General features: G+C 70.4%; 51 protein-coding genes (2 of these 51 running past the window's edge). 25 read left to right on the top strand and 26 right to left on the bottom strand.

The genetic code is table 11. From position 1 onward, the window contains the following. Both ACZ6S6_RS17475 and ACZ6S6_RS17470 read left to right on the top strand, forming a co-directional pair. Positions 1-245, top strand: partial view of a transglycosylase domain-containing protein gene (locus ACZ6S6_RS17475; protein ID WP_469706145.1) — the 3' end only. The gene continues 2,494 nt to the left of window position 1, outside the view; 245 of the gene's 2,739 nt are visible here — the last part of the coding sequence; its start codon lies beyond the left edge, outside the window; its stop codon occupies positions 243-245. 134 nt (positions 246-379) lie between these two features. Further along, positions 380-1,876: a glycosyltransferase family 87 protein gene (locus ACZ6S6_RS17470; RefSeq protein WP_362953273.1), complete on the top strand. Its 1,497-nt coding sequence runs from the start codon at positions 380-382 to the stop codon at positions 1,874-1,876. A 57-nt stretch (positions 1,877-1,933) separates the two neighbouring features. On the opposite strand, the gene ACZ6S6_RS17465 is transcribed toward ACZ6S6_RS17470, so the two are convergent. From ACZ6S6_RS17465 to ACZ6S6_RS17455, 3 genes are all read right to left on the bottom strand, one after another. Beyond that, complete coding sequence (locus tag ACZ6S6_RS17465) at positions 1,934-2,965, bottom strand: alanine racemase (RefSeq protein WP_362953272.1); 1,032 nt, start codon at positions 2,963-2,965, stop codon at positions 1,934-1,936. Between the two features lie 154 nt (positions 2,966-3,119). Then, on the bottom strand, positions 3,120-4,238 hold the full coding sequence (locus ACZ6S6_RS17460) for a lipid II:glycine glycyltransferase FemX (RefSeq protein WP_328696292.1): 1,119 nt from the start codon (positions 4,236-4,238) through the stop codon (positions 3,120-3,122). Between the two features lie 190 nt (positions 4,239-4,428). Next, positions 4,429-4,743: a hypothetical protein gene (locus ACZ6S6_RS17455; protein ID WP_362953271.1), complete on the bottom strand. Its 315-nt coding sequence runs from the start codon at positions 4,741-4,743 to the stop codon at positions 4,429-4,431. 280 nt (positions 4,744-5,023) lie between these two features. On the opposite strand from ACZ6S6_RS17455, the gene rpsF reads away from it, so the two are divergent. The 4 genes from rpsF to rplI all read left to right on the top strand — a co-directional run bounded on the left by rpsF (position 5,024) and on the right by rplI (position 6,770). Continuing rightward, positions 5,024-5,314, top strand: a complete 291-nt coding sequence (rpsF, locus tag ACZ6S6_RS17450; RefSeq protein ID WP_018101872.1) for a 30S ribosomal protein S6 — start codon at positions 5,024-5,026, stop codon at positions 5,312-5,314. 74 nt (positions 5,315-5,388) lie between these two features. Beyond that, a complete protein-coding gene (locus tag ACZ6S6_RS17445; RefSeq protein WP_362953270.1) occupies positions 5,389-6,024 on the top strand; it encodes a single-stranded DNA-binding protein in 636 nt (211 codons plus the stop codon). Positions 6,025-6,068: 44 nt separating this feature from the next. Further along, the gene (gene rpsR, locus ACZ6S6_RS17440) at positions 6,069-6,305 is read left to right on the top strand and encodes a 30S ribosomal protein S18 (protein ID WP_003967857.1); all 237 of its coding nucleotides are present in this window, start codon (positions 6,069-6,071) and stop codon (positions 6,303-6,305) included. A gap of 18 nt (positions 6,306-6,323) precedes the next feature. Further along, positions 6,324-6,770, top strand: a complete 447-nt coding sequence (rplI, locus tag ACZ6S6_RS17435) for a 50S ribosomal protein L9 (protein ID WP_362953269.1) — start codon at positions 6,324-6,326, stop codon at positions 6,768-6,770. A 127-nt stretch (positions 6,771-6,897) separates the two neighbouring features. Here the strand turns inward: rplI and ACZ6S6_RS17430 are convergent, their stop codons facing one another. Next, positions 6,898-8,235 (bottom strand): MATE family efflux transporter, encoded by a 1,338-nt coding sequence (locus ACZ6S6_RS17430; RefSeq protein WP_362953268.1) that lies wholly within the window; start codon positions 8,233-8,235, stop codon positions 6,898-6,900. A 459-nt stretch (positions 8,236-8,694) separates the two neighbouring features. Between ACZ6S6_RS17430 and dnaB the strand changes: the two genes are divergently transcribed. Next, positions 8,695-10,173: a replicative DNA helicase gene (dnaB, locus tag ACZ6S6_RS17425; protein ID WP_123524846.1), complete on the top strand. Its 1,479-nt coding sequence runs from the start codon at positions 8,695-8,697 to the stop codon at positions 10,171-10,173. A gap of 546 nt (positions 10,174-10,719) precedes the next feature. Next, positions 10,720-11,553, top strand: a complete 834-nt coding sequence (locus ACZ6S6_RS17420) for a PIG-L family deacetylase (RefSeq protein WP_362953263.1) — start codon at positions 10,720-10,722, stop codon at positions 11,551-11,553. Between the two features lie 102 nt (positions 11,554-11,655). Here ACZ6S6_RS17420 and ACZ6S6_RS17415 read toward each other — a convergent pair whose 3' ends face one another. Beyond that, a complete protein-coding gene (locus tag ACZ6S6_RS17415) occupies positions 11,656-12,399 on the bottom strand; it encodes a dienelactone hydrolase family protein (protein ID WP_362953262.1) in 744 nt (247 codons plus the stop codon). A 374-nt stretch (positions 12,400-12,773) separates the two neighbouring features. Here ACZ6S6_RS17415 and ACZ6S6_RS17410 point away from each other — a divergent pair, with 374 nt between their 5' ends. Further along, entirely contained in the window at positions 12,774-14,156 is a 1,383-nt protein-coding gene (locus ACZ6S6_RS17410) for a serine hydrolase domain-containing protein (RefSeq protein WP_362953261.1), read from the top strand. 36 nt (positions 14,157-14,192) lie between these two features. On the opposite strand, the gene ACZ6S6_RS17405 is transcribed toward ACZ6S6_RS17410, so the two are convergent. Genes ACZ6S6_RS17405 through ACZ6S6_RS17395 form a run of 3 tightly spaced genes read right to left on the bottom strand, consistent with a single transcriptional unit; the run spans position 14,193 to position 16,343 of the window. Beyond that, positions 14,193-15,356, bottom strand: coding sequence for a winged helix DNA-binding domain-containing protein (locus tag ACZ6S6_RS17405; protein ID WP_362953260.1), 1,164 nt, complete (start codon positions 15,354-15,356; stop codon positions 14,193-14,195). A 28-nt stretch (positions 15,357-15,384) separates the two neighbouring features. Next, complete coding sequence (locus ACZ6S6_RS17400; protein ID WP_362953259.1) at positions 15,385-15,837, bottom strand: GNAT family N-acetyltransferase; 453 nt, start codon at positions 15,835-15,837, stop codon at positions 15,385-15,387. 47 nt (positions 15,838-15,884) lie between these two features. Then, positions 15,885-16,343, bottom strand: coding sequence for a MarR family winged helix-turn-helix transcriptional regulator (locus ACZ6S6_RS17395; RefSeq protein ID WP_362953258.1), 459 nt, complete (start codon positions 16,341-16,343; stop codon positions 15,885-15,887). A gap of 142 nt (positions 16,344-16,485) precedes the next feature. On the opposite strand from ACZ6S6_RS17395, the gene ACZ6S6_RS17390 reads away from it, so the two are divergent. Next, positions 16,486-17,697, top strand: a complete 1,212-nt coding sequence (locus ACZ6S6_RS17390) for an MFS transporter (protein ID WP_469706144.1) — start codon at positions 16,486-16,488, stop codon at positions 17,695-17,697. Between the two features lie 74 nt (positions 17,698-17,771). Further along, a complete protein-coding gene (locus ACZ6S6_RS17385) occupies positions 17,772-18,197 on the top strand; it encodes a GlcG/HbpS family heme-binding protein (protein ID WP_362953256.1) in 426 nt (141 codons plus the stop codon). Between the two features lie 89 nt (positions 18,198-18,286). Here the strand turns inward: ACZ6S6_RS17385 and ACZ6S6_RS17380 are convergent, their stop codons facing one another. From ACZ6S6_RS17380 to ACZ6S6_RS17360, 5 genes are all read right to left on the bottom strand, one after another. Then, positions 18,287-19,192 carry a GNAT family N-acetyltransferase gene (locus tag ACZ6S6_RS17380; RefSeq protein WP_362953255.1) on the bottom strand — a complete coding sequence of 302 codons (906 nt, stop codon included), beginning with the start codon at positions 19,190-19,192 and terminating at the stop codon, positions 18,287-18,289. Positions 19,193-19,338: 146 nt separating this feature from the next. After that, entirely contained in the window at positions 19,339-19,818 is a 480-nt protein-coding gene (locus ACZ6S6_RS17375) for an NUDIX hydrolase (protein WP_362953254.1), read from the bottom strand. Between the two features lie 63 nt (positions 19,819-19,881). Further along, positions 19,882-20,778, bottom strand: a complete 897-nt coding sequence (locus ACZ6S6_RS17370; protein ID WP_362953253.1) for a LysR family transcriptional regulator — start codon at positions 20,776-20,778, stop codon at positions 19,882-19,884. Between the two features lie 218 nt (positions 20,779-20,996). Next, positions 20,997-22,127: a cystathionine gamma-lyase gene (locus ACZ6S6_RS17365; protein ID WP_362953252.1), complete on the bottom strand. Its 1,131-nt coding sequence runs from the start codon at positions 22,125-22,127 to the stop codon at positions 20,997-20,999. Positions 22,128-22,194: 67 nt separating this feature from the next. Next, positions 22,195-22,572 (bottom strand): phage holin family protein, encoded by a 378-nt coding sequence (locus ACZ6S6_RS17360; protein ID WP_362953251.1) that lies wholly within the window; start codon positions 22,570-22,572, stop codon positions 22,195-22,197. A 68-nt stretch (positions 22,573-22,640) separates the two neighbouring features. Here ACZ6S6_RS17360 and ACZ6S6_RS17355 point away from each other — a divergent pair, with 68 nt between their 5' ends. The 4 genes from ACZ6S6_RS17355 (at position 22,641) to ACZ6S6_RS17340 (ending at position 24,868) form a co-directional block, all read left to right on the top strand. Continuing rightward, positions 22,641-22,958, top strand: coding sequence for a cupin domain-containing protein (locus tag ACZ6S6_RS17355; protein WP_362953250.1), 318 nt, complete (start codon positions 22,641-22,643; stop codon positions 22,956-22,958). A 137-nt stretch (positions 22,959-23,095) separates the two neighbouring features. Next, on the top strand, positions 23,096-23,299 hold the full coding sequence (locus ACZ6S6_RS17350) for a DUF5326 family protein (protein ID WP_362953249.1): 204 nt from the start codon (positions 23,096-23,098) through the stop codon (positions 23,297-23,299). Between the two features lie 259 nt (positions 23,300-23,558). Next, on the top strand, positions 23,559-24,329 hold the full coding sequence (locus ACZ6S6_RS17345) for an IclR family transcriptional regulator (protein WP_362953248.1): 771 nt from the start codon (positions 23,559-23,561) through the stop codon (positions 24,327-24,329). Between the two features lie 101 nt (positions 24,330-24,430). Beyond that, positions 24,431-24,868 (top strand): SsgA family sporulation/cell division regulator, encoded by a 438-nt coding sequence (locus ACZ6S6_RS17340; protein ID WP_024489558.1) that lies wholly within the window; start codon positions 24,431-24,433, stop codon positions 24,866-24,868. Positions 24,869-24,949: 81 nt separating this feature from the next. On the opposite strand, the gene ACZ6S6_RS17335 is transcribed toward ACZ6S6_RS17340, so the two are convergent. Next, positions 24,950-26,296, bottom strand: a complete 1,347-nt coding sequence (locus ACZ6S6_RS17335; RefSeq protein ID WP_469706143.1) for a YibE/F family protein — start codon at positions 26,294-26,296, stop codon at positions 24,950-24,952. A 196-nt stretch (positions 26,297-26,492) separates the two neighbouring features. On the opposite strand from ACZ6S6_RS17335, the gene thiC reads away from it, so the two are divergent. Continuing rightward, entirely contained in the window at positions 26,493-28,325 is a 1,833-nt protein-coding gene (gene thiC, locus ACZ6S6_RS17330) for a phosphomethylpyrimidine synthase ThiC (protein ID WP_362953246.1), read from the top strand. A gap of 108 nt (positions 28,326-28,433) precedes the next feature. Then, positions 28,434-29,270 (top strand): hypothetical protein, encoded by an 837-nt coding sequence (locus ACZ6S6_RS17325; protein ID WP_469706288.1) that lies wholly within the window; start codon positions 28,434-28,436, stop codon positions 29,268-29,270. Positions 29,271-29,300: 30 nt separating this feature from the next. Here the strand turns inward: ACZ6S6_RS17325 and ACZ6S6_RS17320 are convergent, their stop codons facing one another. From ACZ6S6_RS17320 to ACZ6S6_RS17310, 3 genes are all read right to left on the bottom strand, one after another. Continuing rightward, positions 29,301-30,125: a hypothetical protein gene (locus ACZ6S6_RS17320; protein WP_469706142.1), complete on the bottom strand. Its 825-nt coding sequence runs from the start codon at positions 30,123-30,125 to the stop codon at positions 29,301-29,303. Between the two features lie 182 nt (positions 30,126-30,307). Continuing rightward, positions 30,308-31,366, bottom strand: a complete 1,059-nt coding sequence (locus ACZ6S6_RS17315; protein ID WP_362953244.1) for a metallophosphoesterase — start codon at positions 31,364-31,366, stop codon at positions 30,308-30,310. Between the two features lie 173 nt (positions 31,367-31,539). Continuing rightward, a complete protein-coding gene (locus ACZ6S6_RS17310; RefSeq protein ID WP_078617615.1) occupies positions 31,540-32,652 on the bottom strand; it encodes a LacI family DNA-binding transcriptional regulator in 1,113 nt (370 codons plus the stop codon). A gap of 371 nt (positions 32,653-33,023) precedes the next feature. Between ACZ6S6_RS17310 and hisC the strand changes: the two genes are divergently transcribed. The 5 genes from hisC to ACZ6S6_RS17285 all read left to right on the top strand — a co-directional run bounded on the left by hisC (position 33,024) and on the right by ACZ6S6_RS17285 (position 42,413). Next, a complete protein-coding gene (hisC, locus tag ACZ6S6_RS17305; protein WP_362953243.1) occupies positions 33,024-34,103 on the top strand; it encodes a histidinol-phosphate transaminase in 1,080 nt (359 codons plus the stop codon). Between the two features lie 309 nt (positions 34,104-34,412). Then, the gene (locus ACZ6S6_RS17300; protein ID WP_362953242.1) at positions 34,413-35,921 is read left to right on the top strand and encodes a cytochrome ubiquinol oxidase subunit I; all 1,509 of its coding nucleotides are present in this window, start codon (positions 34,413-34,415) and stop codon (positions 35,919-35,921) included. Between the two features lie 18 nt (positions 35,922-35,939). Beyond that, positions 35,940-36,941 (top strand): cytochrome d ubiquinol oxidase subunit II, encoded by a 1,002-nt coding sequence (gene cydB / locus ACZ6S6_RS17295; protein ID WP_362953241.1) that lies wholly within the window; start codon positions 35,940-35,942, stop codon positions 36,939-36,941. 81 nt (positions 36,942-37,022) lie between these two features. Beyond that, on the top strand, positions 37,023-40,568 hold the full coding sequence (cydD, locus tag ACZ6S6_RS17290) for a thiol reductant ABC exporter subunit CydD (RefSeq protein ID WP_469706141.1): 3,546 nt from the start codon (positions 37,023-37,025) through the stop codon (positions 40,566-40,568). Between the two features lie 102 nt (positions 40,569-40,670). Further along, positions 40,671-42,413: a GAF domain-containing sensor histidine kinase gene (locus ACZ6S6_RS17285; protein ID WP_469706140.1), complete on the top strand. Its 1,743-nt coding sequence runs from the start codon at positions 40,671-40,673 to the stop codon at positions 42,411-42,413. 68 nt (positions 42,414-42,481) lie between these two features. Here ACZ6S6_RS17285 and ACZ6S6_RS17280 read toward each other — a convergent pair whose 3' ends face one another. The 3 genes from ACZ6S6_RS17280 to ACZ6S6_RS17270 all read right to left on the bottom strand — a co-directional run bounded on the left by ACZ6S6_RS17280 (position 42,482) and on the right by ACZ6S6_RS17270 (position 46,728). Continuing rightward, entirely contained in the window at positions 42,482-43,348 is an 867-nt protein-coding gene (locus ACZ6S6_RS17280; protein WP_469706139.1) for a Cof-type HAD-IIB family hydrolase, read from the bottom strand. A gap of 285 nt (positions 43,349-43,633) precedes the next feature. Further along, positions 43,634-43,831: a hypothetical protein gene (locus ACZ6S6_RS17275; RefSeq protein ID WP_362953237.1), complete on the bottom strand. Its 198-nt coding sequence runs from the start codon at positions 43,829-43,831 to the stop codon at positions 43,634-43,636. 59 nt (positions 43,832-43,890) lie between these two features. Further along, the gene (locus ACZ6S6_RS17270; RefSeq protein WP_469706138.1) at positions 43,891-46,728 is read right to left on the bottom strand and encodes a type 2 lanthipeptide synthetase LanM family protein; all 2,838 of its coding nucleotides are present in this window, start codon (positions 46,726-46,728) and stop codon (positions 43,891-43,893) included. Between the two features lie 252 nt (positions 46,729-46,980). Here ACZ6S6_RS17270 and ACZ6S6_RS17265 point away from each other — a divergent pair, with 252 nt between their 5' ends. Further along, on the top strand, positions 46,981-49,908 hold the full coding sequence (locus ACZ6S6_RS17265; RefSeq protein ID WP_469706137.1) for a helix-turn-helix transcriptional regulator: 2,928 nt from the start codon (positions 46,981-46,983) through the stop codon (positions 49,906-49,908). A gap of 250 nt (positions 49,909-50,158) precedes the next feature. Beyond that, entirely contained in the window at positions 50,159-51,307 is a 1,149-nt protein-coding gene (locus ACZ6S6_RS17260; RefSeq protein ID WP_469706136.1) for a hypothetical protein, read from the top strand. 312 nt (positions 51,308-51,619) lie between these two features. Here ACZ6S6_RS17260 and ACZ6S6_RS17255 read toward each other — a convergent pair whose 3' ends face one another. The 3 genes from ACZ6S6_RS17255 to ACZ6S6_RS17245 all read right to left on the bottom strand — a co-directional run bounded on the left by ACZ6S6_RS17255 (position 51,620) and on the right by ACZ6S6_RS17245 (position 52,274). After that, a complete protein-coding gene (locus ACZ6S6_RS17255) occupies positions 51,620-51,769 on the bottom strand; it encodes a hypothetical protein (RefSeq protein ID WP_363068044.1) in 150 nt (49 codons plus the stop codon). A gap of 28 nt (positions 51,770-51,797) precedes the next feature. Continuing rightward, positions 51,798-51,953 (bottom strand): LxmA leader domain family RiPP, encoded by a 156-nt coding sequence (locus ACZ6S6_RS17250; RefSeq protein WP_362953232.1) that lies wholly within the window; start codon positions 51,951-51,953, stop codon positions 51,798-51,800. Positions 51,954-52,115: 162 nt separating this feature from the next. Further along, on the bottom strand, positions 52,116-52,274 hold the full coding sequence (locus ACZ6S6_RS17245; RefSeq protein WP_469706135.1) for an LxmA leader domain family RiPP: 159 nt from the start codon (positions 52,272-52,274) through the stop codon (positions 52,116-52,118). Between the two features lie 264 nt (positions 52,275-52,538). On the opposite strand from ACZ6S6_RS17245, the gene ACZ6S6_RS17240 reads away from it, so the two are divergent. Further along, complete coding sequence (locus ACZ6S6_RS17240; RefSeq protein WP_469706134.1) at positions 52,539-53,777, top strand: helix-turn-helix domain-containing protein; 1,239 nt, start codon at positions 52,539-52,541, stop codon at positions 53,775-53,777. Between the two features lie 176 nt (positions 53,778-53,953). Here the strand turns inward: ACZ6S6_RS17240 and ACZ6S6_RS17235 are convergent, their stop codons facing one another. The 3 genes in view from ACZ6S6_RS17235 to ACZ6S6_RS17225 are tightly spaced (each overlapping or abutting the next) and all read right to left on the bottom strand, a layout consistent with a single transcriptional unit that may run on beyond the window. Next, positions 53,954-54,964, bottom strand: coding sequence for a hypothetical protein (locus tag ACZ6S6_RS17235; protein ID WP_469706133.1), 1,011 nt, complete (start codon positions 54,962-54,964; stop codon positions 53,954-53,956). Next, a complete protein-coding gene (locus tag ACZ6S6_RS17230) occupies positions 54,948-55,748 on the bottom strand; it encodes a flavoprotein (RefSeq protein ID WP_469706132.1) in 801 nt (266 codons plus the stop codon). Before ACZ6S6_RS17230 ends, ACZ6S6_RS17235 begins: the two co-directional genes overlap by 17 nt. Continuing rightward, on the bottom strand, positions 55,741-56,001 hold the 3' end of the coding sequence (locus ACZ6S6_RS17225) for an LLM class flavin-dependent oxidoreductase (RefSeq protein WP_362953227.1). 726 nt of this gene lie beyond the right edge of the window; 261 of the gene's 987 nt are visible here — the last part of the coding sequence; its start codon lies beyond the right edge, outside the window; the stop codon is at positions 55,741-55,743. The genes ACZ6S6_RS17230 and ACZ6S6_RS17225 overlap by 8 nt, the downstream gene beginning before the upstream one ends.

Genomic DNA, 56,001 nt, shown 5'->3' with positions numbered 1-56,001 from the left:
ACCCGTCCGAGACCTGCGGTACCTGGGACTGGAACTGCCAGAACGACAGCGGCGCTACGTCACAGGGAGGGGACAACGGCGGCGCCGATGGCGGCACGAACGGCGCGGACAACGGCGGCACCGAGGCCGGCACCTCGAACGGGACGTCGGCGGGGAACGGCGATCCCGGCGGCTCCAGCCCGCCCACCAGCGACGGAGGCAACAGCAACAGCAACGGCGACATCTTCGGTGGCCCGCCCGGTTAGCGCCCGGCAGGCAGCGCTCCTCACCCGGCCTGCGGGCCGGGTGAGGCCATCCGAGAGCCGTGTCGAGGGCCGCCGCACCACAGGGTGCGGCGGCCCTCGACGTTCGCACAGTCCGGTACGGCAGGATGTGCGGCATGCCAAGTGCAGAGGACACGAGCGTGCATCAGGAACGGTCCGTCGTACGGCCCACGCATGAGGACGAGGTCGCCGCGGCCGGCAGCGAGCTGATCGGTGGGAGGTCGGGCCGCTGGTCGCGGCTCGGCAGTACCGCACTCACCCCCGTGGGCGCCGTCGCGCTGGTGGCGCTGGGGATGTTCGCGCTCGGCATGGTGCAGAAGCTGCCCTGCTACAACTGGGCCTGGTTCCAGGGCGCCGGCTCCCAGTACACCCACGCCTGCTACTCGGACATTCCGCATCTGTACGCCGGGCGCGGTTTCTCCGACGGCCTGGTGCCCTACTTCGACCGGCTGCCCGGCGATATGCAGTATCTGGAGTACCCCGTGCTGACGGGGGTGTTCATGCAGATCGCCGCCTGGCTGACCCCGGGTGGTTCGATCCAGCACCAGGAGCAGGTGTACTGGCTGGTCAACGCGGGCATGCTGATGATCTGCACCGCGATCATCGCCGTCTGTGTCGCGCGCATCCACCGGCGCCGCCCCTGGGACGGCCTCCTGGTGGCGCTGGCCCCCGCCTTCGCCCTCACCGCCACGATCAACTGGGACCTGCTGGCCGTCGCCCTCACGGCCGCGGCGATGCTCATGTGGTCCAGGAGCCGCCCGCTGGCGTTCGGCATCCTCATCGGGCTGGCCACGGCCGCCAAGCTGTATCCCGTGCTGCTGCTGGGCCCGGCCTTCGTGCTGTGCTGGCGGGCCGGGAAATGGCGGGCGTTCTGGGTGGCGACGCTCGGCGCGGCGGCATCCTGGCTGGTGGTCAACCTGCCGGTGATGGTGTTCGCGCCCGAGGGGTGGAAGAAGTTCTACACCTTCAGCGAGGAGCGCTCGATCGACTTCGGCTCCTTCTGGCTGATCATCACACAGCGCACGGGCGACGCCATCGACGTCAGCACGGTCAACACCGTCTCGACCCTGGCGACGGTCGCGCTGTGCGCCGCCATCGGCGCGCTGACGCTGACAGCGCCGCGCAGGCCCCGGTTCGCGCAGCTCGCGTTCCTCGTCGTCGCGGTGTTCATCCTCGTCAACAAGGTCTATTCACCGCAGTACGTGCTGTGGCTGATCCCCCTCGCCGCGCTGGCCCGGCCGCGCTGGCGGGACTTCCTGATCTGGCAGGCGTGCGAGGTCATGTACTTCCTGGGCATCTGGATGTACCTCGCCTACACGACGAGCGGCGACAAGCACCAGGGGCTGCCGACGGAGGGCTATCAGCTGGCCATCGCCCTGCATCTGCTGGGCACGCTGTACCTCTGCGCCGTGGTCGTGCGCGACATTCTGATGCCGGAGCGGGACGGTGTGCGGCGCGACGGATCGGATGATCCGTCGGGCGGGGTCCTCGACGGGGCGCAGGACGTCTTCGTGCTGGGCCGCGCGGCCGCGCAGCCGCCGCACCATGCCGCGTTCACGGTCGAGGGACCGCGCGTGGAGTGGGGCACCCGGGGCACGCCGGCCGCCGACTGAGCAACGGGACGGGCAAGGCGCCGGGGCCGGCCGCCGCTGCGGCGGCCCCGGCGTGCGTCAGTGGTCGACGAGACGGTCGAACTGCGTGGTGGTGTGGCGCAGGTGGGCCACCAGCTCGTCGCCGACCCTCGGCTCCTCGGCGTCCGAGGGCACGAACAGGATCGACACCTGCATGTGCGGCGGCTCGGCGAACCAGCGCTGCTTGCCGGCCCAGACGAACGGCGACAGATTGCGGTTGACGGTGGCCAGGCCCGCGCGGGCGACGCCCTTGGCGCGCGGCATCACGCCGTGCAGCGCCTTCGGGGCCTCCAGGCCCACCCCGTGCGACGTACCGCCCGCGACGACCACCAGCCAGCCGTCGGAGGCGGCCTTCTGCTGCCGGTAGCCGAACCGGTCGCCCTTGACGACGCGCGTGACGTCGAGCACGGCACCGCGGTACTGCGTCGCCTCGTGATCGCCGAGCCAGAGCCGGGTCCCGATGCGGGCACGGAAGCGGGTCTGCGGGAACTGCTGCTGAAGCCGGCCCAGCTCCTCGGCCCGGAGATGGCTGACGAACATCGTGTGCAGCGGCAGCCGGGCCGCCCGCAGCCGGTCCATCCAGGCGATGACCTCCTCGACCGCGTCCGAGCCGTCGGTGCGGTCCAGCGGCAGGTGCAGGGCGAAGCCTTCGAGCCGTACGTCCTCGATGGCCGCGTGCAGCTGCCCGAGCTCCTCCTCCTTGACGCCGTGCCGCCTCATCGAGCTCATGCACTCGATGACGACGCGGGCGCCCACCAGGGCGTGCACCCCGTCCACGGACGACACGGAACGGACGACCCGGTCGGGCAGCGGCACCGGCTCCTCACCCCGCCGGAACGGTGTGAGCACCAGCAGATCGCCGCTGAACCAGTCCTTGATCCGGGCTGCTTCGTAGGTGGTGCCGACCGCGAGCGTGTCGGAGCCGAAGCGGATCGCCTCGTCGGCCAGCCGTTCGTGGCCGAAGCCGTACCCGTTGCCCTTGCAGACCGGTACGAGGCCGGGGAACTGATCGAGCACGGATTTCTGGTGCGCCCGCCAGCGCGCGGTGTCGACGTACAGGGAGAGCGCCATGGCCGGTCCGGAACCTTTCTGGTGGCTGCGGTGTATCAGAGGTATGAAGAGCTTCTTGAAGAGCCCATTGAAACGAATGAAGCCGGTTTCGTCAGCCTTGTGCCAAGGATCCCTGTGTCACGGATCCCTGTGCCGCGGATCCCTCTGTCGCGGATCAGCGGCGGGACATGTAGATGTCGAGCGCCTTGTGCAGCAGCTTGTTGAGCGGGAAGTCCCACTCACCGAGGTATTCCGCCGCCTGCCCACCGGTACCCACCTTGAACTGGATCAGACCGAAGAGGTGGTCGGTCTCGTCCAGGGAGTCGGAGATGCCGCGCAGGTCGTAGACGGTGGCGCCCATGGCGTACGAGTCACGGAGCATCCGCCACTGCATCGCGTTCGAGGGCCGGACCTCGCGCTTGTGGTTGGCCGATGCGCCGTAGGAGTACCAGACGTGACCGCCGACGATCAGCATGGTCGCGGCCGCGACGTTCTCGCCCTCGTGGCGGGCGAAGTAGAGCCGCATCCGGTTGGGGTCCTCGTTGTTGAGGGCCGTCCACATGCGCTGGAAGTAGCCGAGCGGGCGCGGCCGGAAGTGGTCTCGCTCGGCCGTGATCTCGTACAGCCGCTGCCACTCGGCGAGCTCGGCATAGCTGCCCTGGACGACCTCGACACCGGCCTTCTCGGCCTTCTTGATGTTGCGCCGCCAGAGCTGGTTGAAGCCCTTGTGGACGTCTTCGAGCGAGCGGTTCGCCAGCGGCACCTGGAAGATGTAGCGGGGCTGTACGTCACCGAATCCGGCGCCGCCGTCCTCGCCCTGCTGCCACCCCATCTTCCGCAGCCGGTCCGCGACTTCGAAGGCACGGGGCTCGATATGGGTGGCCTCGACATCGCGCAGGCGCTTCACGTCGGGGTCCTGGATACCGGCCTTGATCGCGTGGGCGTCCCAGCGGCGGATGACGACCGGCGGGCCCATCTTCACCGAGAAGGCGCCCTGCTGCTTGAGATGCGTCAGCATCGGCTGCAGCCAGTCGGCCAGGTTCGGGGCGTACCAGTTGATGACCGGCCCCTCGGGCAGATAAGCGAGGTACCGCTTGATCTTGGGCAGCTGCCTGTAGAGCACCAGGCCGGCGCCGACGAGCTCGCCGCTCTTGTCGAACCAGCCCAGGCTCTCCGAGCGCCACTCGGCCTTCACATCCGCCCATGCCGGGACCTGCATGTGACTCGCCGCGGGCAGACTCTGGATGTACGCCAGATGCTGCTCACGGCTGATGGTCCTCAGGGTCAGGCTCATGCGGGGCGCTCCTCGGCAGGTGTGTCCCCATCGGTCAGGGGCTCCGGCTCTCGCGCCGAAGCCTACTGTGACCGGGAAGCGCGCGGTCTGGCCCTGTCGTACCGGGACGGTTCCGGCCGGTGGGGCAGGGGACGGCGCCGGACTGCGACGCCGTCCCGAGCCCGTGCCGGGACCGCTGATCCCGGCCCGCTCAGCCCACCACGCCGCCGAAGAGGCCACCGTGGGCCATGCCGAGGAAGAACCCGACGGCGGAGGCTCCGATACCGAGGATCAGCAGGAACCTCTCCCGCGTCGTCACGGAGATGTACTGCCCGTACGCACCTGTGAGAATTCCGACGAGCCCGGCCCACGAGCTGATCAGATGCAGGCTGTGGAACATCGCTGTCACGAACGCGAGGATGCCGAGACCCAGCGTCACCAGCATCAGGGCGTCCTGGAGTGGATGGGCCCTGCCGTCCGTGGCGAGGAGTGAAACGGAAGGGCGGGATCGCACTGCGTGTGCCATGGAGTACCTCCTGGCCGAAAGGCGGCGCGTCGTGGCGCCGCTCACACCCGATGTGTACAGATTGCGTCTCCTGACCACCGGATTTCAACCGGAAGCCTCCCTACAGGTACTCTGTACGGTCTGCACCGGTGTCTGCCCAGGCCACCACAGGTCGGCCCCTTCTCGACGGAGGGCGTTGTCAGTGGCGGCTGTTTTACTCGGAGACACTGTTGCTTACGCATCACGACCCTCCTGCCACGGAACGACCGTGGCCGCTGAGTCCAAAGGAGGTGGGTTCCACATGCGTCACTACGAGGTGATGGTCATCCTCGACCCCGATCTCGAGGAGCGAGCAGTCTCCCCGCTGATCGAGAACTTCCTCTCCGTCGTCCGTGAGGGCGAAGGAAAGGTTGAGAAGGTCGACACCTGGGGCCGTCGTCGTCTCGCTTACGAGATCAAGAAGAAGCCCGAGGGCATCTACTCGGTCATCGACCTGCAGGCCGAGCCTGCGGTCGTCAAGGAGCTCGACCGCCAGATGAACCTGAACGAGTCGGTCCTCCGGACCAAGGTCCTCCGTCCCGAGATCCACTGAGCTTCTAGCTCAGTGGTCATCGGGTTCGAGTAGCAGCAAGCAGCCAGAAGCAATCCCCGCCGAGAGGTTCACCCATGGCAGGCGAGACCGTCATCACGGTCGTCGGCAATCTCGTCGACGACCCCGAGCTGCGCTTCACCCCGTCCGGTGCGGCGGTCGCGAAGTTCCGCGTCGCGTCCACTCCCCGCATCTTCGACCGGCAGACCAATGAGTGGAAGGACGGCGAAGGCCTGTTCCTCACCTGCTCGGTCTGGCGGCAGGCGGCGGAGAACGTCGCCGAGTCGCTCACGCGAGGCATGCGCGTTGTCGTGCAGGGCCGGCTGAAGCAGCGGTCGTACGAAGACCGCGAGGGCGTCAAGCGCACGGTCTATGAGCTGGATGTCGAGGAAGTCGGCCCCAGTCTCAAGAACGCCACCGCCAAGGTCACCAAGACCACAGGTCGCGGTGCCCAGGGCGGCCAGGGCCAGGGTGGATACGGCGGCGGTCAGCAGGGTGGCGGTAACTGGGGCGGCGGTCCCGGTGCTGGTGGCCAGCAGGGCGGTGGCGGTGCTCCCGCCGACGACCCGTGGGCCACGAGCGCGCCGGCCGGCGGCCAGCAGGGCGGGGGCCAGCAGAGCGGCGGGGGCGGCTGGGGCGGAAGCTCCGGCGGTTCCAGCGGCTCTGGTGCATCTGGATCTGGCGGCGGCTACTCGGACGAGCCGCCCTTCTAAGGGCAGCTCGCACCCCCACTTCTTGATCACACAGGAGAAACACCATGGCGAAGCCGCCTGTGCGCAAGCCTAAGAAAAAGGTCTGCGCGTTCTGCAAGGACAAGACCCAGTACGTGGACTACAAGGACACGAACATGCTGCGGAAGTTCATTTCCGACCGTGGCAAGATCCGTGCCCGCCGCGTCACCGGCAACTGCACGCAGCACCAGCGTGACGTCGCCACGGCTGTCAAGAACAGCCGTGAGATGGCGCTGCTGCCCTACACGTCCACCGCGCGATAAGGGAAGGGTGACCGAATCATGAAGATCATCCTCACCCACGAGGTCACTGGCCTCGGTGCTGCCGGCGACGTCGTTGACGTCAAGGACGGGTACGCCCGTAACTACCTGGTTCCGCGTGGCTTTGCCATTCGCTGGACCAAGGGTGGCGAGAAGGACGTGGCGCAGATCCGCCGCGCCCGCAAGATCCACGAGATCGCCACGATCGAGCAGGCCAACGAGATCAAGTCCAAGCTTGAGGCCGTGAAGGTCCGTCTGGCTGTTCGCTCCGGCGACGCCGGCCGCCTCTTCGGCTCCGTCACCCCGGCCGACATCGCCTCGGCGATCAAGGCTGCCGGTGGTCCGGACGTCGACAAGCGCCGCGTCGAGCTCGGTTCGCCGATCAAGACGCTCGGCGGACACCAGGTGTCCGTGCGTCTGCACCCCGAGGTCGCTGCGAAGCTCGGCGTCGAGGTTGTTGCTGCCTGACCAGGCCGCATCTCAGCAGAACAGTGAAGGGCCGCACCTCTTGGGGTGCGGCCCTTCGCCGTTTCCGGCTTCGGGAGCGTGCTGGATCCCTGCCTGTTTCACGTGAAACAGGCAGGGATCCAGTGGCTCAGCGAGCGGCGCCGGTGACCAGCCACTTGCCCGAGCGGGTGCGGAGCCAGAGCGTCGCCATGCGAACGGCCATCATCAGGGCCATCGCGCACCACAGCACCGTCAGCCCGCCACCGAGGGTGGGAACGAGCAGGGCCACCGGGGCGAAGACGGCCAGGGTGACGAGCATGGCCCAGGCCAGATACGGACCGTCCCCGGCGCCCATCAGTACGCCGTCCAGGACGAAGACGATCCCGGAGATCGGCTGGGTCAGGGCCACCACCAGCAATGCGGGGAAGAGGGTGTCCCGGACGGACTGGTCGCTGGTGAACAACGGCACGAACAGAGGGCGGGCGAGAACGATCAGTACTCCGAACACCACGCCGGAGGCGACGCCCCACTGCACCATGCGGCGGCAGGCCTCACGCGCGCCCTGTGTGTCATCGGCCCCCAGGTACCGGCCGATGATGGCCTGCCCGGCGATGGCGATGGCGTCCAGCGCGAAGGCCATCAGGCTCCAGAGCGAGAGAATGATCTGGTGCGCGGCTAGGTCGGTGTCGCCCAGCCGGGCGGCGACGGCGGTGGCGATGAGCAGAACGGCACGGAGCGACAGCGTACGGACCAGGAGGGGCACGCCTGCCTGGGCGCTGGCCCGGATGCCTGCGGCGTCGGGGCGCAAGGAGGCGCCGTGCCGCCGGGCGCCTCGGACCACCACGACGAGATAGGCGACCGCCATCGAGATCTGGGCGATCACCGTGCCCCAGGCCGATCCGGCGATGCCGAGTCCGGCGCCGTAGACGAGGCCCACGTTGAGGGCCCCGTTGGCTGCGAAGCCGCCGATGGCGACATAGAGCGGGGTGCGGGTGTTCTGCAGGCCCCGGAGCACGCCGGTCGCGGCCATCACCACGAGCATGGCGGGGATGCCGAGGCTGGAGATCCGCAGATAGGTGGTGGCGTAGGGGGCCGCGGTGTGGGAGGCGCCGAAGACCTCCACGAGCCAGGGTGCCAGGGGGAGCGTCAGAGCGATGACCGCGAGGCCGAGCAGTATGGCCAGCCAGATGCCATCCATGCCCTGACGGATCGCAGAGCTCAGGTCCCCGGCGCCGACCCGTCGGGCGACTGCTGCTGTGGTGGCGTAGGCAAGGAAGACGAAGATACTCACGGCGGTCGTCAGGAGGGCCGCGGCAACGGCCAGGCCGGCCAGTTGAGGGGTCCCGAGATGGCCGACGATGGCGCTGTCGACCATGACGAAAAGAGGCTCGGCCACGAGTGCGCCGAAGGCGGGAACCGCGAGTGCGATGATCTCGCGGTCGTGCCGACGGCGACTGGGTGGCGGGCTCGCCGGTGCCTGGGTCATAGGGGCCAATCTAATCTTCCACAGGTAACAGATGCAATCCCCTATTGATCCTTACATTTGTTGGGGTTCGGTGTTCTGCTGCGCGTGGGTTGCCATGATCTTGCACCGACTCGGAAAGTTTTTCTCCCCCACAGCCAGTGGATGGGGAACGTGCAGGTCAGGGTGGTGATGGTGAGGGTGCTATGAGTTTGTCCACAGTGCTGTCCCCCGGTCCGTGCACAGGTTCTGCATGGTTCTCCACAGCATCTGGTCCGTCGTCCACATGCCCTGTGGATAACCAGATTGGCTGACGGTGCCGGGAGGCCTACCGTGGTGCGGCGCCCCCACCCCGTTTCGGCCCTGGAAACCGGCAGAACCCGACACACCGCAACCGGAGTCGGGCGTCTTGTTTGTCGGTGCCGTGCCGTAAGAAAGAGTGGCACGGCTAGGTCCGCGGAGCGGACGGGAGGAGGTGGCCGGATGAGTATTCCCGAGCCTTTGGACGACCCCTGGGCCGACACCGGTCCCAGTGACCGGCTGCCTGTTTCCCGCCAGCGCCGGGGCGAGGGCCGGGACCGCGGCGAGCAGCACGACCGCGGCCGGGAAAGCAACGGCTGGGAAGGCGGCTCCCCGGGGTTCGAGCGGGTGCCGCCCCAGGACCTCGACGCGGAACAGTCCGTCCTCGGTGGCATGCTCCTGTCCAAGGACGCCATCGCCGACGTAGTGGAGATCATCAAGGGCCACGATTTCTACCGCCCCGCCCACGAGACCGTCTTCCAGGCGATCCTCGACCTCTATGCCAAGGGCGAGCCGGCCGACCCGATCACGGTGGCGGCCGAACTCGTCAAGCGCGGCGAGATCACCAAGGTGGGCGGAGCCCCGTATCTGCACACCCTGGTCCAGTCGGTGCCGACCGCGGCCAACGCTTCGTACTACGCGGAGATCGTTCATGAGCGTGCGGTGCTCCGGCGTCTCGTCGAGGCCGGCACGAAGATCACGCAGATGGGATACGCGGCCGACGGCGATGTCGACGACATCGTCAACTCCGCACAGGCCGAGATCTACGCCGTCACCGAGCAGCGGACCAGTGAGGACTACCTGCCGCTCGGAGACATCATGGAGGGCGCGCTCGACGAGATCGAGGCGATCGGTTCACGCAGCGGCGAGATGACCGGTGTGCCGACCGGCTTCACCGACCTCGACGCCCTGACCAACGGCCTCCACCCGGGCCAGATGGTCGTCATCGCGGCCCGTCCCGCCATGGGTAAGTCCACACTCGCCCTGGACTTCGCGCGGGCCTGTTCGATCAAGAGCAACCTGCCCAGCGTGATCTTCTCCCTGGAAATGGGGCGGAACGAGATCGCGATGCGCCTGCTGTCCGCCGAGGCGCGGGTGGCGCTCCACCACATGCGCTCCGGCACCATGACCGACGAGGACTGGACGCGGCTGGCGCGACGGATGCCGGATGTCTCCGCCGCCCCGCTCTATATCGACGACTCCCCGAACCTCTCCATGATGGAGATCCGGGCGAAGTGCCGTCGCCTGAAGCAGCGCAACGATCTCAAACTGGTGGTCATCGACTATCTGCAGCTGATGCAGTCCGGTGGCTCGAAGCGTGCCGAGAGCCGACAGCAGGAGGTCTCGGACATGTCCCGAAACCTCAAGCTGCTGGCCAAGGAACTGCAACTGCCGGTCATCGCGCTCTCCCAGCTGAACCGTGGCCCCGAGCAGCGGACGGACAAGAAGCCGATGGTCTCCGACCTTCGAGAGTCCGGTTCCATCGAGCAGGACGCCGACATGGTGATCCTGCTGCACCGTGAGGACGCCTATGAGAAGGAGTCACCGCGGGCGGGCGAGGCGGACCTGATCGTGGCCAAGCACCGTAACGGCCCGACGGCGACGATCACCGTCGCCTTCCAGGGGCACTACTCGCGCTTCGTGGACATGGCGCAGACCTGATCGGAGCTTGTGCAGGTTCGCGTTTCGCGTGTCCGTTTCTCTTTGACCGCGGCCGTAGAGAACTGGAAGATCATCAGGAGTCGCGCCCGATTGGCGGGCCAACGCCCCTCCTTCAAGCCGGACTTACCGCATCTGACTGGAACCATGCCGCGGTGGGGGCGGCGGTCTCCGGGAGGGGCTGGTGGACGGGGGCGCGGCCTTTCGGCTGCTGGCGCTTGTGCACGTTGCTGATTCCTTCGAGCGCGCTGACCTCCGTGCCGTCGCGCCGCTGATGCCGGCTGGAGGCGGATTCGACGTGGCGCTGAGAGGTGCGGGTCGCGATGGTGCCTCTCGCGTTGAAACGCCGCCGCCTGGAAGGCTGAGCGGCCCCGCCGGGAACAGCGGTCCGGTCGGCACGGTTGCATCGACCGAGAGACCGGCGCCGCACGGGCGGGGAACGCGGAGACCGCAAGGTCGTCCGCCCCACCAGGACCCGGGCCGCAGGATCGCGGTACGCCCGCCGTGCACTCGGACCACGACATTATTTGTTTGCAGGAGGACTGTTTCATGACTGACCGGCCCTTGACGCTCATGGCAGTGCACGCCCACCCCGACGACGAGGCCACCGGAACCGGAGGGATCCTCGCGCGGTACGCGGCGGAAGGCATCCGCACGGTTCTCGTGACGTGTACCGACGGCGGTTGCGGTGACGGAAAGGGGGGCGTCAAGCCGGGCGATCCCGGGCACGATCCCGCGGCCGTCGCCTCGATGCGCCGTCAGGAACTCGAGGCGAGCTGTGACGTCCTGAAGGTCAGCGATCTGGAGATGCTGGACTATGCCGACTCCGGGATGATGGGCTGGCCGAGCAACGACGCCCCCGGATCCTTCTGGCAGACCCCCGTGGAGGAAGGCGCCGCCCGGCTTGCGGAACTCATGCGGCACTACCGGCCCGATGTGGTCGTCACCTATGACGAGAACGGCTTCTACGGCCACCCCGACCACATCCAGGCCAACCGCATCACGATGGCGGCGCTGGAGATGACCGGTCTGACACCGAAGGTGTACTGGACGACGATGCCCCGCTCGAGGATGCAGCGGTTCGGGGAGACCATGCGCGAGTTCCAGGAGGACATGCCGGAGCCGGATCCGGCCGAGGCAGCCGCGATGGCCGAGATCGGCCTTCCCGACGATGAGATCACCACGTGGGTGGACACCACCGCGTTCAGCGGCCAGAAGTTCGATGCGCTGGCCGCGCACGCCAGTCAGGGCGAGAACATCTTCTTCCTCAAGATGGGCAAGGAGAGGTTCGGCGAGTTCATGGGTCTGGAGACCTTCGTACGCGTCAAGGACGCCACCGGCGCGGCCGTACCCGAGAACGATCTCTTCGCCGGACTGCGCTGATCCGCCCGTCCGGCAGGGGCCCGGGAGCCGGCCACGAGGGCGGTCTCCGACACCGACCGCGAGACCCTGCAGCTGTCGGACCTCACCTGCCGTCCCGGACTCTCAGAGCTGATGCCGGGACGGCTCCGTGACGGGCAGGCACTCGGCGAGCAGGCCGACGACGTCACGCCAGGCTCGCTGCGCGTGCCGCGGGTGGTAGCCGACACCGGGGCGCACGGTGTGGTCGACCGGCGGATGGTGGAAGGCGTGAAGGGCTCCGCCGTAGACCACGAGGCGCCAGTCGACGCCCGCGTCCTGCATCTCGGCGGTGAACGCGTCCTGCTGCGCGGGCGGCATGATGGGGTCTTCCGACCCGACACCGGCCCACACCGGGCAGCGAATGCGCGCCGCCTCGCCCGGTCGGCCTGTGGTCAGGGCGTTGACCGTTCCGATCGCCCGCAGGTCGACGCCGTCGCGCCCGAGTTCCAGCACGATTGCGCCCCCGGTGCCGTAGCCGACGGCGGCGATCCGGTCGGGGTCGGTCCGCGGTTCGGCGCGCAGCACATCGAGCGCCGCGTGACCGATGCCCCGCATCCGGTCGGGGTCGGCGAGCAACGGCATGCAACGGGCCAGCATCTCCTCGGGGTCGGTGAACCAGCGCCCGCCGTTGATGTCGAAGGCCAGCGCCACGTAACCCAGCTCGGCCAGTGCGTCGGCCCGGCGGCGCTGGAAGTCGTTCAGCCCCGGCCCCTCGGGTCCGACCAGGACCGCGGGCCGGCGGCCGGCACCGGCCGGGAGCGCGAGGTGCCCGATCATCGTCAGGCCGTCGGCCGGGTATTCCACCGTGCGCGTCGTAACCGTCGTCATGAGACCGGACCGTAGTGAGCGTCGAGCCCGGCCGGGCCGGGCTTCACCGTCGGCGGAACCGAGGCCACCTCCTTCCGGTGCACCTCGGTGCCGTGCAACCAGGACACGACCCGACGACCGATTCTGCCGTTGCTGGGTCTCGCGACCAGTTCGCTGGCCGTGGTGGGCCGGCCCACGGTGTCGACCGTGCGGTACACGCTCCGGTGGGCTCGCACACCGCAGTGGACCTGTGCTGCTTCGATGCCCGGCACATGCGGTGTATTGGGGTAGCTCCCCCCGTTTCGATGAGGGGCATTCCCTATATGAGGGCCCGTCCCTCGTGCGGGCCGGGAAATGAGGTCGCCCCGGACGGTTCGGGACGGTAGTTGTTGACGATGACTATTCCTGCTGAACAGTTGCTTCCGGGTACGCGGCGCGCTCTGCTGCACCGCATCGCCACCGCCCAGGCCGAAGGCCGCTCACCCTCCCTGGCCGCCGCGGTGCAGCGCCAGGGGCAGACCGTCTGGAACGGCTCGCGCACCTGCGTCGACGGCCATGCACCGGATGCCGACACACAGTTCAGAATCGGGTCCCTCACCAAGACGTTCACCGCGGTGCTGGTCCTGCGGCTGCGTGACGAGGGCCTGTTGGATCTGGCCGATCCGCTGGAGAAGCACCTGCCCGGAACGGGGGCGGGTGAGGCCACCATCCATCAGCTGCTGGGCCACAGTGCGGGGCTCGGCGCGGAGTCGCCCGCTCCCTGGTGGGAACGGACGCCGGGCAGCCTGCGGCCCGAGCTCGCCGATGTGCTCGGTGAGCAGACCCGGATGCACGCTCCCGGCCGTCGTCACCACTACTCCAACCCGGGCTACACGGTGCTCGGAGCGCTGATCGAAGCCATGCGCGGAGCGCCCTGGGCGCAGGTTCTGCGGCGTGAGGTCCTGGAGCCGCTGGGCATGCACCGTACGGGTCCGGAGGCGGAGGCGCCGCATGCCGGTGGCTGGGCTGTCCATCCGTGGGCGGATGTCATGCTGCCCGAGCCGGCCGAGGACCTCGGACTGATGGCGCCGGCCGGTCAGCTCTGGTCCACCACCGCCGACCTCCTCCGGTTCGCCGCCTTCCTGGCCGAGGGAGACGACCGGGTGCTCTGCGCGGCTTCCGTGGAGGAGATGAAGGAGCCGTCCGCGCCGCCCGAGCCGGGGGACTGGGAAGGGAACTACGGCCTGGGGCTGCAGGTGATCCGGAGGAAGGGCCGCACGCTCGTCGGGCACACCGGGTCGCTTCCTGGTTTTCTGGCCGCCCTGTGGTTCTGTGCCGAGGAGGATGTGGCCGCGGTCGTGTTCGCCAACGTCACCTCGGGGCCGCCGCCCGGCGAGGTGGCCGCTGAGCTCGTGGACATCGTCGCCGAGGCTGAGCCCCGCATCCCGGAGCCGTGGCGCCCGCTGCCCGAGGTGGACGCGGAACTTCTCGCGCTCACCGGCCCCTGGTACTGGGGCACGCGTACCTACATCCTGCGCCTGAACCCCGATCGCGGGGTGGAACTCCGCGGCCTGCGCGGTGATGGCCGTAGTGCTCGGTTCACCGCCCGGCCGGACGGCACCTGGATCGGGCTGGACGGCTATTACACGGGGGAGACGCTGCGGATCGTCCGGAACGACGACGGCAGCGTGAACCACCTGGACCTGGGTTCGTTCGTCTTCACGCGCGAACCGTACGATCCCGCAGCGGCCGTTCCGGGCGGGGTGGACGAGAACGGGTGGCGTGGACTGGAAGGTTGAGCGTCGTGTTTCACGTGAAACACGACGGCCGAGCGGTCAGGCCGTCAACTCTCTTTCCAGCGGGGTGCGGAAGCGTGGTGTGATCCGCGCGTCCCCCACCCAGCCCGCCAGCCGGGATGCCTCCTCCTCGATCGCGGCGGTGGCATCCCGGCCGGTGTCGGTCAGGAGTCGCCAGACCGGTTCGCCGTTGGCGTGCTGTGCCCAACCGCCGACGATGCGGCCGTTCCACCACACGGTGGGGCCGATGTTGCCGGAGCGGTCGAAGAGGGCTGCCCGGTGTTCGGCAGTGAGGTGGAAACCGCGGTCGGCCCAGCCCATCGCGCTCGGGTCGAGCGCGGGCAGCAGAGCCGCCCAGGGCTCCGGCGCCGGTTCGGGCTCGGTGTCTCCCGGTGCGACCCAGGCGGTGGCGCCGCCGTCGAGCCGCACCTCCTCGGCTCCGACGGCTGCCAGGGCCTTGCGGACCTGCCCGAGCCCCCAGCCCGTCCACCACTTGAGGTCGGCCTCGGACGCGGGGCCGTATGAGCGGAGCCAGCGCAGGGCCAATTCCGCCTGTGCCCCGGCGGCTGCGAGCACCGGCCGGGGTTCGGCAGCCGTCCAGCGGAACTGGCTGGACGTCCAGGAGCCCCGGGGCCGGTCCCGGCGGATCCGGCCTTCGGCGGCCAGTATGCGGATGACCCGGGAGGCCACCCCCTGCACCGCCTCGTACTTCTTGCCGGGGAAGACCGTGAATTTCGTACGCAGGGCGGGTACCGCGGCGGAGAGTTCGCTGCCGGTGGCTGTCCCGCGGGCGGCCAGGGCCGTCAGGGTGGCCTTCTCCGTGTCGTCCAGCCAGCGTTCGTCCAGCTCCTGTGCGTCCTCGGCCAGGTGCTTCAGGAAGGTTCGGCGCTCCTTGGCAGCCACCGCGCGGGCATTCGACGCCTCGATCTGGGGGGCCAGCGCTTCCGGCACAGCGAAGAGGGTGTTGCGCATGGAGAGCAGCCGGACCAGTGAGACGTCCTCGTACAGGGACTTCTCCACCGCGGTGACGTTCGGTGTGCGGAGCCGGGCGCAGACGGACAGGAAGACGGTGGCCGCGTCGGTGGCGTGCAGAGCGACGAGGGCGTCCGCCACGGCCACCGGGGACTCGGCCCGCAGGGCGGGTGCCAGGAGATGGCGTCCGGCGAGCCTGATGCGGCGTTGCTCGTCGCTGATGTGGTGCACCGTGGACTCCTCGGATGCAGGTCTGCGGTCAGAGAGCGAGCTTGAAGCCCACATGGCCGGCGACGAAGCCGAGCCGTTCGTAGAAGCGGTGTGCGTCGGTCCGGGTCGCGTCTGAGGTCAGCTGGACCAACTGGCATTCCTGGCGCCGGGATTCGTCCACCGCCCACTGGATCAGCCGGGTGCCGAGTCCGCTGCCGCGTTCGTCCTTGTGGACACGGACGCCCTCGATCACCGAGCGCGTCGAGCCGCGTCGGGAGAGGCCCGGGATCACCGTCAGCTGGAGTGTGCCGACGATCCGGTCCGCGCGCACGGCCACCATCAGGTGTTGGTTCGGGTCCCCGGCCAGCCGCTGGAAAGCCGCCCGGTACGGCGTGAGGTCGTCCGGCGACTCGCGCCCGGCACCCAGCGGATCGTCGGCGAGCATGGCCACGATCTCGGAGAGGTCGTCGACGCCCGCGGCACGTATGTCCAGATCGCTCATGATCAGCAGCCTACGCAGCCGCCTCGGGCCACGCGGCGGCAATCGGGCTATACGGGGACCTTCAGCTCCTCGACCGCCCGCACCAGCGGGACCAGCTCGGGGTTCTTGGCAGCCTCGTCGAGTGCGGCGCGCAGGGCGGTGTCATTGGTCGGCCTGGCCTCGGCGAGCAGTGCGAGACCGGACTCGGTGACATCGGTGTAGATGCCCCTGCGGTCGGTGTCGCAGAGATACCGGGTCAGGAGACCGCGGTCCTCGAGTCGGGTGACCAGGCGGGTGGTGGCGCTCTGGCTGAGTACGACGGCGTCGGCCACCTGCTTCATCTGCAGATGTCCGCCCGGTCCGCTGTGCTGCCGGCTCAGCACGTCCAGCAGTGAGTACTCCCTCACGCTGAGGTCGTGCCGGCTCTGCAGCGCACGCTCGATATGGGCCTCGATCTTCCCGTGGAGCAGGGAGAGCGCGCACCAGCCCTGGGAGAGGGAGGTCAGTGCGGGGTCCGTCGCTGTCATGGGTGTCTCTCCTCCGTGCCGGCGCCGCTTACGTACAGGATAGGCGACGTGCGCAATAGCCCGCGCTTGCAATTAACCTGCGTCTGCAACTATTGTCGACGCTCGTAAGGCGCAGACGCAACCTTTAGGGAAGGTGTAACCCATGCCGCTCGCGCTCCTCGCCCTCGCCATCGGGGCATTCGGTATCGGGACCACCGAGTTCGTGATCATGGGGCTGCTTCCCGAGGTGGCCGCGGACTTCCAGGTCTCGATCCCGGCCGCCGGATTCCTCGTCACGGGCTATGCGCTCGGTGTCGTCCTCGGTGCCCCGCTGATGACCGTTCTCGGCACCAGGGTCACCCGCAAACGCATGCTGATGATCCTCATGGGGCTGTTCGTCATCGGCAACGTGGTGTCCGCGACCGCACCCGTCTTCGAGGTGATGCTCGCCGGCCGGGTCATCGCCTCCCTCGCCCACGGTGCGTTCTTCGGCATCGGATCGGTCGTGGCGGCCGATCTGGTCGCTCCGCACAAGAAGGCCGGTGCGATCGCCATGATGTTCACCGGCCTCACCGTCGCCAACGTCGTCGGTGTCCCGCTCGGCACCTACATCGGGCAGAGCGTCGGCTGGCGTGCCACGTTCTTCGCTGTCGCCGGTCTCGGTGTCATCGGCCTTCTCGGAGTGGCCCGGCTCGTCCCCGACCAGCCCCGCGCCGAAGGCGTCCGGCTCCGCCACGAGCTGGCCGCGTTCCGCAATGTGCAGGTCCTGCTCGCCATGGCGATGACGGTGCTGGGCTTCGGCGGAGTCTTCGCCGCGATCACGTACATCACACCGATGATGACCGAGATCGCCGGCTACTCGGCTTCCTCGATCACCTGGCTGCTGGTCCTCTTCGGGCTCGGCATGGTCGGCGGCAACCTGCTCGGCGGCAAATTCGCCGACCGCCACCTGATGCCCCTGCTGTACGTGTCGCTGGGCTCGCTCGCCGTGGTCCTGTCGCTGTTCACCCTGACCGCGCACAACAAGATCGCGGCAGCCGTCACCATCGTGCTGATCGGTGGCCTGGGCTTCGCGACCGTGCCCCCGCTGCAGAAGAGGGTGCTCGACCAGGCGGCGGGCGCCCCGACCCTCGCCTCCGCCGTGAACATCGGCGCCTTCAACCTCGGCAACGCACTGTCGGCATGGCTCGGCGGCGTCGTCATCGCTGCCGGTCTCGGCTACACCGCTCCCAACTGGGTCGGCGCGGTCCTCGCCGCCTCCGCCCTGGGCCTCGCCGTCGTCTCCAGCACCCTGGAGCGCCGCACGGCCGCCCGGAGCCGTCCGGTCGCCGCTCACATCCCGGAGCCGGCCGCCGTGCCGGCGGCCCGGCACTGATCCGCCGCACACATCCCACGCGTAAATCCCGCAGCGCGCCGCAGCGCGCCGCACCGCACCAAGGAGACATCCCCATGAGCACCATCACTGCCGCCGTCGCCCCGCTCACCACGCGGGACGCGGAGGCGCTCGTCGAAGCGGCCCGTACGGCCGCCGAGGCAGCAGGCGTCGCCGCGGCGGTCACGGTCCTCGACGCGGGCGGCCATCTGCTGGCCTTCCGCCGCGACGACCGGGCCGTTCTCATCGCCGGTGAGACCAGTACCCGCAAGGCCTACACGGCCCTTCAGCTCAACGCCCCCACGGCCGACCTGGTCGACGCCGTCCAGCCGGGAGGGCTCTTCCACACCCTGCCGACCGCGCTGGACCGGCCGCTGCTGTTCATCGCCGGCGGTGTCCCGGTCCACCGAGACGGCCGCCTGATCGGCGCTCTCGGTGTCGGTGGCGGAGCGCCCGAGCAGGATCACGGGTTCGCCGCAGCTGCCGTGGACAGCCTCGTCTGAGTTGGCGTCGACCAGGAAACCAGGACGAGCCGGTCGCGAGACTACGAACCGGCGGGCCCGCCCGGCCCGCCCGGACCGCCGCCGGGATGTCAGCCCGTCGCCACGCTCAGCGGCGCGAAGCGCTGCGTCCAGTCCCCCGGCGGCTGCTCCCCGAGGGTCATCACCGTGGTCGCGGAGTCGTGCCGGAGCCCGCGCTCCCCGAGCCAGCGGAGCAGTTCCTCGTGACGGGCGTCGATGTCGGCACGCAGCGGCTGGTCGGTCGCCCCGGCCAGCGAGGACACGAGGAGTTTCGCCGTGGCGGTGTCCCGCGCGACGAGCGGGCCGACCACGTGGCTGCCCGAGCTCGGCCAGAGCGCCGCATAGCCGACGAGCTCTCCGCCTTCCTCGGCCACCCGCAGGTGGTCGGCGAAGGCGGGGAGGCGGGTCAGGAGGTGTGTCCGGTCGAGCCCGAAGGCGTTTCCGTCCAGCCGGAGCATGGCCTGAAGGTCCCCGGCCGAGGCAGGACGAACGGTGAGGCCGGGGCGGACCCCAAGGCCTGGATGAACATCCGCAACCGGGCTGCCGGGCTCGGCGGACGGCTGGAAATGCCCGCTCATCCGCTCGGCCCTGCCCACCGCGACGAACCCGAGCTTCTCGTAGAGCGGCCGGCCCGGTGTCGTCGCGTAGAGGCTGAGGGGAGTGCCCCCGGTCGATTCGATCACCTGGTGCATCAGCTGCTGGGCGACCCCCTGCCGGGCGTGGCGTCCGGCGACCAGCAGCATGCCGATGGCGGCCATGCGTGGGCCGTAGGACGTCACCACACAGGTCGCCATCAGGCCCTTGCTGTCGGGGTCGTCGATACCGAAGCCCGTTCCCGCCGCGAGGAGCAGCCCCCATCGGTGCTCATCACGCGGCCAGCCGCGCTCCTCGGAGAGATCGGCGCAAGGGACCAGATCGTCCCGGGTGAGGCGCCGGACGGGCAGACCGGCGAGTGGGCGGGGCAGTGGACTGGACATGGGGGTCAGGCTCTCCGACACGATGATCGCTCGTCCAGCGCTTTAACGGAACTGGCCGAGACCCGCGGCCGCCGGCCACGCCAGGGCGGCCTCTCACGTGAGCTGTTGCGCGTGGGCTGTTTCACGTGAAACAACTCCGGAGCCACTCAGCCCAGATCGGTCGCGTGCATCGCGCGGACGCCCTCGATGTTGCCGTCCAGGTAGTGGCGCAGCGACAGCGGCACGAGGTGGACGGCAGCGATCCCGACCCGGCTGAACGGCACCCGTACGACGTCGTACTCCCCGCAGGGGTCGTCGATCTCGGGTCCGTGGCGCAGGGACAGGTCCATCGAGTCGAGCCGGCAGACGAAGAAGTGCTGGACCTTGACGCCCTTCACCCCGCTGCCCTCGATGTGCTCCACGGTGTCGACGAAACAGGGGACCACATCGGTGATCTTGGCGCCGAGCTCCTCGTCCACCTCGCGGTGCAGGGCGTCGACGACGGTCGCGTCCTCGGGTTCGACCCCGCCGCCCGGAGTGAGCCAGTACGGATCCACCCCCGGCTTGGTGCGCTTGATGAGGATGAGGTCGTTGCCGTCGAGCAGGATGGCGCGTGCGGTGCGCTTGACCACAGGACGTTCGGTCATGGCAAGAGCGTGGCCCGCTGGACCCGTTCTGAAACACCTGAGGGCTGCCGGACCGTCCTGAGGTCACCAGTCGGATGCGGCGCGCAGCAGCCACTCGTGTGCGCGAGCGAGATGCGGCAGTGCGAGCGTGCCGGTCCGTGCGGCGAGGAAATAGGTGCGCAGCGGGGGCACCGGAGGGTCGAGGAGCGCCACCACCTCGCCCCGTTCCAGTGCGCCTTCGCAGAGATAGCGGGGCAGGACGGCCAGCCCGGCGCCCGCCGCCGTGCATTCCAGGACCGCCCGGAGGTCCGGTGCGATGACGGCCCCGGCGGCTGCGGGCCGGCTGTCGAAGACCGCCGCCCAGTAGCGGGAGACGAGCGGCAGGCTCTCGTGCACCTCCACCACCGGCAGCTGTTCCAGGACCACCGGGCCGTTGCGTCGCAGGGTCCCAGGACCGAGCCGCGCGGCCCAGCGGGGCGCGGCGACCAGGACGTGCTCCTCGTCGCAGAGCGGGGTCGCGGTGAGCAGCCCGCCGCGCGGGCGGGCCGTCACGATGGCCAGGTCGTGGTGTCCGGCGGCCAGGCCGTCCAGCGTCTCGTCGGTGTCCGCGGAGAACGAGCTGCGCAGGGCGAGGCCCTGGGTGATCAGCGGCGTGAGCGCGGGCAGCGCCCGTACTGAGGTGAATTCCGGTGGTCCGGCCAGATGCAGCGTGCGAACGCCCGACTCCTCGTCGAGCTCTGCCTCGGTGATCTCCACCAGCGCGTCCAGATGGGGAGCGGCCCGGTGCGCGAGTTCGTCCCCGATGGTGGTGGGGGTCACACCGCGGGCTCTGCGCAGGAAGAGAGGGCGGCCCAGCTGCCGTTCCAGGGTGCGTATCTGGGAGGTCACGGCGGGCTGGGAGAGGCCGAGGAGTGCGGCGGCCCGGGTGAACGAACCGGCCCGGTGCACGGTGACGAATGTGCGCAGCAGGGCCAGGTCCATGTCCTGTCCCCTCTCACCGTCGCGACGCGTCGGGCCCGGACAACCATAAATATGCCGATAGGCCGCTGCCGCTACTGTGATTGGACACTGACGCAGAGTCAACTAGCCTTGTCGAGGCGGTTCGTCGCGTGGAGAACGCGGCGTGCCGGGACGGCCCGAGCCACGAGGGGGGAGGCTCGGGCCGTCCGTACCGCATCGGCTGCCGCCGGCACGGCCGCTCAGCTTCCGGCGACCGCCTCGGCCAGCGCCCGTTCCACGTCGGCCACCAGGTCCGCCGGGTTCTCGGCGCCCACCGAGAAGCGGATGAAGCCTTCCGGTACGGCGTCGCCGCCCCAGCGGGCCCGTCGCTCGGCGGTGGAACGCACCCCGCCGAAGCTGGTCGCGTCCTCGGCCAGCCGGAGCGCCGAGAGGAAGCGCTCGGCGGTCTCCCGGTCGGCCAGCACGAACGACACCACTGAGCCGAAGCGCCGCATCTGCCGCACGGCGTTCGGGTGCGAGGGGTCGGTGGGCAGCCCGGGATATCGCAGTCCGGTCACCTCCCGGCGCTCGGCGAGTGCCTCGGCGAGAGCGAGGGCGTTCGCGCACTGCCGCTCGATCCGCAGTTCCAGGGTGGCCAGCGAGCGGTGCGCGAGCCAGGCCTCCATCGGCCCGGGGATCGCACCGACCACCTTGCGCCAGCGCCGCACCCCTGCCGCCAGCTCGGGGTCGAGACAGGCCACGTGGCCGAGCAGGATGTCGCCGTGCCCGGTCATGCCCTTGGTGTCACTGGCCACCGAGAAGTCGGCCCCCAGCTCCAGCGGGCGCTGGCCGAGCGGGGTGGCGAGCGTGTTGTCCACGGCCACCAGCGTGCCGCCCGCGTGCGCGGCGTCGACGAGCCGCCGCACGTCACAGACCTCGAGCCCGGGATTGGACGGGGTCTCGATCCACAGGAGCTTGGCGCCCTCCAGGACGGCCAGCTGGGCATCGCCCCCGGTCGGGGCGGTCCGCACCTCCACCCCGTAGGCCTCCAGCTGCGCCCGTACCAACGGGAGCGCCTGGTATCCGTCGTCGGGCAGCACGATCACGTCACCGCTGCGCGCCTGGGAGAGCAGCACGGCCGAGACCGCCGCCATCCCGGAGGCGAAGACGGTGGTCTCGACGCTCTCCCCCGGCGCTTCGAGCTCGCCGATGGCCCGTTCCAGATGGGTCCAGGTCGGGTTGGTGTCACGGCCGTAGGTGTACGGGCCGGTCGGCTCGCCGGAGAGGTGGAAGTGGGCGGCGAAGACCGGGCCCGGGAGAGTCGGTTCGTACTGTTCCGGGTCCGGCAGGCCGGCCCGTACCGCGCGGGTTCCGTCGCCCATGGTGCTCATACTGTGTCCTCACTGCTCTTCCTGGTCCGTCACCGGTTCTGCCCGCACTGTTCCAGGTGTACGCGGATCAGTCCTCGTCGGGCAGGACGACGTTCAGCGCCCACGACACGATCGAGATGATCAGTCCGCCGAGGACGGCGGTCCAGAAGCCGTGGACGTGGAAGCTCAGATCGAACTGGTCGGCCAGCCAGGAGGTCAGCATCAGCATCAGGGCGTTCACCACCAGGGTGAACAGCCCCAGCGTGAGGATGAAGAGCGGCAGCGTGAGCAGCTTCAGGACAGGCTTCACGCAGAAGTTGACCAGGCCGAAGATAAGAGCGACCACGATCAGGGTCAGTACCTTGCGGCCGGTGCTGCCGCCGGTCAGCGTGATGTCCTGGAGCAGCCAGATGGCCACTGCCAGCGCACCCGCGTTGGCGATCGTCTTGACTACGAAATTCTTCATGTGTCTGATCGTGGCAGACATGATCGGTGGTGGACACCGGCTGGGCAGAGGCAAGGGGCGGACAGGTCATGAAGGCATTCAGACTGGACGAGCTGGAAGCGGAACGGGCCGCCAACGACGGCGCGTATCTGCAGTTCGTGCGCGAACGGAACATGTCTGTCGGCCTGTACGCGCTGGACGCCGGTGCGATCGACCCGCAGCAGCCGCACGAGCAGGACGAGGTCTACCTTGTCGTCAGCGGGCGCGGGTCGATCACCGTGGGCATGGAAACCACACAGGTGGGCAGAGGAAGTGTTGTGTACGTACCTGCCGGCACGGCCCACAAGTTCCACCACATCACCGAGGATCTGCGGGTGATGGTGGTCTTCTCGCCGCCCGAGGGCTGAGGGGTCCGGGAGGCGGAGCCGTCTCTCGGGGATCCCTAAGGGTTCGATCAGGGGAGTTCAAGGGCTGCGAGGCCCCCGCCGACCACCCCCGTACCTCTAGCATCGAAGCAGGAACTCACAGAGACGAGGTATGGACGATGGCCGTGCGGGAGATATTCGCGGGAATGCCCTGGTGGGTGAAGTGGATCGCGGTGCCCGTTATCGCGATCGTCGTGTTCGGCAGCCTGATCGCCAGCTTGGTCGGCTTCGTCGTCTGGCTGCTCTTCAAGGTCCTGATCTTCGTGGTCCTGGTCGGCGGGGTCGTCTTCCTCGTGCGGAAGTTCATGTCGTCCTCCTCCTAGGGCCTGTGTGGAGGCCGGTAGCCGCGCGACCGGCCGGACGGTTAGGCCAGCCGAGCTAAGCGGAAGACGAAACGACACCCCCTTCGGGCGCTGCCGATACAGTGAAAATCCGCTGCCGCCGCCTGGGAGAGCACCGTCAGCCACCACCTGACCAGTGGTGGGTACGGCATCCGGACTCCGGAGCCAGGCCCGCGGCAGACATGTGGAGGCGGCCTCCACAGGCGGGCTGACCGCCCGTCACCATGCCTGGGGGTGACCGTTGACCACGGCATCGAGTACCGCTGTGCCGACGTTGATCGGATCGGTGCAGCGGGCGCTGAGGCTGCTGGAGGCCGTGGGCGCCCATCGCGACGGGGCGCCGGCCAAGCAGCTCGCGCGGGAGGCGGGGCTTCCGCTGCCCACCGCCTACCACCTGCTGCGCACCCTCACCCATGAGGGATATCTGCGCCGGGAGAACGGCGTCTTCCTCTTCGGCGCAGCCGCCGAGCGGCTGGTGGACGACGGCGCTCTGCAGAACCGTCGCAGCCGGATGACCCAGTCGCTGGGCCGCTGGCGGGACATCATCGGAGCCCCGGTGTACTGCGCCGTCTACCGCGACGGTGAGATCGAACTCGTCGCGGTCGCCGATACCCCGGCAGCGCCCGCGGTGGACGAATGGGCCGCCTTCCAGGAGACCGGGCACGCCCACGCGATCGGCCAGTGTCTGCTGAGCCAGCTCGACGAGAAGGCCCGCGATGACCACCTGGACCGGCATCCGGTGCGCCCGCTGACCCGCTACTCCGTACGCGACCGCCCGGCCCTGCTTGAACGGCTGCGGTCGCTGGAGCGAATGGAACCTGTCGTCGAGCGACAGGAGTACGCCCTCGGGACGGTCTGCGCGGCCATCCCGATCACGGCCGGTTTCACGGCTGCGGCGATGGCCATTTCGGTACCTCTCGACCAGGAAGATCGGTTGCTCCCCGCAGTCGAACGACTACGTGGCGAAGTGGCCAGCCTCTTGCGTTCGTTCGTGTTCTCTATCAGTATCTGAAAAATCACTCCTTGTGATCTGCTATCGCGTGCACCACGATGGCGTCAATAGGGCCACGGGGGATCATTCCTGGCCAGATTCATCTACTGCGGGGTTGAACGATGCGCGAGTCGGTTCAAGCTGAGGTCATGATGAGCTTCCTCGTCTCCGAGGAGCTCTCTTTCCGTATCCCGGTGGAGCTCCGGTACGAAGTGTGCGATCCGTACGCGATCCGGATGACCTTCCATCTGCCCGGCGACGCCCCCGTCACCTGGGCTTTCGGCCGTGAGCTGCTGCTCGACGGTCTCAACAGCCCCAGTGGCGACGGCGACGTACACATCGGGCCGACGGAGCCCGAAGGGCTGTGCGATGTCCACATCCGGCTCCAGGTGGGGGCGGACCGTGCTCTCTTCAGGGCAGGTACGGCACCACTTGTGGCCTTTCTCGACAGGACGGACAAGCTGGTCCCCCTCGGGCAGGAGTGCACGCTGGGTGACTTCGAGGGCAATCTCGAAGAGGCATTGGGGCGAATTCTGGCCGAGGAACAGAACGCCGGCTGACGGGGACCGTCCCTCCAGCCCAGGGTGCCGGTCGAACACCACACCTGCCGAACGGGTGAATCACTCTCCGTGTGCGACCGTTCAGGACCTCGCTCGTCGGCGGCGTCCTCCGCCACTCCGTACGGGTGCCGAAGCTCCGGCTTCCGCGCCGACCCCCGTACGGTCCGCGGAGACGACCAGTGCCGCGAGCGCGGTGGTCACCGGCACCGAGGCGACCAGCCCGATCGAGCCGACCAGCGTCCGCACGATCTCCTCCGCCACCAGTTCGCTGTTGGCCACCGTCCCCATGCTGCTCTCGGCGATCGAGAACAGCAGCAGCAGCGGAAGCGCGGCGCCCGCATAGGCGAGCACCAGGGTGTTGACCACCGAGGCGATGTGGTCCCGTCCGATCCTGATCCCTGCCCGGTAGAGCTGCTTCGTACTCATCGTCGGGTCCGCCTGATGCAGTTCCCAGACAGCCGACGTCTGGGTGACCGTCACATCGTCGAGCACTCCCAGCGAGCCGATGATGACGCCGGCCAGAAGCAGACCGCTCATGTCGATGTGCGGATACAGGCCGTGGATGAGGCCGGTGCTGTCATCGGTGTTCCCGCTCAGGCTTGCCCAGCCGATGAAGAGCGAGCCGAGCAGCCCGATCAGCAGCAGTGAGATCAGGGTGCCGATGACGGCGACCGAGGTGCGGGCGGTCAGCCCGTGGCAGATGTAGAGGGCGATCAGCATGATGGCGCCGGCTCCGACGACCGCCACGATCAGCGGATTCGAGCCTTGCAGGACGGCCGGGAGGATGAACAGGGTCAGCACGGCGAACGACAGGGCGAGCGCCACCAGCGCCATGACCCCGCGCAGCCTGCCCACGACGACCACCGCCACGGCGAAGATCCCGGCCAGCAGTGCCATCGGGAAATTCCGGTTCACGTCCGTCACGGAGTACTGGAGGTCATGGGGTGCGTCGGGGGCGTACGCGACCACCACGCCCTGCCCCTCCCGCAGCTGTCGCGGTGCGTCGGGCTGGACGACCTCGATGAACGTGCGTCCCTTGTCCTCGCCGCTCGTGACCTCGACCGTGGCCTTCTCGCAGAGCCCTGCCCCGTCGCCACCGGTGGCCGGGTCCCCCGTCGGCGGCGTGGTCTCGCCGCTGGTGGGCAGCTGGGACGCGTTCACGTCCTTGCAGTCGACCTTGTCGATGTTCACCACCTCGGCCTGCTGCGTCTGCCGGTCGAAACCGACACCGGTGCGCTCGTGCGCCGGCGCACCACCGGGCCAGAGCAGCACGAGACCGACGGCGACCGCGGCCGCGAACGGGATCAGCACGGCGGCGATCACCTTGCGCAGATGCTTGGACACGGGGGCGGCGGGGCCGTGGCTGTGGCTGTGCGAGTGGGTGTGCTGAGGGCCCGGCTGTTCGGGAACGATATGGGGGGACGTCACCGGCCGATCATCGCAACAAGAACAGGGCCCTCTGTTCAGCACACCCGCGAGGGCGTTAGCGTGGTGGCACCTTTGCACACGCGGGAGCTCGGAGCACCGGGCTGAGAGGGCGCTGATCTCCGTACATCCGTACGGGACACGCTGCGCCGACCGCCGAACCTGTTACCGGGTAATGCCGGCGTAGGGAGTAGGTCTCATGACCACAGCGGACGCACGCACGCCTGCCTCCAATCAGAGCGACGAGGCCGGGAAGTCCATCGGCTGGCACAAGGGATACGTCCAGGGCTCGCGCCCGGACCTCCGGGTGCCGGTCCGCCAGGTGCACCTCACCAACGGCAAGGACGTGACGCTGTACGACACGTCGGGGCCGTACACCGATCCCGCCGTCGACACCGATGTCCGCCGCGGACTCGCACCTCTGCGGGAGAACTGGATCATCGCCCGCGGCGACACCGAGGAGTACGCCGGCCGGGCCGCGCGGCCCGAGGACGACGGGCTCAAGCACACCTCACCGCGGATGGGGTCTCCCCTGCCCGAGCGAAGCCGAGAGCTCGGGGAAGGACTGCGCAATCTGGACGCCGTCTTCCCCGGCCGTCCGCGCCAGCCGCGGCGCAGCCGGGACGGCCGCCCGGTGACCCAGCTCGCGTATGCCCGCCGAGGCGAGGTCACCCCGGAGATGGAGTACGTGGCGATCCGGGAGAACGTCGAGCCCGAGGTGGTGCGCGAGGAGATCGCCGCGGGCCGGGCCGTGCTGCCGGCCAACGTCAACCACCCGGAGATCGAGCCGATGATCATCGGCAAGCGGTTCCTGGTGAAGGTGAACGCCAACATCGGCAACTCCGCGGTGACTTCCTCCATCGAGGAGGAGGTGGACAAGATGACCTGGGCGACCAAGTGGGGCGCCGACACGGTCATGGACCTTTCCACCGGCCGCAACATTCACACCACCCGTGAGTGGGTTCTGCGCAACTCCCCGGTGCCGATCGGCACCGTGCCCCTCTACCAGGCCCTCGAAAAGGTCGACGGCAGGGCGGAGGAGCTGACCTGGGAGATCTACAAGGACACCGTCATCGAGCAGGCCGAGCAGGGCGTCGACTACATGACGGTCCACGCCGGCGTGCGCCTGCCGTATGTGCCGCTGACCGCCCGCCGCAAGACCGGCATCGTCTCCCGGGGCGGCTCGATCATGGCCGCGTGGTGCCTCGCGCACCACAAGGAGTCGTTCCTGTACGAGCACTTCGAGGAGCTCTGCGAGATCCTCGCCTCGTACGACGTGACGTACTCACTGGGCGACGGGCTGCGCCCCGGATCGATCGCGGACGCCAACGACGAGGCGCAGTTCGCCGAACTGCGCACGCTCGGCGAACTGAACACGGTCGCCAAGCGGTTCGGCGTCCAGACGATGATCGAGGGCCCGGGGCATGTCCCGATGCACAAGATCAAGGAGAACATCGACCTCCAGCAGGAGATCTGCGAGGAGGCGCCGTTCTACACGCTCGGCCCGCTGACCACCGACGTCGCGCCGGCGTACGACCACATCACCTCGGGCATCGGCGCCGCGATGATCGCCTGGTGGGGGACGGCGATGCTCTGTTACGTGACGCCCAAGGAGCACCTCGGCCTGCCCAACCGGGACGATGTGAAGACCGGCGTCATCACCTACCGGATCGCGGCCCATGCGGCGGACCTCGCCAAGGGGCACCCGGGGGCGCAGGAGTGGGACGACGCGCTGTCGGACGCCCGGTTCGAGTTCCGGTGGGAGGACCAGTTCAATCTGGCGCTCGATCCGGACACGGCGCGGGAGTTCCACGACGAGACGCTGCCGGCCGAGCCGGCGAAGACGGCGCACTTCTGCTCGATGTGCGGTCCGAAGTTCTGCTCGATGAAGATCAGCAGAAGCATCACCGAGCAGTTCGCCCCTGACCTGGTCCCTTCGGCCTCGGACGAGGAGATCGAGGCGGGGATGCTGGAGAAGTCCAGGGAGTTCGCCGAAGCGGGTAACCGGGTGTACCTGCCGCTGGCGGACTGACGCCCACAGGGCGGCTGGGTGGCTCCGGTGGTGAAGGGAGCTGCCCGGCCGCTGTCCGGAAGAAGTGGTTTGGGCGTTGGCGGTGGGTCTCGTAGCGTCGTGGGCGTGATGAATATGGTCGGCGAGCCGCGCAGGCTCGGAGTTCCCGGGTCCGAGGCGAGGCTGGGGTTCGAGACGGAGCTCCACGAACTGGGGTCGGCGCCGCGGCGCAGGCTGCTGGTCCTCGATGAGAAGCCCGCGTTCGAGCTCTCCTCCTGGTGTGGGACGTGTCAGTTCCTGTTCCGGCGGCTTGAGGGTGCCAACGAGACGTTGTCGTTGGAAGGCATGCGGGATCGTCTCGCCGACCCGCTCTCCGGCCTGGAGGACGACATCTTGGATGCGTTCGGCTCCTTGCTGCCGGAAGGCGACTACCTTCCCTTGCTGCTCAGTGTCGAGCCACGGCTGGTCATTCCGGGGAAGGAGGGCGACTACTTCAGCGGTGAGCAGGTGGCCACTTGGGGATTTGACCAGTTCTGGGGGCTTCCGGAACACCCGCGTACGCCGTACTACCGGACCTTCGAGACCGTGGTCGACGACAACGCGCACCTCTATGAGTTCGTGGTGCCGATGGTTCCTCCGTCCTGGAATGAGCGGGAGCGCGTGGCGGAGTATGCCGATCGGATGGGTCGAGGTTCTGTGCCGACAGCGGTCGCGGTGTCGACTCTGGATCTGTGTCAGCCCGCGATCGCTGTCGAGCCGGCCGACGAGTACGAGCACTGGGGGCTGACGCATTTCCTGCTCGACGGCCATCACAAGCTGGAGGCGGCAGCATCGGTGGGGCGTTCCGTGCGGCTTCTGTCGCTCTTGGCTTTGGGCGAGGGCCTGGCCGGCCCCGACGATCACCGAAGGCTGGCGGCTCTGCGCTCTCAGCCCAGCCTGAGCCGTGGGGCTCGACCGGCCCGGTGACGGGCGCCCGCGTTCGCCGGCCCGGTCCCGTCAGTCCATCTCGTGTTCCGGCCCGCCGAAATCGGGGCTGGAGAAGTCCGGGCTGGTGAAGGTCGGCCGGGGCGCGGCCGCCGGGCCGTCGTCCGGGCTGGAGAAGTCCGGCCGGCTGTAGCCGATCTTCGGGATGCGGTTGGCCGAGGGGTACGGGGTGCGCGCGGCGGGGGCGGCGCCGGGGTCGGCGAGTGCGTCCCGCAGGAAAGGCAGGATGCCCCGTTCCAGCAGTGCGTGCCGCCAGGCCTCGCGGGCACGCGCCACGTCCTGCGGCAGCTCCTCGCCCGAGTCATCGGCGGCCAGGGAGGTGGAGCCGTTCCGCAGGGCGGTGATGAGGAGGCCGATGGCGGCGATCAGGATGGCGGCCGCGGTGAGCGCCGCGAAGAACCAGCCCGCGTCGACCATGGTCCCCGCGAAGGACGGTGGCGGGCTGAGCATCTTCAGGATGTAACCGACCAGCAGGAAGATCACCGCGGCCGTGCCGGCGAGCACCGGGGCCAGAACGGTGACGACGGCTCCTATGCCGGCGCCCGACTGGTCGGGATCGTCGGCGCCGGTTCCCCGGACGGAGTCCTGGTCGGTGCCGGCGGCGGTGGCGCGCAGCTCTTCGCGGGCCTTCACGTAGTGCTCGTACTCGGTGGCGGCCGTGGCGGTGATGAGGGCGGTGGCGGCCATCGCCATGGTGCGCAGCTGTACCGGGTTGAGCCGTTCGCCGACTGCGGCCAGATCTGGTCGTTCATGGGCGTGACGCAGCGCGTCGTCGAGGATCCGCTCGTACTCGGGGCGGTCCTCGGTCAGCAGGTGCGGAGCGCTGTTCATGTGCATCCCCCGATGCTCCGTAGGGCCTGTATGCCCGATTCGACCGGGCAGTTGGGCGGAAACGGAGGAGAGCCTGCTACTGGTACGCCGATGGTAGAGCGCCCACGGCACAGGGTGACAGGGGGTTTCCGGAAATAGGCCCAGTGGTCGGCATGGTCAGGTCGTTCATGCGTCTTCCCCGAGGGCCGTCAGTCATGCAGGGGGAGTTGGACGACCAGTAGCTTTCCGGCCATGGTCACTCCGCCGTCCATGGCGATGGCGAGCCCGTCCGCGTACACGTGCGGGCCGTCCACCAGCGGGCCCGCGCTGTTCTCGCCCTCCTCGGAGCCGACCTCGCCGAGCAGATACGGAATGGGGCTGTGACCATGGACGACGCGTCGGCCGCCGTAGGCCGCCATCAGCTGCTGGACGGCCTGCGGGCCCGACTCGTCGCGGAAGGCGAAGCGCTTGGTGAGCTTGCGGAAGAGGTCCCAGCACTCATCGGCGTCGTTCCGCGTCAGAATGGCGTGCACCGTGTCGTTGACGTCCTCGATGGTGGTTCCGTAGTCGAGGTACGCCGTCGTGTCCGAGTGCATCAGCAGATGCCCGTCCTCCTCGACGACCGCGTCGAGCCGGGACATCCACTGGAGGTGGACGTCCTGGAGCCGCTCCATGTCGGTCTTCTGGCCGCCGTTGAGCAGCCAGGCGGCCTGGAAGGTGGCGGTGCCCGCGCCGGAGTTCACCGGGGTGTCGCCGAACCGCTTGGCGCCCAGGAGCAGCAGCTCGTGGTTGCCCATCAGGGCCTTGCAGTAGCCACCCGAGGCCGCGGCCTCGGCGGACAGCCGCATCACGAGGTCGATGACGCCGATGCCGTCGGGCCCCCGGTCGGTGAAGTCGCCGAGGAACCAGAGCCGCGCGTTGCCCGCGGACCAGTTGCCCTCGCCGTCGATCAGGCCCTGCTCGGCGAGGGCGGCGTGGAGCTCGTCCAGATAGCCGTGGACGTCGCCGACCACGTACAGGGGGCCGAGCTCCGGATCCTGGGCGGGCCGCGGTTCGGGCACGGCCCGCACCTTGACGGTGTCGTCGCGGGTGATCACCGGAAGGTCGCGCGCGGTGGGGGTGTACCCCTCCGGCGCCTCACCTTCCGGGAAGGCGCTCCCCGGGCGCGGAGCCGCGGGCGGCGCCGGGGACTGCGCATAGGGCGGTACGCGGAAGTCGCGCAACGTCGCCGTCCGCACCGCGGGTTCCTGACCGGCCCCCTGTGTCATCGACCCCTCCACCACCGTCGCGCCGCCGTACACCTGACGGGCCCTGCTGGTCGGGGCGGTCCGCGGTGTCGTCCGCCCATCATAGGAATGCGAATCGTGCTCTGTGACGCACCAGGGGTGGTGAATCCGAACGCACGCCGGGATATCCGGTCGATTAGTCCTGATTGGTCGGATCAATCCCCCGCCGGAGAGCGCGGCGCGCTGACCGTGGTGCGGGGCGGACGGCGTTGCGAGGAGGTCCGGACGATGAGCTCCGTCGGTATCACCTGCTCCACCGGGCCGTCCTGGTCGACGCCTTCGATGGCGTCGATGAGCAGCTGGACGACCGCCGTGCCGATTCTGCGCGGTTTGAGCGAGAGCGTGGTGATGGGCGGCTCGGTCGTCGCGTAGACGGTGGATTCGCTGCAGCAGACCAGCAGCAGGTCCTCAGGGACGCGCAGACCGTACCGGCGGGCCGCCGCGAGGAGATCGGTGCCGTTGGGGTCGAAGAGCCCGTAGACGGCGTCAGGGCGGTCCGGGCGGGCCAGCAGGCGGTCGGCGGCCACCGCGCCCGCACACGGGTCGTGAGCGGGGTAGGACTCGTACACGGGATCCTGGCCCACCCGCTCGCACCAGTGGAGGTACGCGGTGGTGGACAGCCGGGTGTACGTGTCGGTGGTGGTGCCGGTGAGCAGCCCGATACGGCGGGCCCCGGCGGCGGCGAGGTGGTCGAGGAGGTCGAGCACGGCGGCCCGGTGGTCGTTGTCGACCCAGGCGGTGACCGGGAGGGTCCCGGCCGGCCTGCCGTCGGAGACGACGGGCAGCCCCTGGCGGACGAGTTCGGTGACGACCGGGTCCTGGTCGGAGGGGTCGATGACGACGGTGCCGTCGAGGGCGACATTCGACCAGACGTCGTGGCGTGAGGTGGCGGGCAGGATGACGAGGGCGTAGCCGCGGGCCAGCGCGGCGGACGTGGCGGCTCTGGCCATCTCGGCGAAGTACGCGAATTCGGTGAAGGTGAAGGGTTCATCCCCGTAGGTCGTCACGGTCAGGCCGATCAGGCCGGACTTGCCGGTACGGAGCGTTCGGGCCGCGGCGGATGGGCGGTAGCCCAAGCGCTCGGCGACCTCGCGGACATGGCGGCGGGTGGCGTCCGGGAGCCTGCCCTTGCCGTTGAGCGCGTCGGAGACGGTCGTGATGGAGACTCCGGCGGCGGCGGCCACATCCCGGATGCCTGCTCGTCCCCGCCTGCCGCCGCGCCGGGGGGTCTCCGTCCGGCTCACCTGGTGCTTCCCTGCTGCTGTCATGGCGAGCCGATAGTAGGGCTCGCACGGGTAGTTGGTCTGATCGCATATGCATGCGTTGACAGGCACGTTTCTGCATGGTCATCAGCAGTCAATAGCCTTGTGAATCAAGGGTGTTATTGGACAGAACCATCATGTGTGGGGTGCCGGACCGGATGGGCCTGCCGTAGGGGCGATGTCTCGAAGAGGTCTCAACTCACCTCTTCGAGGGACGCGCGCCACGGAGTGAGCCACCGGCGCGCGCCAGGGGGCGGAGCGCTCCCCCTCATTCCGGGGCCCACCGGACGAATCCTCTGTCCCGCCGTTCGCAGCGGCGCCCAATCCTCATAAGGTGAGCAGTATTGATGTGTACAGACGGACGAGGAGGACCTGCGGTGAGCCAGACGAGCCCCAAGTTGCGCGCCGAGCTGGACGGCGTTCCCGCCTATGTGCCGGGCAAGCCGGCCGCGGCGGACGGACCGGTCGCCTTCAAGCTGTCCTCCAACGAGAATCCGTATCCGCCGCTGCCGGGGGTGATGGAGTCCGCGATGGCCGCGGCCGCGCACTTCAACCGCTACCCGGACATGGCCTGCACCGGCCTGATGAACGAGCTGTCCGACCGTTTCGGCGTGCCTGTCTCGCACCTGGCCACCGGCACCGGCTCGGTCGGTGTGGCGCAGCAGCTGCTGCAGGCCACGTCGGGCCCTGGCGACGAGGTCATCTACGCGTGGCGCTCCTTCGAGGCGTACCCGATCATCACGCAGGTGAGCGGTGCGACGTCGGTGAAGGTGCCGCTGACCGACGGTGAGGTGCACGACCTGGACGCGATGGCGGACGCGATCACCGACCGGACCCGGATGATCTTCGTCTGCAATCCGAACAACCCCACCGGCACCGTGGTGCGCAGGGCCGAGCTGGAGCGGTTCCTGGACCGGGTGCCGGGCGATGTGCTCGTGGTGCTGGACGAGGCGTACAAGGAGTTCATCCGCGACGCCGATGTGCCGGACGGCATCGAGATCTACCGGGACCGGCCCAATGTGGCGGTGCTGCGGACGTTCTCCAAGGCCTACGGTCTGGCCGGTCTGCGGGTCGGCTTCGCCGTGGCCCACGAGCCGGTGGCGGCCGCGCTGCGCAAGACCGCGGTGCCGTTCGGTGTCAGCCAGCTCGCCCAGGACGCGGCGGTGGCGTCGCTGCGTGCCGAGGACGAACTCCTGGGCCGGGTGGGCTCCTTGGTGTGCGAGCGTCAGCGGGTGCAGGAGACGCTGGTGCGGCAGGGGTGGACGGTGCCGGAGTCCCAGGCGAACTTCGTCTGGCTGCGGCTGGGGGACCGTACCGCCGACTTCGCCGCGGTCTGCGAGAAGGCCGGCGTGGTGGTCCGGCCGTTCGCGGGCGAGGGTGTGCGGGTCACGATCGGCGAGGACGAGGCCAACGACCTGTTCCTGAAGGTGACGGAGTCGTACCGCAAGGAGCTGTAGCGGTAGCTGTAAAGGATCTTTGGCGGAGGCCGCCGGAGGCATCCGTATGAAGAAGGGCCCCGTACCTCGATCGCGAGGTGCGGGGCCCTTCCGCCTGCCTCGTCCCGGGGCCGGAGCGGTGTCTGCTTCGGGGGAAATGATCAGTACGTCCCTGAAGGGGTACCCCGGCCGAGAGTTCGATTCGGGGGTGCGCCATAATTGCTTGTGAATGTGAACGCGTTCACAAGCGTGTCCTGCTTCCTCCCATGATCAGTCGGATTTAAGGGACAAACTGCCGGTGCAACTACGGCGACGTAAGGAGAAGACGACGTGGAGCTAGCTCTGGCGCCGGAGACCCTGGCGCGATGGCAGTTCGGAACGACCACCGTCTACCACTTCCTCTTCGTCCCCCTGACGATCTCGCTCGCCGCGCTCACCGCGGGCCTGCAGACCGCCTGGGTGCGGACGAACAACGAGAAGTACCTCAGGGCCACCAAGTTCTGGGGAAAGCTCTTCCTGATCAACATCGCCATGGGCGTCGTCACCGGCATCGTCCAGGAGTTCCAGTTCGGCATGAACTGGTCGGACTACTCGCGGTTCGTCGGAGACATCTTCGGTGCTCCGCTCGCGTTCGAGGCGCTGATCGCGTTCTTCTTCGAGTCCACCTTCATCGGACTGTGGATCTTCGGCTGGGACAGGCTGCCGAAGAAGATCCACCTCGCCTGCATCTGGATGGTCTCGCTCGGCACCGTCCTCTCCGCGTACTTCATCCTGGCGGCCAACTCCTGGATGCAGCACCCGGTCGGCTACCGCATCAACAAGGAACGCGGACGCGCGGAGCTCACCGACTTCTGGCACGTGCTCACCCAGAACACCGCGCTGGCCCAGTTCTTCCACACCATCACGGCGGCCTTCCTGGTCGGCGGGGCGTTCGTGGTCGGCATCTCCGCCTTCCACCTGGCCCGCAAGAGGCACATCCCGGTGATGCGGACCTCGCTCCGGCTGGGGCTGATCACCGTGGTGGCCGCCGGTCTGCTCACGGCCGTCAGCGGTGACCAGCTCGGCAAGGTGATGTTCAAGCAGCAGCCGATGAAGATGGCCGCGGCCGAAGCGCTGTGGGACGGGCAGCACTCCGCGCCGTTCTCGATCTTCGCGTACGGGGATGTCAGCAAGGGGCGCAACTCCGTCGAGATCTCGGTCCCCGGAGTACTGTCCTTCCTCGCCGACGACAACTTCAACTCGTACGTCCCCGGCATCAACGACATCAACAAGGCCGAGCAGGACAAGTTCGGGCCCGGCGACTACCGGCCCAACATCCCGGTCGCCTTCTGGAGCTTCCGGTGGATGATCGGCTTCGGCATGGCGTCCTTCGCCCTCGGGATCCTGGGGCTGTGGCTGACCCGGAAGAAGTTCATGCTCCCACCGGAGATGCGGACCGGTGAGGACGAAGTGCCGCACCTGGTCCTGTTCAAGAACAAGGCGCTGAGCCCGAAGCTCGCCAGGTGCTACTGGATCGTCGCCCTGTGGACCCTGCTCTTCCCGCTGATCGCCAACTCCTGGGGCTGGATCTTCACCGAGATGGGCCGGCAGCCCTGGGTCGTCTACGGCGTGCTCCAGACCCGTGACGCGGTCTCCCCCGGCGTCTCGCAGGGCGAGGTGCTCACCTCGATGATCCTCTTCACATCGCTCTACGCGGCGCTGGCCGTGGTCGAGGTCAAGCTGCTCGTGAAGTACATCAAGGCCGGGCCTCCGGAGCTCACTGACGACGACCTCAACCCGCCCACCAGGATCGGCGGCGACGATGACGACGCCGACCGGCCCATGGCCTTCTCCTACTGAGAGCGCAGGAGCCGAGAGATGGAACTCCACGACGTCTGGTTCGTGCTCATCGCCGTCCTCTGGATCGGCTACTTCTTCCTGGAGGGATTCGACTTCGGGATCGGTGTGCTCACCAAGCTGCTGGCCCGCGACCGCAAGGAACGGCGGGTCCTGATCAACACGATCGGGCCCGTCTGGGACGGCAACGAGGTCTGGCTGCTCAGCGCGGGCGGAGCGACGTTCGCCGCGTTCCCCGAGTGGTACGCCACGCTGTTCTCCGGGTTCTACCTGCCGCTGCTGATCATCCTGCTCTGCCTGATCGTGCGCGGTGTCGCCTTCGAGTACCGGGCGAAGCGGCCCGAGGACAAGTGGCAGACCAACTGGGAGAACGCGATCTTCTGGACCTCGCTGATCCCGGCACTCCTGTGGGGTGTGGCCTTCGGGAACATCGTGCGCGGCGTGAAGATCGACGCGGACATGGAGTACGTGGGCAACTTCTGGGATCTGCTCAATCCGTACTCGATCCTCGGCGGGCTGGTCACGCTCTCCCTGTTCACCTTCCACGGAACGGTGTTCGCGGGGCTCAAGACGGTCGGCGACATCCGGGTCAGGGCGCGCCGGCTGGCGCTGAAGCTGGGCGCGGTCACCGCGGTGCTGGCACTGGGCTTCCTGATCTGGACCCAGGCCGACAACGGCGACGGCTGGAGCCTGATCGCGATGATCATCGCGGTGGTGTCCCTGGTCGCGGCGATCGGCGCCGTCGCGGCGGGGCGCGAGGGCTGGTCCTTCGCCTTCTCCGGAGTGACCATCACGGCCGCGGTCGCGATGCTCTTCCTGACGCTCTTCCCGAACGTCATGCCGTCCTCGCTGAACGATGCCTGGAGCCTCACGGTCACCAACGCCTCGTCCACCCCGTACACGCTGAAGATCATGACCTGGTGCGCGGGGATCGCCACTCCGCTGGTGCTGCTGTACCAGAGCTGGACCTACTGGGTGTTCCGCAAGCGGATCGGTACGCACCACATCGCCGACGCGCACTGAACGCAGTAGCGACCTGGTACGCGACCGAGCGGATCAAGTCGTACGTGCCTTGACCGAGCCGAGCCCTCTGGGGTGTTTCACGTGAAACCGATCGACCCGCGCCTGCTCCGCCACGCCCGTGCCACCCGCCTCTTCCTGGTGGCTGTGGTGGTACTCGGACTGGCCGGGGCGGCGCTGGTCATCGCCCAGGCCATGCTCGTCGCCGAAGTGGTGGTGGGCGGTTTCGAGGACGGGCTCACCGGGTCGGGGCTGCGCACCCCGCTCATCCTTCTCGCCGCGGTCGCGCTCGGCCGGGCCCTGGTCTCCTGGCTCACCGAGCTGGCCGCCTACCGGGCCGGCGCGGCCGTCAAGTCGGAACTGCGCGGACGGCTGCTCGACCGGGCGGCGGCGCTGGGTCCGGAATGGCTGAGCGGGCAGCGCACCGGCTCGCTGGTGACGCTCGCCACCCGGGGGATCGATGCGCTCGACGACTACTTCGCGCGCTATCTGCCGCAGCTCGGGCTCGCGGTGGTGGTGCCGGTGGCGGTGCTGGCCAGGGTGGTCACGGAGGACTGGATCTCGGCGGCGATCATCGTCGTCACCCTGCCGCTCATCCCGCTCTTCATGATTCTGATCGGCTGGGCGACCCAGTCGCGGATGGACCGTCAGTGGCGGCTGCTCTCGCGCCTCTCCGGACACTTCCTCGACGTGGTCGCCGGGCTGCCGACGCTGAAGGTCTTCGGCCGGGCCAAGGCCCAGGCCGAGTCCATCCGCACCATCACCTCGCAGTACCGGCTGGCGACCGTGCGCACGCTGCGGATCGCCTTCCTGTCGTCCTTCGCCCTGGAGCTGCTGGCGACGCTCTCGGTGGCCCTCGTCGCCGTCACCATCGGCATGCGGCTGGTGCACGGCGAACTTGACCTCTACACCGGCCTGGTGGTGCTGATTCTCGCGCCGGAGGCCTATCTGCCGCTCCGGCAGGTGGGGGCGCAGTACCACGCCGCCGCCGAGGGCCTCTCGGCCGCGGAGGAGATCTTCTCGGTCCTGGAGACCGAGCCGCGGGCGGCCGGTACGCAGGAGGTCCCGAAGTCGCTGCGGCTGGAGCTGGAGGGCGTGACCGTCCGGCACGCGGGGCGCACCGAGCCCTCGCTCGACGGCGCCTCGCTGGTGGTGGACGAGGGGGAGACCGTCGCCCTGGTCGGCCCGAGCGGCGTCGGCAAGTCCACCCTGCTCAACGTGGTGCTGGGATTCGCCGCACCCGACGAGGGGCGGGTACGGGTCGGCGGCACCGATCTGGCGGACCTCTCCCCCGAACGCTGGCGCGAACGGATCGCCTGGGTCCCGCAGCGCCCGCATCTCTTCGCCGGCACGATCGCGGAGAACGTACGGCTGGCCCGGCCGGAGGCGGACGACAGCGCGGTGGCGGCCGCGCTGCGCGACGCCGGGGCGTACGACTTCGTGACGGACCTGCCGGACGGCGCCGCCACCCTCCTCGGCGAGGACGGCGCGGGCCTGTCCGCCGGACAGCGGCAGCGCCTCGCGCTCGCCCGCGCGTTTCTCGCCGACCGGCCGGTGCTGCTGCTCGACGAGCCGACCGCGAGCCTGGACGGCGAGACGGAGGCGGGCATCGTCGAGGCGGTACGCAGACTGGCGGCGGGCCGGACCGTGCTGCTGGTGGTGCACCGGCCGGCGCTCCTGTCGGTCGCGGACCGGGTGGTGCGGCTGGAGCCGGGCGCGACGGCCGGACCGGCCGATGCGGCGGCGCCCCCGGTGCAGGCCGTGGTGCCGCGCCCGGCGGGCGCACCCGATGACCTCACCGGCAGCGCGGCGGGGCCCGAACCCGAGGTGCTGCGGGACACCGCGGCCAGGACCGGGCACGTGCTGGCCAGGGTCAGGGAGGCCGCCGGGGCACAGCGCGGCCGGCTCGCGCTCGCCCTGCTGCTGGGCAGCCTCGCGCTGGGCTCGGCGGTCGGTCTCATGGCCGTCTCCGGCTGGTTGATCTCCCGCGCCTCCGAACAGCCCCCGGTGCTCTACCTGATGGTCGCGGTGACGGCGACCCGCGCCTTCGGTATCGGGCGGGCGGTCTTCCGCTACGCCGAACGCCTCGTCTCGCACGACGCGGTACTCCGGATGCTCGCCGAGCTGCGCGTCGCCGTCTACCGGGGCCTGGAGCGCATCGCGCCCGCGGGCCTGCGCCGGACCCGGCGCGGGGACCTGCTCTCGCGGCTCGTCGCCGATGTGGACGCCTTGCAGGACTACTGGCTGCGGTGGCTGCTGCCCGCCGGGACCGCGGTCGTCGTGGGAGCGGCAGCCGCCGGATTCACCGGCTGGCTGCTGCCGGAAGCGGGTGCCGTACTCGCGGCCGGACTGCTGCTGGCCGGGGTCGGGGTCCCGCTCGTCAGCGGCGCCTGCGCCCGGCACGCCGAGCGGCGCCTCGCGCCCGCCCGCGCCGATCTGGCGACCCGGATCACCGACCTGCTCGGCGGGACCGCCGAACTGACCGTCGCCGGAGCCCTGCCGGGACGCTCGGCCAGGACCCGGGAGGCCGACGGCGTCCTGACCCGGATCGCCTCCCGGGCGGCGACCGCCACCGCGCTCGGCGGCGGGCTCTGCGCCCTGATCGCCGGCCTCACCGTGGTCGCCGCCGCACTCGTGGCCCTTCCCGCGGTGGCCGACGGACGGCTGGCCGGTGTGGAACTCGCCGTCGTCGTCCTCACCCCGCTGGCCGCCTTCGAGGCCGTCACCGGTCTCCCGCTCGCCGTGCAGTACCGGCAGCGGGTCAGGCGGAGCGCGGAGCGGGTGTACGAGGTGCTGGACGCCCCGGTGCCGGTGTGCGAACCCGCCACCCCGGCCGAGGCGCCCGCGTCGCCCTTCCCGCTGGAGGTACGGGGCCTTTCGGCCCGGTACGCGGGGGCGCGGCACGATGCCCTGGACTCCGTGGACCTCACGCTGGAGGCCGGCCGGCGCATCGCGGTCGTGGGCCCGTCGGGTTCCGGGAAGACCACGCTCGCCCAGGTCCTGCTCCGCTTCCTGGACGCGCGGGCGGGGACGTACCGGATCGGCGGTGTGGAGGCGTCCGCGCTGGACGGGGACACGGTCCGGCGGTTCGTCGGGCTGTGCGCCCAGGACGCCCACATCTTCGACAGCTCCATCCGGGAGAACCTGCGTCTCGCCCGTACCGGCGCGACCGACGCGGAACTGCGCGACGCCCTCGCGCGGGCCCGGCTGCTCGACTGGGCCGAGGCACTGCCGGAGGGCCTTGACACCCTCGTCGGCGAACACGGCGCCCGTCTCTCCGGGGGCCAGCGCCAGCGGCTCGCGCTGGCTCGGGCGCTGCTGGCGGACTTCCCCGTGCTCGTGCTGGACGAGCCCGCCGAGCACCTCGATCTGCCGACCGCCGACGCCCTGACCGCGGACCTGCTGGCGGCCACCCGGGGACGTACGACGGTGCTGATCACCCACCGGCTCGAAGGCCTGGACGCGGTCGACGAGGTGGTGGTCCTGGACGCGGGTGTGGTGGTGCAGCGGGGGGCGTACGCGGCACTCGTGGCGGTGGACGGTCCGCTGAGCCGGATGCTGGCGCGCGAGCGCGAGACCGTACCCGTACCTGTACGGGAGCCGGGCGAGTTCCTGGACGTACGGGTCTGAGGTGTACGGGTCTGAGGCATCCGGGTCCGAGGTGTACGGGTCCGAGGTGTCCGAACCAGTTCCCGACTTTCCCCAACAAAAGGGACTAACTACTCTCTGGGTATGTCAGAGCAGGACCCGAAGCAGCCGAAGCACCCCACGCACCCGTCAGACCCGAAGGACTCGCTCGAAGCCGCGACGGAGGCGACCCGCAGTCTGCGGGGCCTGTCCACCGAACTCACCGCCCGCGTGCCGCAGCTGCTCGAAGCCATGCGCTCCGTCGGCACCGGGCTCGAACTGCACACCACCCTCGACCGGATCTGCGAGACGGCGGCCGAACTGGCCCACGCCCGCTACGCGGCCATCGGCGTCGTGGACGAGGAGGGCAAGGGGCTCTCGGACTTCGTCACCTACGGGGTCCCGGAGCCGGTGGCGGACGAGATCGGCCATCGGCCCGACGGCCAGCGGGGTCTGCTCGGCGCCCTGATCCACGACCCCCGCCCCGTACGGCTCACCGATCTGACGGCCGATCCGCGGTTCGCCGGATTTCCGCCGGGCCATCCCCCGATGCGGACCTTCCTCGGCGTACCGATCCGGGTGCAGGGCGAGATCTTCGGCAATCTCTACCTGGCCGGGAAGGACGGTGGGGGCGAGTTCACCGACTACGACCTGCACATGGTGCGGGTGCTGGCCACCGAGGCGGGCATCGCCATCGGCAATGCCCGGCTCTACGAGGCCGCCCGGCAGCGCGAGCGGTGGATCGACGGCTCGGTCGCCGTGACCACCGCCCTGCTCTCCGGCGGGGACGCCGACGACGCGCTCGCGGTCGTCGCCGAACAGGCCCGCCATCTCGCCGCCTCCGACGCCGGGATCGTGCTGCTGCCGGCCGAGGAGGGAGGCCTGGAGATCGTCGCCGTGTCCGCGGACGAACCGGTCGCGGCGCTCGGGGTGATCATCCCGGCGCAGAGCCCGATCGTGGGGATGCTGCTGAGCGGCGAGGCCGTCTTCGTGGACGATTCGGCCACCGACCCCCGCGTGACCACCAGGCTGGCGGACCGGTTCGGGCCGAGCATGCTGCTTCCGCTGCACAGCGGGGGCCGGGTGCTCGGCGCGCTCGCCACCCCGCGGGCCCGGGGCGGCCGGCCGTTCACGGAGACGGAGCGGACCCTCGCCGCCCAGTTCGCCTCGCAGGCCGCGCTCGCCCTGATGATGGCCGAGGCGCAGCGGGACCGGGAACGGCTCGCGGTCTACGAGGACCGCGACCGGATCGCCCGGGACCTGCACGACCTGGTCATCCAGCGGCTGTTCGCCACCGGGATGATGCTGGAGAGCGCTCAGCGCCGGTCGGACGTGCCGGAGGTGCAGACCGGCGTGGGTCGTGCGGTCGACGAGCTGGACGTGACCATCCAGGAGATCCGTACCGCCATCTTCGCGTTGCAGCAGGAGCCGGCCGAGGCGCCGTCCGGGCTGCGCACGCGGGTGCTGCGCGAGATCAACATGGCGGCGGTCCCGCTGGGCTTCAAACCGTCACACCGCTTCCTCGGCCCGGTCGACTCCGCGGTCGGAGAGCTGACCGGCAAGAACCTGATCGCGGCGCTGCGTGAGGCGCTGTCCAACGCCTTCCGGCACGCCGTCGCGTCCCGGATCGACGTGGTCGTGGACGCGACCGCCACGCTCCCCGACGGGCGGGACGCGGTACGGCTCACGGTCGCCGACGACGGTGTGGGGATCCCACCGGGCGGCAGGCGCAGCGGGCTCCGGAACCTGGCCCGCCGGGCGGAGTCGCTCGGCGGGGCCAGCTGGTTCGGGCCCGGTCTCGGGGAGGACGGCGGCGGCACGACGGTGGTGTGGCAGGCACCGCTCTGACGCCGTGCGGGTCACACCGCCGGCGGCGGTTCGCGAGGCGGCTTCGGTGTACGCGTGGTCGGCTCGGCTCAGCGCTGGGTGCGGGACAGTGCGCGCTCGGCGATGAGCCGCTCGATGACGACCGCGACGCCGTCCTCGTTGTTGGTGACCGTACGGCCGCCGGCCGCGGCCACGGCGGCCGGGTGGGCGTTGCCCATCGCGTACGAGGTGCCGGCCCAGCTCAGCATCTCCACGTCGTTGGGCATGTCTCCGAACGCGACGACCTCGGCGGGGGAGATGCCGCGCTCGGCGCAGCAGAGTTCCAGCGTGCTGGCCTTGGAGACGCCCGGTCCGCTGATCTCCAGGAGGGCGGTCGGGCTGGACCGGGTGAAGGAGGCCCGGTCGCCCGCGGCCGTACGGGCCAGGGCGAGGAAGTCGTCCGGGGTCAGCTCGCCGTGGTGGGCGAGGAGCTTCAGCACGGGGGCGCCTGTGCCCGGTGTCTCCTCGTGGAGCAGCTTCTCGGCGGCGGCCACGGTGGCGCCGGGGTCGAGGTGGAAGGGCGGGTAGTCCGGTTCGTAGTGGATACCGGTGGACAGTTCGACGGCGAAGGAGGTGCCGGGGGCGGCCGCGCGCAGGGCGTGCACGACGTCGAGGGCGGCCTCCCGCTCCAGGGCGCGGACCTTCAGCAGCCTGCCGCCGTCGTGCAGGTCGGCGACGGCGGCGCCGTTGGCGCAGATCGCCAGGCCGTGGCCGTGGACGTGGTCGCTGACGACATCCATCCAGCGGGCGGGGCGGCCGGTGACGAAGAAGACCTCGATCCCGGCTTCCTCGGCGGCGGCGAGCGCCGCGACCGTACGGTCCGAGACGGTCTTGTCGTCGCGCAGGAGGGTGCCGTCCAGATCGGTGGCGATCAGCCGGGGAGCGGCAGGAAGAGGGGAATCGGTAGCTGAGGTCACCGCCCCATTCTCGCCCACCGGGGTGCACGGGCGTGCGCAGGGGCGCACATCTGAGTACGCGCGCTTGTGAGCAGGGAACATCCCGCTGGCATATGTCAGACGCCGAGTGACTGCCGAGGGGACGGCGCGAGGCCCGCCGGCGGCCGGTGGTGTGATCACCACCCGCACCGAATCCGGCGGGCCCTCGTGCGTTCGTTCTCCTTCGGCAGCGGTTCCTGTCGTGGTGCCCGGTCGTGGTGCCCGGTCGTGGTGCCCAGGAGTGGTTCCGCCGGAGAGCGGAGGCCTTTACGCCCAGCTGGTCATGGTCGGGGTGGGATCCCCGGCGGCCACGGCGGTGACGATCACAGCCCCCAAGGTCATCCCGGCCAGGATTCTCGCCCGGCGGCCGAACGCGTCCTTGTTCCCCGGGCGCTCCGGGGCATCCGTACCGGATTCGTCCCGCAGTTCCTGCGCCGCTGTGACGTCGAGTTCCTGCTCGTGCATCCTGTACTCCCTGTGTCGGTGATTTCCTGTGAGCGGGTCGGTGCTTTCCTGCGAGTGGGTCAGTGTGAGGGGGCCGGTGCCGGTCCCGGCCTCAGCAGCAGGACCGAGGGCACCTCGGTCGCGCAGGCCAGCCGCAGCAGGCCGTAGCCGATTCCGGCAGTGCCGTACAGCAGGCCGGGGGTGGGTACCTCGCCCGGTGTGCCGCACCGGGCTCCGTACTGTTCGACAGCGCCGAGCAGGCGTCGGCCGAACATCTTCCGCAGACGACGGGCCTCCTCGTACCCGGCCTGTTCCAGTTCGACGAGTGCGTCGACGACACCCAGTTCGCCGTTGCACAGCGACTGGTCGCGCAGGGGTTCGTGTGCCGCCGCGGCGGCGAGGAACCGGCGTACCAGGGGCTCACCGTCCGGCCGCCCGGCCGCTCCCATGGCCGCACCCGCCAGCCCGGTGCTCCAGCTCAGGTCCCGGTCCCCCGGGTACGGCGCCGGGGCCCGTCCGGTGGCCCAGCGGACGCCGGCACCGCCGTGCAGGAAGCCCCCGTCCTCGTCCCCGCCCCCGTCCTCGCCCCCGTCCCCGGCCTCGCCGTCCAGCCGGGCGGCGAGGGAATCGGCGAGTTCGCCGGCATACCGTTCCCCGGTCTCGGCATGCACGGCGCGCAGCGCCGCGAGACCCCCGGCCGGGCCGAGCCCGATCCCCTGCTCCTGCTCGTCGCAGGTGAGCGAGGAGGCCAGCGCGGTCAGCGCCGCGGGCACGCACGCGCGGAGCCGGGCGTCGTCCAGCAGGGTTGCCAGGCGGGCCAGCGCGTAACAGATTCCGCCCAGTCCGAAGAAGCCGCCGGGACCCACCTGCCGGGCCAGACCGGCGTGCTGCGCGAGGCCGCGGACCAGGTCCGGCAGCGCTCCCGCGGCGTGCCGCGCCACCGAGGTGTAACGGTCGATGCCGGTGAGCCGGCCCAGCTGGGCCAGGAACAGGGCCGGCCCCGGATACCCGTCGGCCAGGCCGGCTCCGGACTGCTGCACCGCCCACCGCTGCCCGTCCAGTGGTTCCAGGCCGATCCAGTTGGTCCTGCCGGTGTTGCGCACGGACGTGGCGATCACCTCGTCGCCGAGCCGGCAGGCCAGGGCCAGCAGCCGGCCGCGGTCCAGGGGCTGGGGGGTCACCGGCCGGGACCGGGCCGCTCCGGCGGCCGGTACGGCCTTGGTCGCCAGCGCCGCGGCGATCAGCCACGTCTGCCTGCGCAGATCCGCCTCGCTCATCCGGTGGATCTTGCCGAAGGCGGTGTCGAGGCCGCTCGACGCGAGGGTGACGGGCACCGGGGTGCCGTGCGCGGTGCGCAGCGTGCGCGAGTCGGTCGTGCCGGTGAACAGCGGAACGTCACCGGCCATCAGCTCCGCCCGTTCGTACACCGCCAGTTGCCGCAGGTGAGCGCGGCCGGCCTCGGTGTCCAGACCGCTGAACGCCGCGGCGCGGGTGTCGGGACCGGTGAGGCGGTCCGGCTCGGTGGCCTCCGCCAGCATGGCGGCGTAGACATGGCTCGGCCGGACCACGACCCGGATCGGCTGCCCGGCGAAACCCGCGAGCACTCCGCCGGGGTCCGTCAGTTCCCCGGCGTGGTGCAGTACGGCGCGGTACCCGGCGGCGAATCCGGTGTGCAGGTGCGTTCCGTACTCCAGCGGGTCCACCGGGCTGCCGTCGAGTACCGGACGGTTCGCTGCGCCCGGGTAGGAGACCCTGCGCCGGACGATCCTCATCGTGTCGGTGCCGAGGTCGGCCCAGTCCGGTACCAGCAGCGAGCGGGAACCGTCCCGGCCCGCGCCGAACGCGGAGATGTCGACCTGGCCGGCCTCGGTGTCCATCAGCCACGGCAGCAGCCCGGTGCGGGCCACCGAGTCGTTCAGGGAGGCGAGGGCCGGATCGTCCCCGTGGTCGGTGCGCGGGCTCCAGGCCGGGTGGAACAGCGTCTCCACATCGACCACGACCGGCTGGCCGGCACTGGCGATGACGTTCTCGCAGTGCAGGTCGACCGCGTCGATCGCGTAACACAGGGCCAGGAGTGCGCCCTGCCGGCGGTAGAACGACTCCACATCGCCCACGTCGGTGCACGCCGTCGCGGGAACGAACTCGGCCCATCCGTAGCCGTCACGGGACAGGAGTGCCACCCCGGAGGGCGCCAGATCGGGCAGGATCCCGCGGAACCAGGCCAGCAGCGCGTTCCAGCTGCGGTGCAGGCCGAGCGGCCGGGGCTTGTACACCAGCCGCTCACCCCGGGCGAAGCGGAGCACGGCCACCGTCCGGCCCCCGGCGTGCCGGTCCCCGGCCCCGAACCCGACCCCGACCAGGCGCGCCGTCAGGGCCGTCGGCAGCACCTCCGCGGCCAGCGCACGCCGGTCGGCGGCGAGCCGGTCGAGCAGTTCCGTGAGCGCCGCGGCGGTGTTGACGCACTCGCCGGCGAGCAGACCGGCCAGCATCGGGTGACGCGTGAGCAGATCGGTCAGCCGGTCGCGCCGGGCGAGGCCGCCCAGGAAGGAGCGGTAGCGCTCGGGGCCGGTGGCGCCGTGCAGCACACCGGCGGCGCGTGCCGACGCCAGTTCGCCGGTCAGTACGCGCCCGGCGAGGCGGGCCAGCCGCTCGGCCAGGGTGGCCGCCACCTCCTGCCAGACCGCGTCCAGGTCGACGGCCTCGGACCGGGCCCGCCGTGTCACCTGCTCGTGGGCCGCGGCCATGAACGGTCCGAACGGGTGGACGAGTTCGCTGATCGAACCGGCGTCCGCCGTCGGCGGATCATCGGTGGCGGGGGCCAGCGCAAGCACGTGTGCGAGGAACGCCTCATGCTCTCCCCTCAGCTGCTCGGATGGAGTGGTCGCAGGGACCGTCTGCCCGTTCGTTCGGTTGTCCACGGTCACAAGGGTGCTCACCGCGCGCCGGTCCGGCATGGGTATTCGTTGCCCAGATTCGTAAGCGGTACCCACGGCCTCTCCCGGTGTGCCGTGCCGGAGGCGTCCCCGGCCGGCCGTTCGTCTCTTCCGCCGGCGTCCGGAGCGGGGCCGCGTGCACGGTCCCTCTCCGGACGGAGAGGGGCCTCGCGCACGGTCCCGGATACCTTCGTTCGCCCGTATCTCCTTACGGGGAAGGCTAGTTACAATCCCCGCATGCGAACCCGCGCCGCCACCCACGTCGGCCGTCCTGCCGAACTGGCAGCTCTGAGCGCGGTTCTCGGGGAGGCGCGCCGCGGCCGGGGCACGACCGCGTTCCTGACGGGCGAGCCCGGAATCGGCAAGTCCCGCCTGCTGAGGGAAGTGCTCGGCTGCGCCGTGGACGCCGAGATGGTGGTCCTGCGCGGGCGCGGCAGTGTGACCGGGCCACCCGTGCCGTTCCGGCCGCTGACCGAGGCCCTGATGTCCGTCGCCAGAACGCTGGACCCGGAACTGATCCGGCAACTGGGCCCCTACCAGCGGGTCCTGGGCCGGCTGGTGCCGGACTGGGAGGACCCCGGAGGCCAGTACGGGGACGCGTCGATGGTGGTGCTCGGCGAGGCCGTGCTCCGGCTGACCGCGCTGGTGGGCCGGGAACGGGGCTGTGTGCTGGCACTGGACGACCTGCACGAGGCGGACCCGGAGACCCTCGCCGTGGTGGACTACCTGGCGGGCAACCTGAGCGGGCAGCCGGTCGCCGTGGTGGCCGCGGTGCGCACCGAGTCGCCGGAGGCGCACCTGCTCGCCGATGAGGTGTGCCGGCGTAACGACGGGGTCGCGTTCCCGCTCGCCAGGCTCGGCCGGCCCGAGGTTCACGAACTGGTCTCCACCTGCCTGGAGACCGAGCCGGCACTGATACCGGACCCGGTCTCGGACCGGCTCTTCCACGACAGCGCGGGCAATCCCCTCATGGTGGAGGAACTGCTGCACAGCATGATCGCCACCGGTGAACTCGTACACGCGCAGAAGGCGTGGCGGCTCACGGGCACCACCGTCGGCTCGGTGCCTCCGACACTGGTCCGGCTGATCAGCGCGAGGGCCGACCGGCTGGGCGCCGGCGGATCGCGGCTGCTGTCCGTCGCAGCGCTGCTGGGACGCCGTTTCCAGCTCACGCTCGTCCAGCAGGTCCTCGGTCTGGACGACCAGCACCTGCTCAATGACGTGCAGTCGGCGGTGGACGCGCAGCTGCTCGCGCCGGACGAGGGGATTCCGGGCTGGTACGCGTTCCAGCACCCGCTCGCCGTCGACGCGCTGCGCAGCAGGCTCGGCCCCGGTGAACTGGCCCGCACGGCGCGGCAGGCCGCCGAGGCGGTGGAGGTCGTCCACCCGGGCCTTCCGGGGGAGTGGTGCCAGCTGACCGCCCAGTTGCGGGAGCGGGCGGGTGAGCGCACGGCCGCCGCCCGGATGTACCTGGAGTGCGGTCGCAGAGCCACCGTCGCCGGTGCGCCCGGCTCCGCGGTCGCCGTGCTCGAACGAGCCCGGGAGGTGCTCGGCGGGCCCCAGGACCTGGCTCAGCACCATTCCCTGTTGACGGAGTTGCTGGAGGCGCTGCTCGAGGCCCTCGCCGATGACGGCCGGCTGGACCGGGCGCTGGCCGTGGCGGAGGAGCTGACCGGGCTGGCGCCCGGCGACCGCACCCGGCAGATCGACCGGCACATCCGGCTGGCCTGGGCGGCGCAGGTGGCCGGGCAGTGGGCGCAGGGCGACGCGCAGGTGACGGCGGCCCGGGAATGCCTGCCAGGAGCGGCGACCGAGGCGCAATTGGCCTCGCTGGACGCGGTGGCGGCCTACCTGTCCGTGCTCAGCCCGGCGGTGGACCGGATGGACCGCTGCGTCGGGCTCGCGCGCAGCGCGGCACGGCGGGCGGAGCGTGCCGGCCTGCCCCTCGTCGTCTGCCAGGCCTGGTACATCCTCGGGTTCGCCGCCCGCGAGCGTGACATGGCGGAGTCCGACGCGTGCTTCCGCCGGTGTCTGGACTGTGCGGTGGAACACGGGCTGACGGCCTGGCGCAACTACGCGCTGGTCGGTCTCGGCGGGAACGCCTGGCTGACGCTGGGCGACGCCGGTCCACTGCGCCGGGCCCACCAGGAGCTGCTGCGGGGAGGCGCGCTCACCCTCGCGCAGAACGCCGCCGCGGTACTCGGTCTGGACAGGGTGCTGACGGCGGACTTCGAGCGGGCCGAGGAGGAACTCGACGCGTCGCTGGCCGGGAGCCGTGGGCTGCGGCTGGTCGGCGTGACGCACTACGTGCTCATGGCCAGGGTCGTGCTCGCCGCGCATCGCGGCCGGCGGGACCAGATGCTGGAGGCGCTCACGGAGTTCACCCGCAACGGCGGTGACGAGTCCGGTGAGGCGCTGCTGGTGCACGGGCTCGGCCGCGCCGTCTGCGCGCTGCTGGAGGAGGACCGCGCCACGGCGGAGCTCGACATGGCGCGGGTCGCGGCCGAACAGGAGCTGAGCCAGAGCCCGTTCCACCTCGACGGGCATCACGGCCTCGGACTGCTGCTCGACGTGCTCGCCGGGCGGGCCGGTGACGCGCGCCTGCACGAGGTGGCCGCCATAGATGCGGCGGGGATGCGGTGGAACCGTCATTTCGTCGCGCTGGCGGAGGCGGTTCTCGCCGGGCGGCGGGGTGACTCGGCCGGGGCGAGTGAGGCGATGCGCCGGGCCGACCTGGATTCGCGGCCCTTCGCCATGGCCCGGTGCCTCGGTCTGCGTCTGGTCGCCGAATCGGCGGCGGACGAGGGCTGGGGGCGGCCGCGGGAGTGGCTGCGCGAGGCGGAGGAGTACTTCCACCGTGCGGAGGTGGGGCCGGTGGCCGGTGCCTGCCGGACGATACTCCGGCGGCTCGGTGAGCCGGTCCGGCAGCGACGGTCCGGCACCGACCGCATTCCGGAGGCACTGCGCAGGCTCGGGGTGACGGCACGCGAGTTCGAGGTGCTGGAGATGATGCCGGGCAAGCTGAGCAACAAGGCGCTGGCGGCACGGCTCCACATCTCACCCCGTACGGTCGAGAAGCATGTGGCGAGCCTGTTGCAGAAGACGGGGCTGCCGGACCGCGGCGCCCTCTTCGACCAGGTGGCGGACCTGCTGCTGCGGGAGTGAGCCTCCGGACGCAGCCGGTCGGCTGCGTCCCCGGTACGCAGGTCCTCTCCGGGTGAGCCGGTGCCGGCGGCCGTTGCGCTCCTCGCGCGAGGTTCCGAATCCGGGTCGGTCCTACCCATGTGCCGGGGGCGGCGCGGTCGGATGATTCCACTGCCGCGACCACGCGGTGACGGATGACGCGCAGAAGGGGGCCGCCGTGGAACTCGGTGAGCGGGCGGGGCTTGAGCCGGCACCGCGTGGAGAAGCGGACATGACGCGGTGTGCGGTGGCGACGGGCGTCATGACGCGGTGCGCGGTGGTGACGGGCGTACGACCGGGGTGCCGGCCGCAGTGGCGGACTCCACCCCGGCTGTCCCGCCCGGAGGTGCTCGAACTCGCGCTGTGGGCCGCGGGTGGCGATCCGCGTCTCGTGGTGTCCGGCCGCGGCGGACAGTCCCTCACCGCCGGGCCCCGCCCCGGTGCCGTGGCCGGGGCGGGCGACGAGGCGCTCACCAGGGCCCGGTGCGCCGTCCGTGCCGCGCGGGAGCGCCAGCGCCTCGGCCGGCACGCCGAGGCCGCCGCCCTGGCGGACACGGCTCTGCTGTGGGCCCGGCGGGCGGGTTCGGAGCCGGAACGGGCAACCGCGCTGAGCGTCCTCGGCGTCTCGTTGTGGCACGGCCCCGAGCCCGTGTCCGCGGCCGTCCTCCGTCTCCGGGGTCTGCTGGAGGAGCACGGTGAGGAACGGCCCGCCGCCCGCCTGGCGCTGGCCGTTCCGCTCGCGGTGCTGCACGGGATGCAGGAGCGCTGGACCCTCGCCCGTGCCGCCCTTGACCTGGTGCGTTCCGTGGCGGTGGAGTCCGATCCCGCGAGCGGCGGTGTGCTGGTGTCCGTGCTGACGGCTCGGGTCGAGTCGCTGGCGGGCCGGACCCTGCCGGCCGTTCGGCTGCTGCGGGCCGCGGCGGACGCGCACGGCCTCGGCCTGTTGCGGGACGCGGTGCGCTGGGCGGCCGTTCGGCTGCTGACCGACACGGACCGGTACGAGGAGGCGGCACGGTGGCTGCCTCGGGGCTGCCCGCCTCCTTCGCGCACGGTCGGTGGAGGCGGTGCGGCGTGGACCGTGGGTGAGGTCCGGCCGGCCGGACTGGCGGCGCGGATCGCGGCGGCCCAGGGGCGTACCGGGGAAGCCCGGACGCTGGCGGAGCGCGCGGTGGGTGAGGCGGCGGCGACCGACTCCCCGTTGGCGCAGGCGCTGGCCCGGCTGGACCAGGCGGAGGTGCTGAGGCTGACGGGCTGCCGCGACGAGGCGCGCCACGCGGTCTCCCTGGCGGGATGGGGCTTCGCACGCAAGGGGCATGTGCCCGGCGTGAGCGACGCGACGGTGCGGCATGCCGCGCTGGCGTCCGTCGTGCGGTCCGGCTGACGGTCGGCCGCCGGCCTCTGACGTCCGGCGGCGTGCCACGGAGCGAGGGCCGGTACCCGCCGCTGTCCGACCGGACCGTGGAGCGGGCCATGAGGGGCAGGCCATGAGGGCAGGCCATGAGGGGCAGGAAGGCCGGGTCGGCCTTCCTGCCCCTCAGAGGTTGTACCCGTTCCATCACCGGCGGTTCCGCAGCCCGCGGACCGCTCGGTCAGTGCCCTGACCGTCCGTGTCTGCCCCGAGGAGCCCCGTCCAGTGCGGCGAGTGCGCGTGCTGGGCGGTGCGCCGGGGCGCACACGGTCGGTAGAGACACTGTCAGACGCTGATGATGCTGTGCATGACGCTGCTGGTGGTGTCGTCGGAGATGCTGATCGTCATCGACGACAGCCCCTGCCCCGCCGACGATGCCAGTTCCTCCGTGTCGACGAAGGTCCGGTACCCGTCGATGAGTTCGTGAGCGCTCATGTCTACTCCTTGACTGCTGTGAAGCCGATCAGCAGGTGTGCTCGGCGGTGAGCGACAGGGACACGCCGATGGTGATGGTGACGGTGATCGGCGACTGCTCCTCGACGGCGACGACGGACTGCGCGGCCAGCTCCTCGGCGTCGGTGTAGGCGTTGAAACCGTTCATCAGGTCCTGAACAGACATGAGTGTCTCCCTCTGTGAGTGTGCGTTCGGTGACTGGCCCTCAACGGCCGTTTGCCGTCGAGCGCGGTACAGATTATTGACTTAGTAAGTCATTTTGCATGACACGTTGTGTCAGTACTGCTGGGGTGAGCGGTAGCCCCGAAGGCGGGACGACGGGTGGGTTCAGCAGCCCGACTCGTACGTGGCCACCACGCTCGCGACGCTGATGATGCTGATGGTGATCGGCGACTGCTGCTCGGCGACCGAGGTGTTCGTCGTCGCCGCCAGCTCCTCGGCGTCGGTGTAGGCGGCGAATCCGCTCATCAGGGTCTGGGTGGACATAGGTGTCTCCTTCGGTGGGGCGGGGGTGGGTGACCCCCGCCCGTCGGTTCCCGTCGGTTCCCGTCGGGGTGTGACTCATTTCTATGACCTCGGGAAGTTCCTGTCAACATCTGTGACTATATTTGTCATGCACCTCGACTCGGATGGGCGTCACCGTGTCATGGAAGGGTGCGTCCTCATGGGGTGACGGCTACCGCCCCTGGCAGCTCGGCGACGTCGTAAGCTACGGAGCGATCCTTGACACGCGTGCGGAATGGACGGCGGATGGAACTGTTGGCCCAACCTGAGTTCGGGCGGCTGCTGCGCAGACTTCGGGCCGAGCGCGGACTGTCACAGGCGGACCTCGTGGGTCCGAAGGTGTCGGCGAGCTACGTCTCGCGCCTGGAGTCCGGCGGCCGGGCGGTGACGCCGCAGGCGGCGGCCCACCTCGCGGAGCGGCTCGGCATCGCGATCGACGTCTTCCGGATCGCCGCGGGTGCGGTGAGCGCGGACCGGGCGCCGGCGCTCCTGGCCGAGGCCGTCGCGGCCCTCGACGACGGTGCTCCCGCCGAGGCCGTACGGCTGCTCACCACCTGCGCCGCGCTGCCCGACGTGTCCGCGGACCACGCCTGGCAGGTGCTCTGGTACCTGGCTCGCGCCCACGAGAGGCTCGGGGACGTGCGGGCGCGGCGGGACACGCTGGAACGCCTGCGCCCGGTGGCCCAGGAGTCGGGTATCACCCCGCTGCGGGTCCGGGTCCTGGCCGGGCTGTCCGGCTGCGACCTGGCGCTCGGGGAGTCGGAGTCCGCTGTCGCGCGGGGGCGCGAGGCACTGGCCGTGGCCACGGGCGCGGGCGCGGCCGACGCCGAACGGGCGGCGGCGCTGCTCGCCGTCGCGGCGGCCGAGGTGGCGACGGGACGGCTCGGCGAGGCGGAGGAACACGCCGGCCTGCTGCTGGAGCGGACCGCGGAGATGTCCGGGCGCCGGCGGGCCCGTGCGCTGTGGGCGGTCGCGGCGGTGCACACGGCGCGCGACGCGCACGATCGGGCCCTGCCCCTGCTGGAGGAGGCCCTGGGCGCCGCGGACGCGCGGGGCGACCTGCTTCTGTGGGCCAGGCTGCGCCTGGCGGCCGTCTCCGCGTACGTCGAGGTGCACGGCGCGATGGCGGAGGACCCGGAGCGTTGGTGCCGTGAGGCGGAGACCGCGCTCGCCATGATGGACGACGGGGCCGGTTACCTAGGCGAGTTGTGGGTCGTCCAGGCGCGGGTCGCCTTTCACCGGGGCGAGTTCGCCGCCGCGGCCCGGCTGTGCCGCGATGCCCTCACCGGCTCCGGCACGATGAACCGTCATGACCGTGTCCGGACCGAGATCCTGCTGCACGAGGCGGAGTTGGCCGACGGCGCGGGCGAGTCCGCCGCAGCGGAGTTGCGGCGGATCGCCGAGGAGGCGACCCGTTCGGGCAGCCTCGATCTCGCCACGCGCGCGTGGAAGGCCCTCGCGCAGGCGGCGCTGCGGGGCAACTGAGTCTCACGAGGTCTCACGAGGCGCGTCCGCGCGCACCCGCGCGGCGTGTACACGAGGCGCGTCCGCGCGGGGTGTACACGAGGCGCGTCCGCGCGGCGTGTCACCGGGTCGGGGCCGCGTGGCGTGTCGCGAGGCCGCGTCCGTGCGGCGTCTCACGGGCCGGGTCCGCGCGCGTCTTACGAGACCGCGTCCGCGCACACCCGTGCGGCGTCCCAGCCCTCCTCGTTGTCGGGTGACTCCGCTGCGTCCATGGCCTCCGAGACCAGGTCCAGGTAGACGAACAACTGTTCGTGCCAGGCGACGTACGCGGCGAAGTCGTGGGCGTGGGTGAGGCTCCGCAGGGCCACCGCCCGGCGGGCCGCGGCCGGGGACGGCTGCCTGCCGTAGCCCTCCAGGAACGCGCCGGCCAGGGCGGTGTAGTCAGCGGGGCCGCAGACGCCCCGGCGGTGTCCCGCGGCCATCTCGGCGAACTCGGCCAACTGCCAGGTGATGTCGAACTCCCAGGAACCGAAGGTGAGTTCCTCCCCGGTGAGCAGCACCGGGCGTCCCGCTCCGGTGGGCAGGACCAGCGTGCCGAGGGCGGGGCCGCCGTGCAGCAGGACGGGGGGCAGCGGGCCGTGGGCGGCGCGCTCGCCCCAGTCGGCGATCAGCGCCAGCCGGCGTCTGCCGAAGCGGGACCGGGCCTCGGCGTGCAGCCGTGGTGCCGCGCCCGGCCCGGTGCCGGTGCGCAGCCACCGGGCGAGCCGGGCCGGTGCCGGGGGCACGGTGGGCAGCCGCTCGGGCGCGGGCCGGTCATGCAGCATCCGCAGGGTCGTTCCCAGGCCGCGCACGGCCTCCCGTACGGATGCCTCGGCGCCCGGGGCCGCGATGCGGAGGACCGCGGCCGCCGAACGGGTTCCGGGCGCGGGGTAGCGCAGCACGCCGGCCTGACGGGGGTCCGGCGTGGCCAGGGCGAGGCCGACCGGGGCCCCGGCGGACACCGCGCGCACCGCATCGGCGGTACGTGCGCCGGGCAGCGGAAGGGGGGCGTCACGGGACGGCCCCGGCCGGCGGGCCCACACGTGGCCGCCGGCGGGCACGGCCAGAATCGCGGTGAGAATGTGCCGGGTGCCCAGCTCGCGGGCGAGACGTTCGTCCGGCGCCGGCCGGATGCCGGTGCCTGGGGCCGCGTCAGACGGGGCGGGCATCGCAAGCTCCCTCCGTCCGCGTGAGCGCGGACCGGCGTCGGGCGATCAGGTCGAGCAGCGCGGGCAGCGGCGCCGCGACCGAGGCGTCGTCGCGGCCGGTGGAGGCACTGCGGCCGGGGTGGGGTGGTGCGACCAGCACGTTGTCGTACCGTTCGAGCGCCGTGAGGTGGTTGCGGTAGGCCGGGCCGGCCTCGGCGCCGGGCGGAAGCGCGGGGGCGAGGCCGATCACGGCTCGGGTGCACTGGAGTGCCATCAGTACCGGCGTGTCGGCCAGTCCCTGCGCGAACCGGCCGATGAAGTTCAGGCCGGCGGGATGCACCGCGACCGCGTCGGGCCACCGGGCGAGTTCGACGTGGTCCAGGTGTGGTGCCGCGGCATCGGTGGTGCCCGGCCATACGTCCAGCAGCACCTCGCTGCCCAGGATCGCGCTGAGGGCCGCCCTGCTGACGAACCGGTCGGCGCTGCGGGTGACCGCGAGGCGGACCTCGGTGTGCGGGTGGCTGGTGCGCAGCCAGTTCAGCCAGAAGGGCAGGAAGGCCACGCTCAGGGCGCCCGTGCCGAAGAGCAGCAGCCGGGACGGTGCGGGCGGTGGGCCGCCGGGCGACGCGGCCGGCTGCTCCCGACCCGGCCCGGCGGTGTCCGCTCCCGTTGCGCCGGTGTCTTTCGGATCCCCGGCGGTGTCCGCTCCTGTCCCGGCGGTGTCTTTCGGATCCCCGGCGGTGTCCGCTTCCGTTGCGGCCGTGTCCTTTTCCCGGCCGGCCATGTCGGCACTCGGGTCAGCCATGGTGCTCCTTCACGGCTGTGAACACGTCCTCCAGGTCCGTCAGCGCCTCCTGGAGGCCATGGGTGAAGTGGACACCGCCGACGTTGAGGATCACCTCGTCGATGCCGGCGGCGCGGTGCCGTGCCAGTTCGCGGGCGATGTGCGCCGGGCTGCCGTAGACGAACACACCTGCCTCCACCAGCTGTTTGGCCTTGAGCAGGCTGTCGTCCTCGGCCCGCACGTTCACCCCCGCCCGGCGCAGCATGTCGAGGTA

The sequence above is a fragment of the Streptomyces sp. NPDC048671 genome, assembly GCF_055587045.1.
Note: the sequence above shows the minus strand (reverse complement) of the source record. Positions and strands in the feature narration are given on the sequence as shown.

Coding starts and splice junctions, on each gene's coding strand:
- ACZ6S6_RS17385 (WP_362953256.1), top strand. CDS start 17,772: ATGAGCACCATCACTGCCGCCGTCGCCCCGCTCACCACGCGGGACGCG.
- ACZ6S6_RS17265 (WP_469706137.1), top strand. CDS start 46,981: ATGCGAACCCGCGCCGCCACCCACGTCGGCCGTCCTGCCGAACTGGCA.
- ACZ6S6_RS17310 (WP_078617615.1), bottom strand. CDS start 32,652: ATGACAGCAGCAGGGAAGCACCAGGTGAGCCGGACGGAGACCCCCCGG.
- ACZ6S6_RS17415 (WP_362953262.1), bottom strand. CDS start 12,399: ATGACGACGGTTACGACGCGCACGGTGGAATACCCGGCCGACGGCCTG.
- ACZ6S6_RS17255 (WP_363068044.1), bottom strand. CDS start 51,769: ATGAGCGCTCACGAACTCATCGACGGGTACCGGACCTTCGTCGACACG.
- ACZ6S6_RS17445 (WP_362953270.1), top strand. CDS start 5,389: ATGGCAGGCGAGACCGTCATCACGGTCGTCGGCAATCTCGTCGACGAC.
- ACZ6S6_RS17230 (WP_469706132.1), bottom strand. CDS start 55,748: ATGGCTGACCCGAGTGCCGACATGGCCGGCCGGGAAAAGGACACGGCC.
- ACZ6S6_RS17235 (WP_469706133.1), bottom strand. CDS start 54,964: ATGCCCGCCCCGTCTGACGCGGCCCCAGGCACCGGCATCCGGCCGGCG.
- ACZ6S6_RS17370 (WP_362953253.1), bottom strand. CDS start 20,778: ATGGACCTGGCCCTGCTGCGCACATTCGTCACCGTGCACCGGGCCGGT.
- ACZ6S6_RS17245 (WP_469706135.1), bottom strand. CDS start 52,274: ATGTCCACCCAGACCCTGATGAGCGGATTCGCCGCCTACACCGACGCC.
- ACZ6S6_RS17315 (WP_362953244.1), bottom strand. CDS start 31,366: ATGACACAGGGGGCCGGTCAGGAACCCGCGGTGCGGACGGCGACGTTG.
- ACZ6S6_RS17430 (WP_362953268.1), bottom strand. CDS start 8,235: ATGACCCAGGCACCGGCGAGCCCGCCACCCAGTCGCCGTCGGCACGAC.
- ACZ6S6_RS17240 (WP_469706134.1), top strand. CDS start 52,539: ATGGAACTGTTGGCCCAACCTGAGTTCGGGCGGCTGCTGCGCAGACTT.
- ACZ6S6_RS17275 (WP_362953237.1), bottom strand. CDS start 43,831: ATGCACGAGCAGGAACTCGACGTCACAGCGGCGCAGGAACTGCGGGAC.
- ACZ6S6_RS17355 (WP_362953250.1), top strand. CDS start 22,641: ATGAAGGCATTCAGACTGGACGAGCTGGAAGCGGAACGGGCCGCCAAC.
- rpsF (WP_018101872.1), top strand. CDS start 5,024: ATGCGTCACTACGAGGTGATGGTCATCCTCGACCCCGATCTCGAGGAG.
- ACZ6S6_RS17460 (WP_328696292.1), bottom strand. CDS start 4,238: ATGAGCCTGACCCTGAGGACCATCAGCCGTGAGCAGCATCTGGCGTAC.
- ACZ6S6_RS17390 (WP_469706144.1), top strand. CDS start 16,486: ATGCCGCTCGCGCTCCTCGCCCTCGCCATCGGGGCATTCGGTATCGGG.
- ACZ6S6_RS17285 (WP_469706140.1), top strand. CDS start 40,671: ATGTCAGAGCAGGACCCGAAGCAGCCGAAGCACCCCACGCACCCGTCA.
- ACZ6S6_RS17470 (WP_362953273.1), top strand. CDS start 380: ATGCCAAGTGCAGAGGACACGAGCGTGCATCAGGAACGGTCCGTCGTA.
- rplI (WP_362953269.1), top strand. CDS start 6,324: ATGAAGATCATCCTCACCCACGAGGTCACTGGCCTCGGTGCTGCCGGC.
- ACZ6S6_RS17375 (WP_362953254.1), bottom strand. CDS start 19,818: ATGACCGAACGTCCTGTGGTCAAGCGCACCGCACGCGCCATCCTGCTC.
- ACZ6S6_RS17365 (WP_362953252.1), bottom strand. CDS start 22,127: ATGAGCACCATGGGCGACGGAACCCGCGCGGTACGGGCCGGCCTGCCG.
- ACZ6S6_RS17465 (WP_362953272.1), bottom strand. CDS start 2,965: ATGGCGCTCTCCCTGTACGTCGACACCGCGCGCTGGCGGGCGCACCAG.
- thiC (WP_362953246.1), top strand. CDS start 26,493: ATGACCACAGCGGACGCACGCACGCCTGCCTCCAATCAGAGCGACGAG.
- ACZ6S6_RS17350 (WP_362953249.1), top strand. CDS start 23,096: ATGGCCGTGCGGGAGATATTCGCGGGAATGCCCTGGTGGGTGAAGTGG.
- ACZ6S6_RS17420 (WP_362953263.1), top strand. CDS start 10,720: ATGACTGACCGGCCCTTGACGCTCATGGCAGTGCACGCCCACCCCGAC.
- rpsR (WP_003967857.1), top strand. CDS start 6,069: ATGGCGAAGCCGCCTGTGCGCAAGCCTAAGAAAAAGGTCTGCGCGTTC.
- ACZ6S6_RS17395 (WP_362953258.1), bottom strand. CDS start 16,343: ATGACAGCGACGGACCCCGCACTGACCTCCCTCTCCCAGGGCTGGTGC.
- cydB (WP_362953241.1), top strand. CDS start 35,940: ATGGAACTCCACGACGTCTGGTTCGTGCTCATCGCCGTCCTCTGGATC.
- ACZ6S6_RS17320 (WP_469706142.1), bottom strand. CDS start 30,125: ATGCACATGAACAGCGCTCCGCACCTGCTGACCGAGGACCGCCCCGAG.
- ACZ6S6_RS17455 (WP_362953271.1), bottom strand. CDS start 4,743: ATGGCACACGCAGTGCGATCCCGCCCTTCCGTTTCACTCCTCGCCACG.
- ACZ6S6_RS17250 (WP_362953232.1), bottom strand. CDS start 51,953: ATGTCTGTTCAGGACCTGATGAACGGTTTCAACGCCTACACCGACGCC.
- ACZ6S6_RS17400 (WP_362953259.1), bottom strand. CDS start 15,837: ATGAGCGATCTGGACATACGTGCCGCGGGCGTCGACGACCTCTCCGAG.
- ACZ6S6_RS17360 (WP_362953251.1), bottom strand. CDS start 22,572: ATGAAGAATTTCGTAGTCAAGACGATCGCCAACGCGGGTGCGCTGGCA.
- ACZ6S6_RS17410 (WP_362953261.1), top strand. CDS start 12,774: ATGACTATTCCTGCTGAACAGTTGCTTCCGGGTACGCGGCGCGCTCTG.
- ACZ6S6_RS17380 (WP_362953255.1), bottom strand. CDS start 19,192: ATGTCCAGTCCACTGCCCCGCCCACTCGCCGGTCTGCCCGTCCGGCGC.
- ACZ6S6_RS17325 (WP_469706288.1), top strand. CDS start 28,434: ATGAATATGGTCGGCGAGCCGCGCAGGCTCGGAGTTCCCGGGTCCGAG.
- dnaB (WP_123524846.1), top strand. CDS start 8,695: ATGAGTATTCCCGAGCCTTTGGACGACCCCTGGGCCGACACCGGTCCC.
- ACZ6S6_RS17260 (WP_469706136.1), top strand. CDS start 50,159: ATGACGCGGTGTGCGGTGGCGACGGGCGTCATGACGCGGTGCGCGGTG.
- ACZ6S6_RS17340 (WP_024489558.1), top strand. CDS start 24,431: ATGCGCGAGTCGGTTCAAGCTGAGGTCATGATGAGCTTCCTCGTCTCC.